The 55,645-nt window shown below is 73.2% G+C and carries 56 protein-coding genes and 1 pseudogene (2 of these 57 cut by a window edge); 22 read left to right on the top strand and 35 right to left on the bottom strand.

Translation table 11 applies throughout. The annotated features are described in order from the left end of the window. Positions 1–153, top strand: the end of a protein-coding gene (locus tag AFM16_RS06670) for a trans-sulfuration enzyme family protein (protein ID WP_078636859.1). It extends 1,038 nt beyond the left edge of the window; only the last 153 of its 1,191 coding nucleotides appear in the window; its start codon lies off the left edge, out of view; its stop codon occupies positions 151–153. A gap of 49 nt (positions 154–202) precedes the next feature. On the opposite strand, the gene AFM16_RS06665 is transcribed toward AFM16_RS06670, so the two are convergent. Then, a complete protein-coding gene (locus AFM16_RS06665; protein WP_107419037.1) occupies positions 203–1,480 on the bottom strand; it encodes a GNAT family N-acetyltransferase in 1,278 nt (425 codons plus the stop codon). A 121-nt stretch (positions 1,481–1,601) separates the two neighbouring features. Beyond that, positions 1,602–3,062, bottom strand: a complete 1,461-nt coding sequence (gene pdxR, locus AFM16_RS06660) for a MocR-like pyridoxine biosynthesis transcription factor PdxR (protein WP_078632753.1) — start codon at positions 3,060–3,062, stop codon at positions 1,602–1,604. Here pdxR and AFM16_RS06655 point away from each other — a divergent pair. After that, a pseudogene (locus AFM16_RS06655) lies at positions 3,053–3,943 on the top strand (EamA family transporter); the annotation flags it as partial. The gene pdxR and the pseudogene AFM16_RS06655 sit on opposite strands and share 10 nt — an antisense overlap. Before the next feature lie 210 nt (positions 3,944–4,153). Here AFM16_RS06655 and AFM16_RS06650 read toward each other — a convergent pair. Next, entirely contained in the window at positions 4,154–4,984 is an 831-nt protein-coding gene (locus AFM16_RS06650) for an alpha/beta fold hydrolase (RefSeq protein WP_078632752.1), read from the bottom strand. A gap of 325 nt (positions 4,985–5,309) precedes the next feature. Here AFM16_RS06650 and AFM16_RS06645 point away from each other — a divergent pair, with 325 nt between their 5' ends. Next, positions 5,310–6,071, top strand: a complete 762-nt coding sequence (locus tag AFM16_RS06645; RefSeq protein ID WP_030795676.1) for a GntR family transcriptional regulator — start codon at positions 5,310–5,312, stop codon at positions 6,069–6,071. Between the two features lie 150 nt (positions 6,072–6,221). On the opposite strand, the gene AFM16_RS06640 is transcribed toward AFM16_RS06645, so the two are convergent. The 3 genes from AFM16_RS06640 to AFM16_RS06630 form a co-directional block, all read right to left on the bottom strand. Beyond that, positions 6,222–7,394 (bottom strand): ROK family transcriptional regulator, encoded by a 1,173-nt coding sequence (locus AFM16_RS06640; protein ID WP_030795674.1) that lies wholly within the window; start codon positions 7,392–7,394, stop codon positions 6,222–6,224. 98 nt (positions 7,395–7,492) lie between these two features. Continuing rightward, positions 7,493–8,158 (bottom strand): response regulator transcription factor, encoded by a 666-nt coding sequence (locus AFM16_RS06635; RefSeq protein ID WP_078632751.1) that lies wholly within the window; start codon positions 8,156–8,158, stop codon positions 7,493–7,495. A 14-nt stretch (positions 8,159–8,172) separates the two neighbouring features. Further along, positions 8,173–9,339 carry a sensor histidine kinase gene (locus AFM16_RS06630; protein ID WP_078632750.1) on the bottom strand — a complete coding sequence of 389 codons (1,167 nt, stop codon included), beginning with the start codon at positions 9,337–9,339 and terminating at the stop codon, positions 8,173–8,175. Between the two features lie 108 nt (positions 9,340–9,447). On the opposite strand from AFM16_RS06630, the gene AFM16_RS06625 reads away from it, so the two are divergent. The 3 genes from AFM16_RS06625 (at position 9,448) to AFM16_RS06615 (ending at position 11,659) form a co-directional block, all read left to right on the top strand. Next, on the top strand, positions 9,448–10,368 hold the full coding sequence (locus tag AFM16_RS06625) for an ABC transporter ATP-binding protein (RefSeq protein ID WP_078632749.1): 921 nt from the start codon (positions 9,448–9,450) through the stop codon (positions 10,366–10,368). Position 10,369: 1 nt separating this feature from the next. Next, positions 10,370–11,119, top strand: coding sequence for an ABC transporter permease (locus tag AFM16_RS06620; RefSeq protein ID WP_078632748.1), 750 nt, complete (start codon positions 10,370–10,372; stop codon positions 11,117–11,119). Positions 11,120–11,215: 96 nt separating this feature from the next. Beyond that, a complete protein-coding gene (locus AFM16_RS06615) occupies positions 11,216–11,659 on the top strand; it encodes a hypothetical protein (RefSeq protein WP_078632747.1) in 444 nt (147 codons plus the stop codon). A 14-nt stretch (positions 11,660–11,673) separates the two neighbouring features. Here AFM16_RS06615 and mug read toward each other — a convergent pair whose 3' ends face one another. The 10 genes from mug to AFM16_RS06565 all read right to left on the bottom strand — a co-directional run bounded on the left by mug (position 11,674) and on the right by AFM16_RS06565 (position 22,873). Further along, entirely contained in the window at positions 11,674–12,225 is a 552-nt protein-coding gene (gene mug / locus AFM16_RS06610; RefSeq protein WP_078632746.1) for a G/U mismatch-specific DNA glycosylase, read from the bottom strand. Further along, a complete protein-coding gene (gene purB / locus AFM16_RS06605; protein WP_030795663.1) occupies positions 12,222–13,664 on the bottom strand; it encodes an adenylosuccinate lyase in 1,443 nt (480 codons plus the stop codon). The genes mug and purB overlap by 4 nt, the downstream gene beginning before the upstream one ends. 58 nt (positions 13,665–13,722) lie before the next feature. Then, positions 13,723–14,502 carry a class I SAM-dependent methyltransferase gene (locus AFM16_RS06600; protein WP_078632745.1) on the bottom strand — a complete coding sequence of 260 codons (780 nt, stop codon included), beginning with the start codon at positions 14,500–14,502 and terminating at the stop codon, positions 13,723–13,725. Between the two features lie 23 nt (positions 14,503–14,525). Further along, entirely contained in the window at positions 14,526–15,308 is a 783-nt protein-coding gene (locus AFM16_RS06595) for an SGNH/GDSL hydrolase family protein (protein ID WP_078632744.1), read from the bottom strand. 79 nt (positions 15,309–15,387) lie between these two features. Further along, positions 15,388–16,401 (bottom strand): hemolysin family protein, encoded by a 1,014-nt coding sequence (locus AFM16_RS06590; RefSeq protein ID WP_078632743.1) that lies wholly within the window; start codon positions 16,399–16,401, stop codon positions 15,388–15,390. Continuing rightward, positions 16,398–17,777, bottom strand: a complete 1,380-nt coding sequence (locus AFM16_RS06585) for a hemolysin family protein (RefSeq protein ID WP_078632742.1) — start codon at positions 17,775–17,777, stop codon at positions 16,398–16,400. The genes AFM16_RS06590 and AFM16_RS06585 overlap by 4 nt, the downstream gene beginning before the upstream one ends. Before the next feature lie 232 nt (positions 17,778–18,009). Continuing rightward, a complete protein-coding gene (locus tag AFM16_RS06580) occupies positions 18,010–18,435 on the bottom strand; it encodes a GNAT family N-acetyltransferase (RefSeq protein WP_078632741.1) in 426 nt (141 codons plus the stop codon). Positions 18,436–18,548: 113 nt separating this feature from the next. Further along, positions 18,549–19,442, bottom strand: coding sequence for an LLM class F420-dependent oxidoreductase (locus tag AFM16_RS06575; RefSeq protein ID WP_030795645.1), 894 nt, complete (start codon positions 19,440–19,442; stop codon positions 18,549–18,551). A gap of 46 nt (positions 19,443–19,488) precedes the next feature. Continuing rightward, entirely contained in the window at positions 19,489–22,056 is a 2,568-nt protein-coding gene (locus tag AFM16_RS06570) for an ABC transporter permease (RefSeq protein ID WP_078632740.1), read from the bottom strand. 4 nt (positions 22,057–22,060) lie between these two features. Beyond that, positions 22,061–22,873 (bottom strand): ABC transporter ATP-binding protein, encoded by an 813-nt coding sequence (locus AFM16_RS06565; RefSeq protein ID WP_078632739.1) that lies wholly within the window; start codon positions 22,871–22,873, stop codon positions 22,061–22,063. Between the two features lie 148 nt (positions 22,874–23,021). On the opposite strand from AFM16_RS06565, the gene AFM16_RS06560 reads away from it, so the two are divergent. Together AFM16_RS06560 and AFM16_RS06555 are read left to right on the top strand one after the other, a co-directional pair. After that, positions 23,022–23,264: a toxin-antitoxin system antitoxin component gene (locus AFM16_RS06560; protein ID WP_030795641.1), complete on the top strand. Its 243-nt coding sequence runs from the start codon at positions 23,022–23,024 to the stop codon at positions 23,262–23,264. 4 nt (positions 23,265–23,268) lie between these two features. Continuing rightward, the gene (locus AFM16_RS06555; RefSeq protein WP_030795638.1) at positions 23,269–23,643 is read left to right on the top strand and encodes a hypothetical protein; all 375 of its coding nucleotides are present in this window, start codon (positions 23,269–23,271) and stop codon (positions 23,641–23,643) included. Here AFM16_RS06555 and AFM16_RS06550 read toward each other — a convergent pair. The 4 genes from AFM16_RS06550 to bioB form a co-directional block, all read right to left on the bottom strand. Further along, entirely contained in the window at positions 23,638–24,294 is a 657-nt protein-coding gene (locus tag AFM16_RS06550) for a class I SAM-dependent methyltransferase (RefSeq protein WP_030795636.1), read from the bottom strand. The genes AFM16_RS06555 and AFM16_RS06550 overlap by 6 nt on opposite strands. 659 nt (positions 24,295–24,953) lie before the next feature. Then, entirely contained in the window at positions 24,954–25,685 is a 732-nt protein-coding gene (bioD, locus tag AFM16_RS06545; RefSeq protein WP_078632738.1) for a dethiobiotin synthase, read from the bottom strand. A gap of 2 nt (positions 25,686–25,687) precedes the next feature. Continuing rightward, entirely contained in the window at positions 25,688–26,968 is a 1,281-nt protein-coding gene (locus AFM16_RS06540) for an adenosylmethionine--8-amino-7-oxononanoate transaminase (RefSeq protein ID WP_078632737.1), read from the bottom strand. Further along, positions 26,961–28,235 (bottom strand): biotin synthase BioB, encoded by a 1,275-nt coding sequence (bioB, locus tag AFM16_RS06535; protein WP_078632736.1) that lies wholly within the window; start codon positions 28,233–28,235, stop codon positions 26,961–26,963. Before bioB ends, AFM16_RS06540 begins: the two co-directional genes overlap by 8 nt. Positions 28,236–28,421: 186 nt before the next feature. Between bioB and AFM16_RS06530 the strand changes: the two genes are divergently transcribed. Continuing rightward, a complete protein-coding gene (locus AFM16_RS06530; protein WP_078632735.1) occupies positions 28,422–29,549 on the top strand; it encodes an 8-amino-7-oxononanoate synthase in 1,128 nt (375 codons plus the stop codon). A 74-nt stretch (positions 29,550–29,623) separates the two neighbouring features. Here the strand turns inward: AFM16_RS06530 and AFM16_RS06525 are convergent, their stop codons facing one another. Both AFM16_RS06525 and AFM16_RS06520 read right to left on the bottom strand, forming a co-directional pair. Further along, a complete protein-coding gene (locus tag AFM16_RS06525; protein WP_030795626.1) occupies positions 29,624–29,857 on the bottom strand; it encodes a DUF397 domain-containing protein in 234 nt (77 codons plus the stop codon). 9 nt (positions 29,858–29,866) lie between these two features. Then, complete coding sequence (locus tag AFM16_RS06520) at positions 29,867–30,730, bottom strand: helix-turn-helix domain-containing protein (RefSeq protein ID WP_030795624.1); 864 nt, start codon at positions 30,728–30,730, stop codon at positions 29,867–29,869. A 213-nt stretch (positions 30,731–30,943) separates the two neighbouring features. Here AFM16_RS06520 and AFM16_RS06515 point away from each other — a divergent pair, with 213 nt between their 5' ends. Continuing rightward, entirely contained in the window at positions 30,944–31,426 is a 483-nt protein-coding gene (locus AFM16_RS06515; protein WP_051780934.1) for an ATP-binding protein, read from the top strand. Positions 31,427–31,460: 34 nt separating this feature from the next. Here AFM16_RS06515 and AFM16_RS06510 read toward each other — a convergent pair whose 3' ends face one another. Continuing rightward, on the bottom strand, positions 31,461–31,934 hold the full coding sequence (locus tag AFM16_RS06510; protein ID WP_030795620.1) for a C40 family peptidase: 474 nt from the start codon (positions 31,932–31,934) through the stop codon (positions 31,461–31,463). 554 nt (positions 31,935–32,488) lie between these two features. After that, positions 32,489–32,794, bottom strand: a complete 306-nt coding sequence (locus AFM16_RS06505; protein ID WP_078632734.1) for a hypothetical protein — start codon at positions 32,792–32,794, stop codon at positions 32,489–32,491. A 76-nt stretch (positions 32,795–32,870) separates the two neighbouring features. Here AFM16_RS06505 and AFM16_RS06500 point away from each other — a divergent pair, with 76 nt between their 5' ends. From AFM16_RS06500 to AFM16_RS06465, 8 genes are all read left to right on the top strand, one after another. After that, a complete protein-coding gene (locus AFM16_RS06500; RefSeq protein WP_078632733.1) occupies positions 32,871–33,149 on the top strand; it encodes a type II toxin-antitoxin system prevent-host-death family antitoxin in 279 nt (92 codons plus the stop codon). A gap of 344 nt (positions 33,150–33,493) precedes the next feature. After that, entirely contained in the window at positions 33,494–33,796 is a 303-nt protein-coding gene (locus AFM16_RS06495) for an urease subunit gamma (protein WP_028808600.1), read from the top strand. Positions 33,797–33,810: 14 nt separating this feature from the next. Beyond that, complete coding sequence (locus AFM16_RS06490) at positions 33,811–34,122, top strand: urease subunit beta (protein WP_078632732.1); 312 nt, start codon at positions 33,811–33,813, stop codon at positions 34,120–34,122. Beyond that, a complete protein-coding gene (locus AFM16_RS06485) occupies positions 34,115–35,836 on the top strand; it encodes an urease subunit alpha (RefSeq protein WP_078632731.1) in 1,722 nt (573 codons plus the stop codon). Before AFM16_RS06490 ends, AFM16_RS06485 begins: the two co-directional genes overlap by 8 nt. Before the next feature lie 32 nt (positions 35,837–35,868). Beyond that, positions 35,869–36,543: an urease accessory protein UreF gene (locus AFM16_RS06480; protein WP_078632730.1), complete on the top strand. Its 675-nt coding sequence runs from the start codon at positions 35,869–35,871 to the stop codon at positions 36,541–36,543. Between the two features lie 79 nt (positions 36,544–36,622). After that, positions 36,623–37,306 (top strand): urease accessory protein UreG, encoded by a 684-nt coding sequence (ureG, locus tag AFM16_RS06475; RefSeq protein WP_078632729.1) that lies wholly within the window; start codon positions 36,623–36,625, stop codon positions 37,304–37,306. A gap of 1 nt (position 37,307) precedes the next feature. Continuing rightward, entirely contained in the window at positions 37,308–38,060 is a 753-nt protein-coding gene (locus AFM16_RS06470) for an urease accessory protein UreD (protein WP_078632728.1), read from the top strand. A 210-nt stretch (positions 38,061–38,270) separates the two neighbouring features. Next, positions 38,271–39,797 (top strand): alpha/beta hydrolase, encoded by a 1,527-nt coding sequence (locus tag AFM16_RS06465; protein WP_078632727.1) that lies wholly within the window; start codon positions 38,271–38,273, stop codon positions 39,795–39,797. A 69-nt stretch (positions 39,798–39,866) separates the two neighbouring features. Here the strand turns inward: AFM16_RS06465 and AFM16_RS06460 are convergent, their stop codons facing one another. The 6 genes from AFM16_RS06460 to AFM16_RS06435 all read right to left on the bottom strand — a co-directional run bounded on the left by AFM16_RS06460 (position 39,867) and on the right by AFM16_RS06435 (position 47,751). Further along, positions 39,867–40,592 (bottom strand): lysophospholipid acyltransferase family protein, encoded by a 726-nt coding sequence (locus AFM16_RS06460; RefSeq protein WP_030795601.1) that lies wholly within the window; start codon positions 40,590–40,592, stop codon positions 39,867–39,869. 166 nt (positions 40,593–40,758) lie between these two features. Beyond that, on the bottom strand, positions 40,759–42,048 hold the full coding sequence (locus AFM16_RS06455) for a PP2C family protein-serine/threonine phosphatase (RefSeq protein WP_078632726.1): 1,290 nt from the start codon (positions 42,046–42,048) through the stop codon (positions 40,759–40,761). A gap of 64 nt (positions 42,049–42,112) precedes the next feature. Then, on the bottom strand, positions 42,113–44,977 hold the full coding sequence (locus AFM16_RS06450; protein WP_078632725.1) for a SpoIIE family protein phosphatase: 2,865 nt from the start codon (positions 44,975–44,977) through the stop codon (positions 42,113–42,115). 122 nt (positions 44,978–45,099) lie between these two features. Next, positions 45,100–46,326: an ornithine--oxo-acid transaminase gene (gene rocD / locus AFM16_RS06445; protein WP_078632724.1), complete on the bottom strand. Its 1,227-nt coding sequence runs from the start codon at positions 46,324–46,326 to the stop codon at positions 45,100–45,102. Beyond that, the gene (ddaH, locus tag AFM16_RS06440) at positions 46,323–47,135 is read right to left on the bottom strand and encodes a dimethylargininase (RefSeq protein ID WP_030786218.1); all 813 of its coding nucleotides are present in this window, start codon (positions 47,133–47,135) and stop codon (positions 46,323–46,325) included. Before ddaH ends, rocD begins: the two co-directional genes overlap by 4 nt. A 124-nt stretch (positions 47,136–47,259) precedes the next feature. Continuing rightward, the gene (locus AFM16_RS06435; protein WP_030786220.1) at positions 47,260–47,751 is read right to left on the bottom strand and encodes an Lrp/AsnC family transcriptional regulator; all 492 of its coding nucleotides are present in this window, start codon (positions 47,749–47,751) and stop codon (positions 47,260–47,262) included. Positions 47,752–47,828: 77 nt separating this feature from the next. Between AFM16_RS06435 and AFM16_RS06430 the strand changes: the two genes are divergently transcribed. Genes AFM16_RS06430 through AFM16_RS06415 form a run of 4 tightly spaced genes read left to right on the top strand, consistent with a single transcriptional unit; the run spans position 47,829 to position 51,958 of the window. Then, on the top strand, positions 47,829–48,578 hold the full coding sequence (locus AFM16_RS06430; protein WP_030786223.1) for a LytR/AlgR family response regulator transcription factor: 750 nt from the start codon (positions 47,829–47,831) through the stop codon (positions 48,576–48,578). Between the two features lie 2 nt (positions 48,579–48,580). After that, the gene (locus AFM16_RS06425; protein ID WP_030786225.1) at positions 48,581–48,952 is read left to right on the top strand and encodes a hypothetical protein; all 372 of its coding nucleotides are present in this window, start codon (positions 48,581–48,583) and stop codon (positions 48,950–48,952) included. 13 nt (positions 48,953–48,965) lie between these two features. Beyond that, positions 48,966–50,756: a sodium/solute symporter gene (locus AFM16_RS06420; RefSeq protein WP_078632723.1), complete on the top strand. Its 1,791-nt coding sequence runs from the start codon at positions 48,966–48,968 to the stop codon at positions 50,754–50,756. Further along, positions 50,753–51,958 (top strand): sensor histidine kinase, encoded by a 1,206-nt coding sequence (locus AFM16_RS06415; protein ID WP_078632722.1) that lies wholly within the window; start codon positions 50,753–50,755, stop codon positions 51,956–51,958. Before AFM16_RS06420 ends, AFM16_RS06415 begins: the two co-directional genes overlap by 4 nt. Before the next feature lie 13 nt (positions 51,959–51,971). Here the strand turns inward: AFM16_RS06415 and AFM16_RS38445 are convergent, their stop codons facing one another. The 5 genes from AFM16_RS38445 to AFM16_RS06395 form a co-directional block, all read right to left on the bottom strand. Continuing rightward, a complete protein-coding gene (locus AFM16_RS38445; RefSeq protein WP_030786234.1) occupies positions 51,972–52,142 on the bottom strand; it encodes a hypothetical protein in 171 nt (56 codons plus the stop codon). Positions 52,143–52,204: 62 nt separating this feature from the next. Beyond that, a complete protein-coding gene (locus tag AFM16_RS06410) occupies positions 52,205–53,155 on the bottom strand; it encodes a cytochrome c oxidase assembly protein (RefSeq protein WP_078632721.1) in 951 nt (316 codons plus the stop codon). A gap of 119 nt (positions 53,156–53,274) precedes the next feature. Then, positions 53,275–54,300, bottom strand: a complete 1,026-nt coding sequence (locus AFM16_RS06405; protein WP_030786240.1) for a 6-phosphofructokinase — start codon at positions 54,298–54,300, stop codon at positions 53,275–53,277. A gap of 204 nt (positions 54,301–54,504) precedes the next feature. Continuing rightward, complete coding sequence (locus AFM16_RS06400) at positions 54,505–55,233, bottom strand: type 1 glutamine amidotransferase (RefSeq protein ID WP_030786243.1); 729 nt, start codon at positions 55,231–55,233, stop codon at positions 54,505–54,507. Positions 55,234–55,253: 20 nt separating this feature from the next. Next, positions 55,254–55,645: the 3' end of a MurT ligase domain-containing protein gene (locus tag AFM16_RS06395; RefSeq protein ID WP_030786247.1), read on the bottom strand. 847 nt of this gene lie beyond the right edge of the window; only the last 392 of its 1,239 coding nucleotides appear in the window; its start codon lies off the right edge, out of view; it ends in the stop codon at positions 55,254–55,256.

Genomic DNA, 55,645 nt, shown 5'->3' with positions numbered 1-55,645 from the left:
GCGTCCATCAGCCACCGCATCGTGGACGCGGACGAGCGCCGGGGCGCCGGCGTGAGCGACCGGCTGCTGCGGCTGTCGGTGGGGCTTGAGGACGTCGACGACCTGTGGCGGGATCTGCGGGGCGCGCTCGGCGCCGTGGCCGTGAAGGTGTGAGAAAGGGCCCGGCGATCACCTCGCCGGGCCCCACACGGTGCACATGCCGTCAGTCGCGGGCGACCCGTTCACCGAGAGCCGCGGACGACTCCGTGCGGACCGCCGCCCGGTCCAGGCGGGCGGTGATCACGAGGGTGCCCTCCTCGATCTGGTAGTCGAGCGGCAGACCGAGCCCGCGCATGGCGGCGACCATGCCGGTGTTGGAGGACTGCGTCACCGCGTACACGCTCGCGCAGCCCGCCTCGACGGCCAGCGCGACCAGCCGGCCGAGGAGTTCGGCGCCGATGCCGCGCCGCTGCCACTCGTCCTCGACGAGCAGCGCGACCTCGGTCTCGTCGCCGTCCCACAGCAGATGGCCGAGGCCGACGATCCGGCCGGACGTCGTCTGCACGGCGAGCGTGCGGCCGAAGCGGGGGCTGAGCAGGTGGTTCAGGTAGCGGTCGGCGTCCCCGACGGGCCCGTGGTAGCGCATGCCGAGGGTGCGCGGCGAGCACCGCTCGTGCATCTCCCGGGCCGCCGCCAGGTCGCTCGTGTCGGCCCGGCGCACGGCGATGTCGTTGCCCTCGGGCAGCGTCAGTACGTCCTGGCCGCCGGGCACGCGCGGGCCGAGCCGGGCGTCCAGCTCCACCAGGGCACGCGCGCGGGCGAACTCGGTCGGGGTGAACGGCAGATACGGCCGCTCCACGGTGATCACACCGCCCTCCGGCGCCCGCAGCCGCATCACGGTGTCCTCCAGCACCCCTTCCACGGGCACCCCGGCCGGTCCCCGGCCGCCGCCCGCGGGCTTGGCGGGCAGCGAGCGGATCGTGCACCGGCCCAGCAACTGCCGCAGCGCGAGCGGAAGTTCGGCCGCGTCCAGCGCGGTGCGGGTGGCCAGGCCCAGCACCCGGGTGGGGGCGTCCACCAGATCGTGGGCGTCGGCCCGCTCGATCCAGGTGTCCGCCCCGCCCGCCAGGGACACGGCCCGGGTGATCTCGTCGGCGCCGAGCGCGCCGGGCGCGCGCAGCAGGAACTCGTCCACCGTGTCCGCGCCCAGCGGATGCGTCTGGAGGCTCAGGATGTCCACCCGGTGGCCCGCCAGCGCCGTGCACAGCGCGGCCAGCGCCCCCGGTTCGTCCTTCACGGTGGTCCGCATCCGCCACAGCGTGCTCGCGCCGCCGGCCTGGCCCGGAAGCGCGGACGGCCCGGCCTGTCCCTCGGTGGAGGGCGGCCGGGCGCCGGTATCACTTGTCGGCGGTGCGTGTCCGTGGCGGCGTGCCCACTTCACGAGGTCGCGCAGCCAGTGGTGGACGGGGTGTCCGTGTTTCGCGCCCCGCGCGTCAGTCATGTCTCGAGTCATGCAACCACTGTGAAGGAAGGGTGTTGCGTGATCACGAACGATGTGTGACCGATGAGTAAAGGATGTAATTGTCCGTATTGTTGATTATTTTACTGAAAGGGAAACAGGGTCACTCCGCGCCGACCGCCCGCGCCAGCACCCGCACCCCGTCCCGGATCCGCGCCGACGGCAGATGGGCGTACCCCAGGACCAGCCGCACCCCGCCGTCACCCGGGCCCGCGTCCCCGGTTCGCGCGTGCGTGTACTCCGTCAGCGCCCGCACCCGCACCCCGGCCGCCCCGGCCCGCGCCAGGAACTCCGCCCGCGGCCCGTGGCGCGGCGGAAGCTCCGCGATGACGTGCAGACCCGCCGCGATCCCCGACACCCGCGCCCCCGGGAAGTGCTCCCCGAGCGCGGCCACGAGCGTGTCCCGCCGCTCCCGGTACGCCCGTTGGCAGCGGCGCAACTGCCGGTCGTGGTCGCCGCGTTCCACGAACCGCGCGAACAGTGCCTGGTCCAGCGTCGGATGGCCGAGGTCCAGCGTCCGCTTGCGCTCCACGACCTCCTCCGCCAGCGCCTCGGGCACGAGCATCCAGCCGAGCCGCAGCCCCGGCGCCAGCGACTTGCTGACCGACCCCGTGTACACCACCCGCTCCGGGTCCAGTCCCTGGAGCGCGCCCACCGGCGCCCGGTCGTAGCGGAAGTCGCCGTCGTAGTCGTCCTCCAGCACGAAACCGTCCACCGACCGTGCCCAGTCCAGGAGTTCGGCGCGCCGCCGCGCCGAGTAGGCGATCCCGGTCGGGAACTGGTGCGCCGGAGTCACCACCACCGCCCGCACCCCCGACGCCCGCAACGGCCCGAGCGCCAGCCCGTCCCCGTCGAGCGGCAGGGGTACGGCGGTGACGCCCGCCGCCGCGTACAGGTCGCCGTGCTGCGGACTCCCCGGGTCCTCGACGCCGACCGTGTCCCAGCCGCGCGCCCGCATCGCGAGCCCCAGCAGCGCCATCGCCTGGGCCACCCCGGAGACGATCACCAGCCGTTCGGGATCGGCGACCACGCCCCGGCGGCGGGCGAGCAGCGCGGCGAGCGCGGTGCGCAGCCGGGGCAGCCCGCGCGGATCCGGGTATCCCAGGTCGGCGTGCGGCAGTTCGGCCAGCACGCCCCGCTGCGCGGCGGCCCAGGCGGTGCGCGGGAACAGCGCCAGATCCGGGGTGCCCGGCACGAAGTCGGCCGCCGCGCCCGGGACCCGGGGCGCCAGGTCACGCGCGCGTGCGGGGACCGCCCGCACGGCGCCGCCCACCCAGGTCCCGGCGCCCCGGCCGCTGCGCAGATAGCCCTCGGCCGTGAGCTGCTCGTACGCCTCCGTGACCAGCCCCCGCGACACCCCCAGGTCGGCGGCGAGATCCCGGCTGGAGGGCAGCCGGGTGCCCGGCGCCAGCCGCCTCGACCGCACCGCCTCCCGCAGCGCGCCCTGCAACGCCCGCCCCCGTGAGCGGGCCGGTGCGGCGGCGGCCGGCAGCAGTACCTCCCAGGCGGCCGAGAAGGGGGTCGGTCCGTTCGTTCCGTTCGGATTGGTCCCCGATGACGTCATGGAAGTGGACCTTAGACCGGACCGCCGCTCTTCCTAACGTCGTTCTCATGAACGCCACCACCACGCGCGGCTCCCTGCTCGCCGCGCTCGCCTGCGTCCTCGTCGGCGCCTCCTTCACCGCCAACAGCGTGCTCGGCGACTATCCGTACGCGGGTGGCCAGTTCCTCCGGTACGGCCTCGCCTGTCTGCTCCTCGTCCCGCTGGCCGGAGCCGGCGCCCTGGGCCGGGTGCGCGCGCTCACGGCCCGTCAGTGGGGGCGGCTCGGGCTGCTGGCGGCGGTCGGGATGGTCGGCTTCAATGTGGCGGTCCTGGCCGCCGAGCGCTCGGCCGAACCCGCCGTGCCCGGGGTCCTGGTGGGCTGCGCGCCGGTCGTCGTGGCGGTCCTGGTCCCCCTGCTGGAGGGACGGCGGCCGCGGCGCACGGTCCTGTTGGGGGCCGGGCTCGTCGCGGTGGGGGCCTGTGTCGTGCAGGGGTGGGGGAGGACCGACGGCGCCGGACTCGCCTGGTCCGTCTGCGCGTTGGCCGGGGAGGTCGGCTTCGCGGTGCTCGCGGTGCCCGTCCTACGGCCGCTGGGGCCGCGGCTGCTGTCCGCCACCGTGTGCGGCCTCGCCGCCGCCGAGTCGGCCGCGGCGGGACTCCTGGCCGACGGCGGCGCGTGGCTGCGGACGCCGGACGCGGCGGAGGGCGCCGCGCTGCTGTGGCAGGCGGTCGTGGTCACCGTCGTCGGCTTCGTGTGCTGGTACATGGGCATGCAGCGGCTCGGCGCGGAACGGGCCACGCTCTTCTCCGGCCTGATCCCCGTCGCCGCCGCCTGCACCGCCCCCCTGGTCGGCACCGGCTCCTACGGCCCCGCCCAGGCCGTGGGCAGCGCGCTGGTGGGCGCGGGAGTGGTGTGGGGCGCGCTGACGGGTCATCAAGGTGCCATGAAGTCCGGGGGAGTTGTATACAAGACGTCCGCTCCGGGGCAGGCGGATCCGGAGCGGACGGGAAAAGATCAGGCCGGATCGGAGCGCGGTCCGGCGGCGCGGGTGGAGACCGCCGACGGCTCCCGCTGGCCCCGTGACCGCGGCGCCTCCACCGGGCGTCTGACCTCAGCGGCTGCCGTCGAGGATCACGCGCGCGACCAGCGCCGGGTCGTCGTTCATGGGGCAGTGACCGCAGCCGGGCAGCCGCACCAGGCGGGCGCGCGGGATGACCTGCTTGGCGCGGACGCCCTGGCGGCGCACGAGCAGCCAGTCGCGGGTGCCCCAGCCGACGGTCACCGGGATGTCCGGGACGTCGTCGGTGAACAGCACGGAGCCGCCGGCCCGCAGGGTCTGGTCGAAGCCGGTGGCCCCGGCCAGCGCCAGCGTCTCGGCGACCACGGCGTCCGGTGAACGGCGCGCCGGACGGGCGTAGATGGTGCTGGTCAGCGCCGCGCGCCCGGCCGCCGACCGGGCCAGCCGCTCGACCATCGGCAGCGGCATCCGGCGGGAGATCTTGCGCATGGTCAGCAGGATCCCGAACGCGTACCGCCGCTCCGCCTCGGACCAGAACCCGGCCGGGGACAGCGCGGTGACGGACCGCACCAGCTTCTCCCGGCCCAGTTCCAGGGCCAGCAGCCCGCCCAGCGAGTTGCCCGCCGCGTGCGGCCGGTCCAGCTCCAGCGCGCGGCAGAACGCGTCGAAGACGGCGGTCGTCGTCGGCAGGTCGTAGGCCAGCCCGTCGGGCAGGGCCGGGGAGACGCCGAAGCCCGGCAGATCGACCGCGATCACGTCCCGCTCGGTGGCCAGAATGTCCACCACGGGGTCCCATGCCTGCCGGTGGTGACCGATACCGTGCAGCAGGAGCAGCGGCTCACCCACACCCACGCGCGTGTACGAGACCGTGACGGTCTGTGGGCCGCTGGGGGCGGGCACCGGGAAGGAGACGGTGGCGGACATGCGGATGCTCCTCGGCTGGACGTGGGGGCGGACGCCCGAGACAGCTTGTCAGCAATTGCTACTCACGGGTAGCCCCTTCGGAAAGTCACCCCGCCTTCTCTTCCCGGGACTTTCGCGACGGGAGCTTTGCCACGACGTCACGAAACCGGGTCTGTACGAACGGGCCGTGAAACCTCGCCGTCACCGCGCCCGGCGGCCCGCGCGGGGGTGAGGATTGGTCTTGACCAAGGGTGGGGGCCGCCCTATCGTCGCAGAGAAGTACAACAACCTTTAATAAACAAGGGCGTGAAAACGCCGCCGGACCACGGGGAATGCGGAGGACAGGGTGGGGACCACGCATCTGGAATCGGTACCGGAACCGAAGTACTGGCATCTCAAGACCGTGCTCAGCGAGGCGCTCGACTCCGAGTTCACGGTCGGCGAGATCCTGCCGAACGAGCGTGAGCTGGCCGCCCGCTTCGGCGTCGCGCGCGCGACGCTCCGTCAGGCCCTGGAGCAGCTCGAACTGGAAGGCCGTCTCCAGCGCCGCCGGGGGGTCGGCACGACGGTCGCGCCGCCCCGCATGGGGGTCGCCGTGGGCACCGGACAGCAGGCGTGGCCGGGGGGCGGCGACGACGCCTGGCGGGCCGTGGACAGCACGGACGCGGTGCCGCCGTCCACCGTCGCGACCGCACTGGAGATCCCGCGCGAGCAGAGCGTCCACATCGTGCGGCGCTCCCGTGTCTCGCACGGCCAGCCGGTCGCCGCCGAACTGCTCTACGTGCCGCACGCCTCGGTGCCCGACCTGTCCGCGATCGACACCGCGAACCAGGCCGCACGCGCGCGTGCGGTGCTGCGCGAACTCCAGCGCCTTCAGCTCGACACCCAGGACCGCGCCGTGGAGCTGGGCTCCGCCCGCGCGGACGACGCGAAGGAACTCGACCGGCTGCCCGGCGCGCCCGTCCTCGTCGTCACCACCCGCTTCTTCGCCGCGGGCCGCACCGCCGCCCTGTCGGTGGCGACCTACCGCGCCGACACCTGCCGTCTGACCTTCGGCGCGTCAGGAGGCGTGGAGATACACCACGGCCCGGAACGCCGGGCGTCCTGACCCGGGCGGGCCTCCTGCGGCCCTGACCGGCCGCTACGCGCGTCACTGCGGCGGCCGGGACCGGGTGGGTCACACATGGCTTGCACGCTCAGGCGGTGGTGCACAGGCATCGCGCCCCGGCTTCCCCGGGGCGCGGCGCGCGCCCCCGTCTCACACCTGCCCCACCGTGGAGCGGCCCGTCACCGTCCCCTCCACCGCGAAGAGTTGCTCCTCGACGTGGTCGAGGGCCAGCCGTAGCGCGCCCGTTGCCACCGCCGCCTCGCCGAGCAGGGACAGCACCACTTTCGGCGGGCGCAGGCAATAACGCGCCAACTCCCGCCGCAGCGGCTCCAGTACGCCGTCCAGACCGGCCGCCCAGCCGCCGATCACGACGAGTTCGGGGTCGAGGGCCAGCACCAGCGCGGCCACGTCGTGGACGAGCCGCTGGAGGAAGCGGTCCACGGCCGCCCGTGCCCGCTGGTCGCCCTGGCGGGCCTGTGCGAACACCTCGGCCACCGCCTGCTCGTCCAGCGGGTGCAACGGCTCGTCGGTGGTCGACAGGAGCGTCTCCGGCGTCACGCCCCGGCCCAGCAGGTGCAGTGCGCCGATCTCCCCGGCCGCCCCGCCGTACCCCCGGTGCAGCCGTCCGCCGATCAGCGAGCCGGCGCCCGGACTGAGTCCGGCGAGGACGAACACCACGTCGTCGGACTCGGTCGCGGAACCCTTCCAGTGCTCGGCGACGGCCGCCGCGTTGGCGTCGTTCTCCACCAGCACCGGGCACTTGAAGGAACGGCTCAGCCGCTCGCCGAGGCGCAGCCCCGTCCACTCCGGCAGCGCGGTGCTCAGCCGTATCGTGCCGTCCGCCTCGACGATGCCGGGGGTCGCGACGCCCACCGCCCGCAGCGAACTGCGCGGCACAGCCGCGCGGCGCAGCAACTCGGCGACGGCGGTGCGCAGCCGTTCCAGCCGCTCGTCCGCCGGCGCCGTCTCGTCGACGTCCTTGGCCTGCGCGCCCAGCACCCGGCCGTCCAGGTCGGCCAGGAGCGCCGCCACCCGGTGCGGTCCGATCTCGAGGCCCAGCAGATGGCCGGCCTCGGCCCGGAACCGGAAGCGCCGCGCGGGCCGCCCCTGCCGCCGGGCGACACTCTCGTCGGCCGCCGTCTCGACCACGAGCCCCGCCGTGATCAGGTCCTCGACCACTCCCTCGACGGTCGGCCGGGACAGTCCTGTCACCCGGGTGATCTCCGTGAGCGTGGCGCAGTCCGTGGCACGCAGCGCGTGCAGCACCACCGCGGAGTTGATCCTTCGCAGCAGCGAGGGATCCCCGCCGGTCAGCCGACCCACCGTCCGTCCTTCCAGCTCGTGCGCGTGTTGGGCGGATCGTACTCGGCGCGGGGCACCCCGGCGAGTGCGGAATCACACACCCCGGCATCGGCGGGTGCTCAACCGGGCGCCACGAACCCCGACTCGTACGCCGTGATCACCGCCTGGGTGCGGTCCCGCGCGCCGAGTTTCGCCAGCACCGCGCTCACATGCGACTTGACCGTCTCCGTGCCCACGACCAGCCGCCCGGCGATCTCCGCGTTGGACAGACCGCGCGTCATCAGCCGCAGCACCTCGGCCTCCCGCTCGGTCAGCCGGGCCCGCTCCAGCGTGTCCCGGGCCGTCGGGTTGGCGCCGTCCCGGTCGCCGTACTCGGCCGCCATCCGCCGCACCGACGCCGGGAACAGCAGCGACTCGCCCGCCGCGACCAGCCGTACCGCGTGCACGATCTCCGCGGGCCGCGCCCGCTTCAGCAGGAACCCGGCGGCACCGGCCCGCAGCGCGTCGTACACGTACTCGTCGTTCTCGAAGGTCGTCACGACGACGATCCGCGGCGGGTCGGCCACCGAACGCAGCACCGCGCGCGTGGCCTCAATGCCGTCCATCAGCGGCATCCGGACGTCCATGGCGACCACGTCGGGCCGCAGTTGCCGCACCAGCGGGATCACCGCCGCCCCGTCGGCCGCCTCGCCGACGACCTCGATGTCGGGCTGTGCCTCCAGCACGGCCCGCAGCCCCGCGCGGACCAGGGGTTCGTCGTCGACGAGCAGGACGGTGACCGGCATCCGCCCAGCGTAGATCAGCCCAACGGCAGGTCGACACGCACCCGCCAGTTCCCTTCGTGCGGCCCCGTACGCGCGTGCCCGCCCAGCAGGGCCGCGCGCTCCCGTATCCCGCGCAGCCCGCTGCCCCGGCCCGCGTCGGGTGCGCCGGCGGTCAGCGGATTGCGGACCTCCAGACCGAGCGACCCGCCGTCGACCTCGACGCGCACCCGGACGGGGACGGCGCCCGCGTGCCGCAGCACGTTCGTCAGCGACTCCTGGAGGATGCGGTAGCCCTCGCGCGACACCGGTCCCGGCACGGTCTCCAGCGGCCCCGTCAGCTCCGCGTCGACCTTCGCCCCCGAGGCCCGCGCGGACTCCAGCAGCCGGTCCGCGTCGGCCAGCGTGGGCCGGCCGCTCACCGGCCGCTCCGACTCGCGCAGGACGCCCAGCACCCGTTCCAGATCCTCCAGCGCCGCCCGCCCGGTCTCCTCGATCGCGTCCAACGCCCGCTCCGTGAACGCCGGATCGCCCGCGGCCCGCGCGGCGCCCGCCTGGACGACGGCGACCGTCAGCGCGTGCCCGATGGAGTCGTGCAGCTCGCGGGCGATGCGGTTGCGCTCCAGAAGCCGCTCCGTGCGCTCCTCCAGGGCCGCGAGACGCTCGCCGGGGGAGGGGCCCAGCAGACGCCGGGCGGCGACGGTGATCAGCTCTCCCGCGCCGACCACGATCGCGGCCAGCGCGATCAGGGGGAGGGGCGCGAGCAGCGCGTACCACCAGTGGTGGCCGGGGAGTTGGACGAACGTCGACGGGTCCGCGCCGCCGCCTCGGGACGTGCGCAGCAGATCCTCGGTGAGCATGGGCAGATGGATGGTGAGGAAGGCGACGGCACCGCCCAGGAGCAGCCGGGTCTCCAGCCACAGCACGGTCCGGCCGCGGTCCGCCCAGGTCGCCGCGGGCGTCACCACGATCCCCGGGTCCGCGCCGCCGTCCTGCCGGTGCCCGGTCAGCAGCAGCCGCGCCTGCACGCCCTCCGCGACCCGCATCGCGGGCACGAGCCCGACGGGCACCAGCAGCACGGCCGTCAGATACATGCGCGTGCTGTCGACGAGGTACCACAGGGCGGGCCACACACAGGCCATGAAGAGGTGCAGCCACCGGGTGTACGTCACCGCCCGGCCGAACGGGCGCAGGATGCGGACCATCCCGCCATCGTGCCAGCCGCCACCGACAACCGGCCTCCCCCGCCCGGGGGAGACGATCTCCACCCCCGGGGGAGGCCCCGGACCCGCCCGCACGGCCATGCTCCTGCCATGACCAGCATCGAAGTCCGCGCCCTCACCAAGGAGTACGGCACCCGGCGCGCCGTGGACGACCTCACCTTCGACGTCCTGCCCGGCCGCGTCACCGGCTTCCTCGGCCCCAACGGCGCCGGAAAGTCCACCACCATGCGGCTGGTGCTCGGCCTCGACCGGCCGACCTCCGGCACCGCCACCCTCGACGGCCGCGCCTACGCCACCCTCGCCGAACCCCTGCGGCACGTGGGCGCCCTGCTCGACGCCCAGGCCGCGCACGGCTCCCGCACCGCCCGCGACCATCTGCGGACGCTGGCCGCCGCCAACCGCATCGCGCCCCGCCGGGTCGACGAGGTCCTGGAGGCCACCGGCCTCGCGGCGGTCGCCCGGCACCGGGTCCGCACGTACTCCCTGGGCATGCGGCAGCGGCTCGGCATCGCGGCCGCCCTGCTCGGCGACCCGGCGGTGGTCATGCTGGACGAACCCTCCAACGGCCTCGACCCCGAGGGCATCGTCTGGATCCGCGGGCTGCTGCGCCGGCTCGCGGCGGAGGGCCGCACGGTCCTGGTCTCCAGCCACCTCATGAACGAGACCGCGTCCTTCGCCGACCACCTGGTGGTCCTGGGCCGCGGCCAGCTCCTGGCCGACACCCCGATGCGGGAGTTCATCCACGCGCGTGTACGGCCCCGCGTCCGGATCCGCACCAGCGACCCCGCCGCGCTCCGGAAGGCCCTCGCGGCGGGCGGACACGACGCCGTGGAGCACGAGGAGGGGCACTGGCTGGTGGACCACGCGCGCGTGGACGACATCGGGCGCCTGGTGTCCGCCGCGGGCGTGCCCGTCCTCGAGCTGACCGCGGAGGAGGCCACGCTGGAACGGGCCTACCTCGATCTGACGTCCGCCGAAGCCGAGTTCACGGCACAGCCGCAGGAGGCATGACATGACCTTCGTACCCGCCCTCCACTCCGAGTGGCTGAAGATCCGCACCCTGTGCTCGCTCCTCGGGACGCTGCTCGCGCTGTTCGCCGCGACGACGGCGTTCTCGGCGCTCGCCAGCGCCGATCCCGCCGATCCCGCCGAGGCCGCGGAGGGATCGGGGTCCGGGTTCGACCCCCTCTTCACAGCCCTCTCCGGCGTCATGCCGGGCCAGATCGCGGCGATCGCCTTCGGCGCCATGGCGGTGTCCGCGGAGTTCCGGTCCGGCGCGCTGCGGCTCTCGCTCGCCGCGGTGCCGCGCCGGGGCCGGTGGTTCGCCGCCAAGCTGACCGCCGTCGCCGTACCGGTGCTGGCCGTCGGACCGGTCACCGCGCTCGCCTCGCTCGTCGTCGCCCGCGCGGGACTCGGCGAGGCGGCGGACGGCCTCACTGTCGCCCAGCAGGCGCGCGGGGTCGTGGGCTGCGGGATCTACCTCACGCTGATGGCGCTGCTCGCGGCCGGTCTCGCGGCCCTGCTGCGCAGCGGGGTGGGCGCGCTGTCGCTGCTGATCCCGTTCATCCTCGTGGTGTCGTTCGTGATCGGCGACGCGGCGGGCGGCGCCGTCGCGTATCTGCCGGACCGGGCGGGGCAGGTGGCGCTGCACGCGTCGTACGAGGGGCCGTTGGGGCCGTGGTCGGGGCTGGCCGTGACCGCGCTGTGGACGGCCGCGGTGATCCTCGCGGGCGGGTGGCGCCTGCGGCACCGGGACGCCTGACATGACGCCTGAGACGACGCCTGACACGACGCCTGCCGCCTCGGGTGCCGCCTGACGCGACGCCAATTGTCAGTGGCGGCGGGTTTACTGGAACGCATGGACATCGCGCGCTGCCTCACCACCGTCGACCTGCTGTGCACCCGGGAGTTCCCCGCGGAGTACGGCAGGACCGACGTGGGTCCGGGCGGCCCCGGGTGGCTCGCCGCCGCCTTACAGATCAGCCGTGACTTCTGGGAGGACGACGGCACGGCCTGGGAGAAGACCGTGGTCCAGTACGAGGCCGACCGGGACGGTCTGTCGGAGCGGCTGGCGGACCGCTGGGGCCCGCCGCACGTCATCAGCCTCGCGAGCGTCCTGGAGCGCTCGATGGAGGGCGAGGACATATCCGAGCCCTGGGACTGGCTCGCTCAGCACGTGCCGGACGTCCACCTGTGGCGGCACCCGGACACGGCCCGCTGGGTCGCCCTGGGCGTCTCGCAGTGGGACCGGGAACTGCCCTTCGAACTCCTCGCGCTCGCCACGGAGACCGACCCGCCCTGAGCGTGCGCGGGGCGTCAGCCCTCGTCCTCGGCCGCCTCACGCAGCCGCGCGAACTCCTCCGCCATGGTCGCCGCGGTCCAGTGCGCGTTCAGCCCGCTGGGGTTGGGCAGCACCCACACGCGCGTGTCCCCGAAGACCCGCTCCTGCGGACCCACCGTGGCCCCGCGCTCCCCGAACGCGGCCCGGTAGGCGGTCACGCCGACCACGGCCAGCCACCGGGGCCGCAGCCGTACGACCTTCTCGGCGAGCAGCCGCCCGCCCTCCCGGTACTCCTCCGCCGTCAGCTCGTCGGCGCGCGCGGTGGCCCGGGCCACCACGTTGGTGATGCCGAGCCCGTAGGACAGCAGTTCCTCCTGCTCGGCCGGCTTCAACTGCCGCGGCGTGAAACCGGACAGGTGCAGCACGGGCCAGAAGCGGTTGCCCGGGCGGGCGAAGTGATGGCCGGTGGCCGCGGTCATCAGGCCCGGGTTGATCCCGCAGAACAGCACGCGCAGACCGCCCGCGACGACGTCCGGTACGAGACGGTCGCGGGCGGCCTCCAGCTCGGCGGGGGTGAACCGCGTCAGAGGATCGCCCCGGGGGTGTAACCGGCCGCCTCCGGGCGCTGCTTGACGATCTCCTCGATCCGCGCGACGACGGTGGCGACCTGTGCGGACGCGGCGCCGGTGAAGGACAGCTTGTCGGCCATCAGCGCGTCGAGCTGGGCCCGGTCGAGCGGCAGCCGCTCGTCGGCGGCCAGCTTGTCCAGCAGCTCGTTGCGCTCGGCGCCCTGCTCGCGCATGGCCAGCGCGGAGGCGACGGCGTTCTCCTTGATCGCCTCGTGCGCCACCTCGCGGCCCACGCCGGCGCGCACCGCGCCCATCAGCACCTTGGTGGTGGCGAGGAACGGCAGGTAGCGGTCCAGCTCACGCGCCACGACCGCCGGGAAGGCCCCGAACTCGTCGAGCACCGTCAGGAACGTCTCCAGCAGACCGTCCAGGGCGAAGAACGCGTCCGGCAGCGCGACCCGGCGCACCACCGAGCAGGACACGTCGCCCTCGTTCCACTGGTCGCCCGCCAGCTCGCCGGTCATCGACGCGTACCCGCGCAGGATGACCATGAGGCCGTTGACGCGCTCGCAGGAGCGGGTGTTCATCTTGTGCGGCATCGCCGACGAACCGACCTGGCCCGGCTTGAAGCCCTCGGTCACCAGCTCGTGCCCGGCCATCAGCCGGATCGTCTTGGCCAGCGAGGAAGGCGCCGCCGCGAGCTGCACCAGCGCGGTGACGACCTCGTAGTCGAGCGAGCGAGGATAGACCTGGCCCACCGAGGTGAACGCCTGCGAGAACCCGAGATGGTCGGCGATCCGCGCCTCCAGCTCGGCGAGCTTGTCCGCGTCGCCGCCGAGCAGGTCGAGCATGTCCTGCGCGGTACCGACGGGCCCCTTGATCCCGCGCAGCGGATACCGCCCGAGCAGCTCCTCGACGCGCTGGTAGGCCACCAGCAGCTCGTCGGCCGCCGTGGCGAACCGCTTGCCCAGGGTGGTGGCCTGCGCGGCCACGTTGTGCGACCGGCCGGCCATGACCAGCTCGCCGTACTCCCCGGCCAGCTTGCCGAGCCGCGCCAGCACCGCCACCGTACGGTCACGGACCAGCTCCAGCGACAGCCGGACCTGGAGCTGCTCGACGTTCTCCGTGAGGTCGCGGGACGTCATGCCCTTGTGGACCTGCTCGTGCCCGGCGAGATCGTTGAACTCCTCGATCCGCGCCTTCACGTCGTGCCGCGTCACCTTCTCGCGCTCGGCGATGGAGACCAGGTCGACGGTGTCCAGGACACGCTCGTAATCGGCGATCGCCGCGTCCGGCACCTCGATCCCGAGGTCGCGCTGAGCCCGCAGCACGGCAAGCCAGAGCCGACGCTCCAGCCTCACCTTCTGCTCGGGCGACCAGAGCGTGGCCAACTCGGCGGAGGCATACCGTCCGGCGAGGACGTTGGGGATACGGGGCTTGACGGGCGCAGAAGTCACGTGACCGGATTCTACTGGCGAAACATGCAGCCCCGCGCCCCGGCCCCTTCGGCGGAAACTACGAGACGGGGCCCACACCGCGTCGACGAGCCAGATGCACAGTGATGTCCGCGACCATCTCCACCCTCTCCGGCAGCACCCGCCCGATCCGGCTGAACACTTCCTCCCGCACTGCGGGTGGGAGGACGAGGTACGCCGAGACGGTGGACAGGTGACCGAGGTAGTCGTGCGGGCTCATCGTCACGCGGCGGCGCACGGCGATCTGGCGGACGTCCGTGAACCACTCCGAGAGGCGGAGTTCCGTGCCCGGCCACTGCATCGCGTCGCCCGGGGGTGTGCCGTCCGGGGACGGGATGTCGTCGCGTTCCAGGAAGGGGGCCCGTGCCGTGCGGACCGCTTCCTCGACCGTCGGGTCGGCCAAGTACAAGGGGCCGCCGAAGGAGGCGAAGGTGGCGGAAGGGTTCAGGAGTGTGGCCAGGCGGGTCCAGCGGTCCTGTGGGTGGGTCCAGTGGAGGGAGGCTGCCGCGTAGACCAGGTCGTATCGGCTGTCGTCCAGGGGGAGGTCCTCGAAGGACGCCTGGGTCGTGCGGACGTCCTGCGGTACGTGTTTGCGTAGTTCGGTGAGCATGGCCGGGTCGGGGTCGGTGGCCGTGAGTGTGATTCCGCGGCCGGCGAAGAGGCGCGTCGCCTTGCCTGTTCCCGCGCCGATCTCCAGGGCCGTGCCGAGCGGGCGGGCCGCGTACTCCGTCACCAGGGCGAAGAGTTCCGCGGGGTAGGCCGGGCGGAAGCGTTCGTACGATTCCGCGACCGTTCCGAAGGTCAGCGCGCGATCAGGCATACGGCGATCCCACCACGCGGGCCCTACCCCGTGGGACCCTCGTACGGCAGCAGTTCCGGGCGTTTCGCCGGGCGGCCGTCGCCCGAGGAGCGGCCGGTCAGGCGGCGGCCTATCCAGGGGAGCAGGTACTGCCGGGCGAAGCGGGCGTCCGCGACGCGGCGGGCGGTCCAGCCGGGCGGCGGGGTCACCGGCATCGGCGTGTGCCACTCGGGGTCCTCGGGGGCGTAGCCGAGGCCCTGCCAGACCGCCTCGGCGACCCGGCGGTGGCCCTCGGGCGTGAGGTGCAGCCGGTCGACGTCCCACAGGCGCGGATCGCCGAGCGAGGGGGCGCCGTACAGGTCGACGACCAGCGCGCCGTGCCGGGCGGCGAGGTCGTCGACGCAGGCGAAGAGTTCCTCCATACGCGGCCGGAAACGCTCTAGGACCGGGCCCTGGCGGCCCGGACTGCGCATCAGGACCAGTTGCTTGCAGGCCGGGGCCAGGCGTTCCACGGCCTCCGTCAGCAGACCCGTCACGCGGCCCATGTCGCACTTGGGGCGCAGGGTGTCGTTCAGGCCGCCGACCAGCGTGATCACGTCCGCCTCCATCGCGGCCGCCACCCCCACCTGCTCCTCGACGATCTGCCCGATCAGCTTGCCGCGCACCGCCAGGTTGGCGTAGCGGAAGCCGGGGCTGCGGGCGGCCATCCGGGCGGCGAGGAGGTCCGCCCAGCCCCGGTAGGAGCCGTCGGGCAGCCGGTCCGACATGCCCTCGGTGAAGGAGTCGCCGACCGCGACCAGGCTGGAGTGTGTGGGGTTCGTCTGCATGGCGACATAGATGGTAGCCCGAGGACCATACCCGGCGGTCGGTCGCCCCCTGGGCATGCTTCTCGGGCCCACCGTCGCCCTACGCCCGCTGTCCGAACAGCTCCCGCAGGACGTCCTCCATCGTCACCAGCCCGGCCAGCCGGCCGTCCGAGCCGAGCGCCGCCGCGAGATGCGTCCGGCTCCCCCGCATCGCGGTCAGGACGTCGTCCAGCAGTGTCGTCTCCCGCACGCGCGCGATGGCGCGCATGTCCCGCAGCCGGAACGGCTCGTCCCGGGGCGAGGCGTCCAGCGCGTCCTTCACATGCAGATAGCCGACGATCCGGCGCCCCTCGTCCACCACCGGGAACCGCGAGAACCCGGTCTCGGCCGACAGCCGCTCCAGCTCCTCCGGGGTCACGCCCACGCGCGCGTACGTCACGCGCTCCAGCGGCATGACGACGTCCCGGACCGGCCGGCGGCCCAGCTCCAGGGCGTCGTGCAGCCGCTCCTGGGCGCGGTCGTCGATCAGCCCCGCCTCCCCGGCGTCCTTGACGATCTGGGCGAGCTGCGCGTCGGAGAAGGCCGCGGTGACCTCGTCCTTCGTCTCGATCCGCAGCAGCTTCAGCAGGGCGTTGGCGAACGCGTTGATCGTGAAGATCACCGGACGCAGCGCCCGGGACAGCGTGACCAGCGGCGGGCCGAGCAGCAGCGCGCTGCGCACCGGCTCGGCGAGCGCGATGTTCTTGGGCACCATCTCGCCGAGCAGCATGTGCAGATACGTGGCGACCGCCAGCGCGATCACGAAGGACACCGCGTGCCCCGCGCCCTCGGGCACGCCCACCGCGTGGAACACCGGCTCCAGCAGATGCGCGATCGCCGGTTCCGCCACCACGCCGAGCACCAGGGTGCACAGGGTGATGCCGAGCTGGGCAGCCGCCATCAGCGCCGACACGTGCTGGAGACCCCACAGCACGCTCTTGGCGCGCCGGTCGCCTCGTTCGGCGTACGGCTCGATCTGGGCGCGGCGTACGGAGATCAGCGCGAACTCCGCGCCCACGAAGAACGCGTTGACGACCAGGGTCGCCAGTGCGATCAGCAGTTGTACCGCGGTCACCGGCCCGCCCCTTCCGAATGATCGCCACGGCCGCCACGGCCGTCGTGATGCCTGTCGTGGTCGTGGTCGTCGGCGAGCGGCGCGTGCAGCAGCACCCGCGCCGCCCGGCGTCCGGACGCGTCCACCACGTCCATCCGCCAGCCGGCGACCTCGACGGTGTCGCCGACGGCCGGTATCCGGCCCAGCTCGGTGGCCACCAGACCGGCCAGCGTCTCGTACGGCCCCTCGGGCGCCGCGAGGCCCACGCGCGCGAGCTGGTCGGTGCGGGCGGCGCCGTCGGCCGAGTACAGGGTGCGCCCGGTGTCGTCGGTGCCCGCGGGGGCCAGGTCGGGCGTCTCGTGCGGGTCGTGCTCGTCGCGGACCTCGCCGACGACCTCCTCGACGATGTCCTCCAGCGTGGCCACGCCCGCCGTACCGCCGTACTCGTCGATGACGACCGCCATGGTCCGCTTGCCGGACAGCCGGTCGAGCAGCCGGTCCACGGTCAGCGACTCGGGGACCAGCAGGGGTTCGCGCATGATCTCCGAGACGGGCACGCGCGGCCGGCGCCCGGACGTCACGGCGAGGGCGTCCTTGATGTGCGCGGTGCCGACGACGGCGTCCAGCGTGCCGCGGTAGACGGGGAAGCGGGACAGGCCGGTCGCCCGGGTCGCGTTCGCCACGTCCTCGCAGGTCGCCTGGGCGTCGAGGGCGATGACCTGGACGCGCGGGGTCATCACGTTCTCCGCGGTGAGGTCGGCCAGGTTCAGGGTGCGCACGAACAGCTCGGCGGTGTCCGCCTCCAGGGCGCCCTCCCGGGCGGAGTGCCGGGCCAGCGCCGCCAGCTCCTGCGGGCCGCGCGCGGCGGCCAGTTCCTCGGTGGGCTCCACGCCGAAGCGGCGCACGATCCGGTTCGCGGTGTTGTTGAGATGGGTGATGAACGGCCGGAAGGCGGCGCTGAACCAGCGCTGGCCGTTGCCCACGGTCTTGGCGACCGCCAGCGGGGAGGAGATCGCCCAGTTCTTGGGCACCAGCTCGCCGACGACCATCAGGAACACCGTCGACAGGGCCGTGCCCAGCAGCAGCGCCACCGAACTCGACGCGCCGCTCGACAGCCCGGCCGACTCCAGCGGCCCGGAGATCAGCTTGGCGATCGACGGCTCGGCCAGCATGCCGACCACCAGGTTGGTGACGGTGATGCCGAGCTGGGCGCCGGAGAGCTGGAAGGTGAGGCCGCGCACGGCCTTGAGGGCACCGGCCGCGCCGCGCTCGCCGCGCTCGGCCGCCCGCTCCAGCTCACTGCGCTCGACGGTGGTCAGCGAGAACTCGGCGGCGACGAACGCGCCGCACGCGAACGACAGCAGGATCGCCGCCAGCAGCAGAAGCACTTCCGTCATCGGGTCACCTCCGTCCCATGATCGGGCAGGGCGGGGAGGAACGCGCGATGTCGCGTACAGCTCGTACGGCTCGTACCGGTCGTACGGCGTGTGCTGCTACTGGGAGGCTCGCCCATGGGCGGACGCTCACACCTTTCATGTCAAGACGTCAGGGAGCCGTACGGCGTACGGCTCCCTTATAGTAAAGGATCGGCAAAGTAGCCGGTCGGTCGGCCGGTGATGGGCCCGGCCGTCAGTCCGTGAGCGGCTTCGTCCAGCGCCGCCACCGCTCCTCGGGCGTGTACCCCGCCGCGTGCCAGGCATGGTGGGCCGTCTCGTTGCGGGTGAGCACCATCGCGTCCCCGCGGCGCCCGCCCAGCCGGACGAAGCGCTCCTCGGCGGCGGCCAGCAGCGCCGACCCGATCCCGCGACGGCGGCGCTCCGGATGTACCGCCAGGCGGTACAGATGGCACCGCCAGCCGTCGAATCCGGCGATCACCGTGCCGGCCAGCTCGCCGTCCAGCTCGGCGAGGAGCAGCGCCTCGGGATCGCGCGCGACCAGCCGCTCCACACCGCCGGGGTCGTCGCTGATGCTCGTCCCCTCGGCGGCGCTCTTCCAGAAGGCCAGCACGGTGTCCAGGTCGTCGGGCGTCGCGGCCCGTATCCGCAGATCAGACATACGGCGATCCCATCACGCGGCCCCCGCCCGGACCCGGAATTCCAGCATCCGGACGGCGACCGGACGGCAGCCGGCCAGTGGCCGGCCCGCGCCCGGATGTCGTCCGCCCGGTGTCAGCGCCCCCGCAACTCCGCGATCACCGGTGCGAAGTCCTCCATGAACGGCTCCAGCACGGTGAGGTACGAGAAGCCGTACCGCTCCCGCTGCGCCAGCACCTGCGCGGCGATCTCCCGCTCGGTGCCGACCAGCAGGATGGGCAGCTCCATCGCCTGTTCGAGGGTGAGGTCGGGGATCCGGTCCATGAGGCCGTGCACGGCGGCCTCCCGGTCCTCGGTGACGATCACCCAGTGGATCAGGAGGTTCAGCTCCGCCTCCTCCTTGCGCCCCCGCGCCAGCTCCCGGTAGCGCGCCACCCGCTCGTCGAGCCGCTCCGCCGAGATCGGGGCGAGCTGCCCCGAGGTGCTGCCCGGCACCAGAAACCGGCCGGTGAAGGAGGCGATGTCGGCGTGCTCGGCGGTCAGCTTCAGCATCCGGTCGCCGTTGGCGCCGATCAGGACCGGCACGCGCGGTTCCTGCACCGGCCGGGGCCGGAAGCCGTCCGAGCCGAGGAGCCGGTCCAGCTCCTCCACCGTGTGCCGCAGCCGGTCCACCCGCTCGCCCGGCGACCCCCACGGCAGCCCCGCCGCCTCATGCTCGTCGCGCACATACCCGGTGCCGAGGCCCAGTTCGAGCCGGCCGCCGGTCAGCGCGTCCGTGGTGGCCACCTCGCGGGCCAGCAACGCCGGGTTCCAGAACCCGGCGTTGAGCACGGACGTGCCGAGCCGGGGCCGCTCGGTGGCCTCGGCGGCCGCGATCAGCGCGGGGAACGGCGCGGGCATCCCCAGATGGTCGGGGACCGCCAGGACGTCGTAGCCGAGGGCCTCCGCTCGGCGGCACTTGGCGCGCCACTCGGCGGCGGGCGAGGGCTCGACCAGGTTGACCCCGAACCGGAACGGACGCGACGACATGAACTCTCCTCGGTGGCAACCGACTTGAGCATTCGTCGCGATTCCATCATTCGTGGGCGATGGCCGCCAGCACATTCATGCGGGATGCACGCATCGCCGGGAGCAACGCTGCCACGACTCCGACGATCCCCGAGCCGATCACCACCGCGACCACAGTGCCCCACGGGACGGCCAGGGCTTTCATGCCCTGGAGCGCCAGTACCTGCTGTATGCACACGCCCCACACCAGGCCCAGCGCGAGCCCGAGGACGGCGCCGAAGACGGCGATGACGACCGACTCCAGCCGGATCATCCGGCGCAGTTGCCGCCGGCCGAGACCGATGGCCCGCAGCAGCCCGATCTCCCGGGTCCGCTCGACCACCGACAGCGCCAGGGTGTTGACCACGCCGAGCACCGCGATGACGATGGCCAGCCCGAGCAGCGCGTACACGAGGTACAGCAGGACGGCGATCTGGTCGTGCACCAGCTTCTTGTAGTCGGCCTGGTCGCGCGCCTGCACCTGCGGGTACGCGTCGAGGGTCCGCTCCAGCCGGGGCCGTAGCTGATCGGCGCCGCCGTCGCCCGCCGCGTTCACGTACAGCGCGGAGTCCTGGCCGCCGGGCACGTACTTCTCGACGGTCGCGATCCCGAAGAACAGTCCGCCCTGCATCCCGAACCCGTCGGCGGCGTCCTGGTCGGTGAGCGCGGTCACCTTCAGCTCGGTCTTGCGGCCGCCCGGGAACTCGACCGGGAGCACGCTGCCGATCCGTACGCCGTGGTCCTCGGCGAAGTCGGCGTCCATGCCGATCGCGCCCTCGGCCAGCGCGGCCGCCGAGTCGCCCGCCGCGTAGGTGACATGGGCGACGTCGTCGACCCCGTCGTCGTACCCGGCGGCGGTCGTCTCGACCCGGTCGCCGTCCGGCAGCCGGACGGCGACCGGCGCGAACCGCTGCCGTACGACGAGGCCGACGCCGTCGGTGCCGCGCACCGCGTCCGTGACCTCCTGGGAGAACGGCGTGTAGTTGGCGTTCTGGACCACGAAGTCCGCGCCGAGCGTGTCGTCGATCTGCTGGTCGAAGGACTTCGACATCGAGGCGCTCGCCACCGACATGCCGCCCACCAGGGCCAGGCCGACCATGAGCGCGGCCGCCGTGGCACCGGTGCGGCGCGGGTTGCGCAGGGCGTTGCGCTGGCTCATCCGCCCGACCGTGCCGAACAGGGCGGGGAAGGCCCCGCCCAGCACCCGGATCACCGGACGCACCAGCAGCGGGCCCGCGACGACGGTCGCGACCAGGGTCAGCACGACGCCCAGCCCCAGCAGGGAGGCCGCCGACGCCGTACGCGAGGAGACCGCGCAGCCCGCCAGCGCGGCCGCGCCGAGCGCCCCGAGGACCGAACCGACCACCGCGCGGACCTTCAACGGCCGTCCCACGCCCGCCACATCGGCGTCCGCGAGGGCTGCCATCGGCGAGACGGCGGCCGCGCGCCGGGCCGGGAGATAGGCCGCCACGAAGGTGACGCCGACGCCGACGGCGTAGGCCGCCACCGGGGTGCCCCAGCCGACGACCATCTCCGTGGTCTTGAGGTTCATGCCGAACGCGCTCATCAGCCGGATCAGCCCGGCGGCGAGCCCGATGCCGGCCGCGAGGCCCAGCGTCGAACCGACCAGACCGAGCAGCACCGCCTCGGTGAGCACCGAGCGCCGCACCTGACGGCGGTCGGCGCCCAGGGCGCGCAGCAGGCCCAGTTCGCGGGTGCGCTGGGCGATCAGCATCGAGAACGTGTTGACGATCAGGAAGACGCCCACGAGCACCGAGATCCCGGCGAAACCGAGCATCACGTACTTGATCACGTCGAGGAACCCGCCCAGGGACTCCGCCGACGACTTCGCCTGCTCGTCGGCCGTGCGCACCTCGTACGGCCCCGGGCCGAGCGCGGCGCTCACCCGGCGCTTCAGCTCGGCGTCGGTCACGCCCGGCGCCGCGTCCACGGAGACGCCGGTCGCCAGGTCCGCCGAGCCCAGCAGCAGGGCGGGGGCGGCCTTCGGGTCGAGGAAGACCAGGGCCGAACCCGGGTTGGTGGTGCGGAAGGTGGCGATGCCGACGATCTCGACGCGGAAGGTGCCCGGCTGGGCCATCACGGTGAGCGTGTCGCCGATGTCCACGTGCTTCTTGTCGGCGGTGTCCGCGTCGAGCAGCGCCTCGCCGTCCCCGCGCGGGGCGCGCCCCGAGGTGAGCCGTACGGGGCTGCGGTCGGTGACGTTCCAGTCGGCGGCGATGGTGGGGGCGCCGGTGGTCGGCCCCACCGACTCGTTCTCGCTGTCGACGACCGTGATGTTCTGCACGCCCACGTCCGGGCGGGCCGCCGCGACCCCGTCGACGCGGGCCACCTCGGCGGCGAGGGAGGCGGGCAGGGTCTGGACGGCGCCGGTCGGCACGGACGAGGTCAGATCGTCCTTCGGCTCGATGGAGACGTCCGCCGCCGTCGACGCGAAGAGCCGGTCGAAGGTACGGGTCACCGTGTCCGAGAAGATCAGGCTGCCCGCGACGAACGCCACGGACAGCACCACGGCGAGCGCCGAGAGGAGCAGCCGCCCCTTGTGCGCGAGGAAACTCCTGAGGGTGGCCTTCAGCACCGGGTCACTCCTCGGAGGCGCCGGATCGGGCGCCGCTCCCGGAGAAGCGACGCATCCGCTCCAGCACCGCCTCCGCCGTGGGCTCGGCCATCTCGTCCACGATCCGGCCGTCGGCGAGATAGAGCACCAGGTCGGAGTGGGCGGCGGCGTTCGGGTCGTGGGTGACCATGACGACCGTCTGGCCCAGGCTGTCCACGGCCTCGCGCAGGAAGCCGAGCACTTCGAGGCCGGCCCGTGAGTCCAGGTTGCCGGTCGGCTCGTCGGCGAAGATCAGCTCGGGGCGGGAGGCGAGCGCGCGGGCGCAGGCGACCCGCTGCTGCTGGCCGCCGGAGAGCTGCGCCGGCCGGTGCTTCAGCCGTTCGCGCAGTCCGAGCGTGTCGATGATCCGGTCCAGCCACTCCGGATCGGGCTTCTGCCCGGCGATGTCCATGGGCAGGGTGATGTTCTCCAGCGCGTTCAGCGTCGGGATCAGGTTGAACGACTGGAACATGAACCCGATCCGGTCGCGCCGCAGCCGCGTCAGCTCCCGGTCCTTCAGACCGGTGATCTCGGTGTCGCCGATCCACACCTGACCGGCCGAGACGGTGTCCAGACCCGCCAGACAGTGCATCAGCGTGGACTTGCCGGAACCCGAGGGACCCATGACGGCGGTGAACCGGCCGCGCGCGATGGCCACGTCCACCGAGTCCAGCGCGAGCACGGCCGTCTCGCCCGAGCCGTACGCCTTGGTCAGCGCGCGGGCGCGGGCGGCGGGCCCGTCGGCCGGGGCGGGTGCCGGGGCCGGACCGGGGGCGGGCCCCGCAGCAGGTGTGGACAAAACAGCCTCCTCGCTCACGCGGACTGGTTCGGCTCGCTTCTTCCCGTCTGTCCGGCCGAGGGTAGTGTGACCCGGCGCACAGCCGGTATCGCTTTTCGATTCCGGTGCGCCCTTGCGACTGCTAGCGTCCCGGCGCTAGCGTCGAGGTATGGCGAAGACCCAGCTCAACGTACGCGTGGACGAGGGCACGGCCCAGGCCGCCCGGGAGCGGGCCACGGCCCGCGGCATGAGCGTCAACCGCTACATCGAGGAGCTGGTCAGACGGGACGCGGGCGAGGTCGGCCACACCTTCGTGGAGGCCGCGGCCGATTTCATGAAGCGGTACGAGGGCGTCTTCGCGGAGGAGTTCGGCGCGGAACGCGAGGGCGGCGCGCGCGAAGGTCGTCGCTGATCCCTTGAACGATCTCCGCATCGACCTCGCCTGGCTCCTCATGCTCGCCGAACAGCGCACCCCGGGGGACCCCCAGGTCACCGACTGGGGCGCCCTGGTCGCGGCGGTCGCCCGCCACCAGGCCGAGATCTTCGACGTCCCCGTCTACGACGACCCCGCCGCCCGTGCCGCGTCCCTCCTCCAACTCCTCATCCACGTACCGGCGTTGGAGCGGTCCAACGCGCTCTTCGCGGTTGCCGTGGCGTACGCCTATCTCGTCGCCAGCGGTCTGAAGGTCGCCACCACGCCCGAACAGGTCCGGGCCCTGGCCCAGTTGGTCGCGAGCGGCGAGGCGGGCGTCCAGGACATCGCCCGCGAACTGCGCCGCTGGAGCCTATGAGGGCCGCACCGCGCTTCCGAGCACACAGTACGAGTACGGCAGCCTCGGCCCCTCCTCCGGCAGTGTGATCCGCCGGTACGGCCCGAGCGTGAACCCCGCGTCCCGCAGGGCGGACACCGTGTCCCGGGTGAGATGACAGCCGCCGACGAGCGGGGGCCACACCGTACGGTCCAGCGCGCGCTGCGTGAACCGCATCGCCCGCCCGCCACCCGGCCCGTGTTCGAGGAACCGCACCTCGCCCCCGGGCCGCAGCACCCGCCGCAACTCCCCGAGCACGCGCGGCACGTCCCGCACACTGCACAGCACCAACGACACCACGGCCGCGTCGAACGCCTCGCTCTTGACCGGCAGTGCCTCCGCCACCCCCGGCACCACGTCCACGGGCACCTCGGCACGCAGGGCGGCCTCCCGCGCCAGCTCCCGCAACCGCCCCTCCGGCTCGATGGCGACGACCTCGCTGACGGCACCGGGATAGTGCGAGAAGTTCATCCCGTTCCCGGCCCCCACCTCGATGACCCGCCCGGCCAGCCCACCGAGCAACCGCTCCCGCACGACACCCAGCCCGCCCCGCGTCTCGGCGGCGACACTGAACCGGGCATACCAACGGGCGAACACCGGATGATGCACGGCGGCATCGGACCGTCTCGCCATGACAACCTCCACCCGAGGACGACGAGCCTTACCCTCAGTCTCCCCCGTAGAGCCCCACGACACCTCACCGCCAGGGAACGGGCCCCGCCGGGGAGCCCTGCGGCAACGCGCGACGGTCCCGGCCCTGAGTACGGGGGCGGCGCGCGCACCGGTCACCGGCTACGACGCCGCGCCGCCGCCGCCCGCACGGGACGGGCCTCGGGTATCGGTCCGTGCGGGGCACCTGACCGCCCCGCGTGCCATGCCGAGCCGCGTCCGCGTCGGCGGGTCGGGTTTGGGTTGCCCGAGGGGTGCTCCAGGGCGAGGCCGCCGTGGTCCGGCCACCGGTACGGGGGGTGGGGCGGTACTTGACCGCCCACGCCGCGTGGAGCCCCCCCGCCCGCGCCGGGGCGGCCCGGTGGCATCCGCATCGCACGCCGCGGGTGCCGGGTGGTGTGCGCTACCTGCCCTCCGCGTGCCATGCCGAGCTGCGTCCGCGTCGGCGAGCCCGGCGCTGCGCGACGTCGGCACCGGCCGTCGGCGGGTCCGGTCCGGTGGGTTGCCCGAGGGGTGCTCCGGGGTGAGGCCGCCGCGGTCCGGCCGCCGGTATGGGGGCGTGGGGCGGTGCTTGACCGCCCCACGTCGCGTGGAGCCCCCGCCCGCTCCGCCGAGCCCGGCGGTCAGTCCGCCCTCGGCCCGTTCGTCGCGCGGCGGCGGAACGCGTCCGCATCCCAGTTGCCGTCCAGGCGGGGGGCCAGCCAGGTCGGGGCCTCGGTGCGGAACTCGGGGGGCGGGAGTGTGCCCACGCCCATCGGGATCGCGCCCAGCAGGGGGGCGGCCGCGACCTCCGGGAGGTCGGTGACGTTGCAGCGCATCGCCAGGTCGGGGGAGTCGGGCCAGCCGCCGATCACCACGCCGAGCAACTCCAGGCCACGACGCCGTAGTTCACGGGCCGTCAGCTCGGTGGTGTTGAGGGTGCCGAGGCCCGCCGTCGCCACCACCAGCACCGGTGCCCGCAGGGCCTCCGCCGCGTCGGCCAGTGTGCCGCCCGCCTCGTCGAAGCGGACGAGGAGACCGCCCGCGCCCTCGACCAGCACCAAGTCGTGCTCCACGGCCAGCTTGTGCGCCGCCTGCACCACGTCGTACGGCCGCACCGGCGTCATGCCCGCCCGCCGGGCCGCCGTCCCGGGCGCCAACGGCTCGGGATAGCGGGCCAGTTCGGCCGTCGTCACCGCACCCGCGAGCCGCGCGACCTCGTCCGCGTCGCCCCGCTCGTCCGGCCGTACGCCGGTCTGCGCGGCCTTGAGGACGGCGACCGTACGGCCCGCCGCGAGCGCGGAGGCGGCGACGGCCGCCGTCGTGACGGTCTTGCCGACCTCCGTGCCCGTCCCCGTGATCACCAGGATCGGCATGGTCATCCCTCCCGCGCGGCCGCGCACACCGCGCGCGCGATCCGGGCCACATCGACGTCACCGGTGACGTACGGCGGCATCGTGTACACCAGGTCGCGGAAGGGGCGCAGCCACACGCCCTCCCGTACGGCCGCCGCCGTGGCGGCCCGCATGTCCACCTCGTGGTCGAGCTGGACGACGCCGATCGCGCCCAGGACCCGGACGTCGCGCACCCCGGGCAGGTCGGCGGCCGGCGCCAGCCCCTCCCGCAGGCCCGACTCGATCCGCTTGACCTCCGCGAGCCAGTCCTGGCCGAGCAGCAGTTCGACCGAGGCGCAGGCGACGGCCGCCGCCAGCGGATTGCCCATGAACGTCGGGCCGTGCGCCAGCACCGGCACCTCGCCCCGCGAGATCCCGTCGGCCACCCGCGTGGTGCACAGCGTCGCCGCCATCGTCAGATAGCCGCCGGTCAGCGCCTTGCCGAGGCACATCACATCCGGCGTCACCGCCGCGTGCCCCGCCGCGAACAGCGCGCCCGTACGGCCGAACCCGGTCGCGATCTCGTCGAACACCAGCAGGACGTCGTGCGCGTCGCACGCCTCGCGCAGCACCCGCAGATACCCGGGGGAGTGGAACCGCATCCCGCCCGCGCCCTGCACCACCGGCTCCACGATCACCGCGGCCAGTTCGTCGGCGTGCCGCTCGATCGCGGACCGCAGCAGCTCGGCGTACTCCTCGTCGTACTCCGTGGGCGGCGCGTCCACGAAGACCTGGCGCGGCAGCACCCCGGTCCACAGGTCGTGCATCCCGCCGTCCGGGTCGCACACCGACATCGGCTGCCAGGTGTCGCCGTGGTAGCCGCCCCGCCAGGTCAGCAGCCGCCGCTTGGCCGGACGGCCGAGCGAACGCCAGTACTGGAGGCACATCTTCACCGCGACCTCGACCGACACGGACCCCGAGTCGGCGAGGAACACATGCTCAAGACCCTCGGGCGACATGTCGACAAGGTGCTTCGCCAGCCGTACGGCGGGCTCGTGGGTGAGCCCGCCGAACATCACATGGCTCATCCGGCCGAGCTGCTCGCGCGCGGCCTCGTTGAGCACCGGGTGGTTGTAGCCGTGGATCGCCGACCACCAGGACGACATGCCGTCGACCAGCTCGCCCGAGCCGTCCGCGAGGCGGAGCCGGACCCCGCTCGCCGACTCCACGACGAGCGGTTCGGCCCGGCCCGGCATCGGACCGTAGGGATGCCACACATGCCGCCGGTCCAGCTCCAGCAGCTCGGTGACGGGCAGTTCAGGCATTGGGCGCGAGGTCCGTTCCGGTGCCCCGACGGCGTACGGCGACCAGGTCGGGACGCGCCTCGCCGACGACGGGCTCCGCAGCCGTGGCGACGGCGGCGGCTGCCTTGTCGGGAGCAGGGGCCGCGGCCGGCACGGACCCGCACACACCACCGCCCCCGTGCGATCCGCACGCACCGCCCTCGTCGTGCGACCCGCACCCAGCGGAACCACCGCACCCGCCGGCCTCCGCGTGTGACCCGCACCCGCCGCCCCCGGCCCTCGCCGCCCGGTGCTCCGGCAGGGTCACCTCGCCCGTGCCCTCCACCTCGAACCCGGCGTCCGCGATCATCTCCAGGTCGGCCTTGCCCGCCTGGCCCTCACTGGTGAGGTAGTCGCCGAGGAAGATCGAGTTGGCCAGGTGCAGGGCGAGCGGCTGGAGCGTGCGCAGATGGACCTCGCGGCCGCCCGCGATCCGGACCTCGATGTCCGGGCAGACGAACCGGACCATCGCCAGGATGCGCAGACAGCGCTGCGGGGTGAGGTTCCACTCCTTGGCCAGCGGGGTGCCCTCGAACGGGATGAGGAAGTTGACCGGCACCGAGTCCGGGTCCAGCTCGCGCAGCGAGAAGACCACGTCCACCAGGTCCTCGTCCGACTCGCCCATACCGGCGATCAGACCGGAGCACGCCGAGAGCCCCGCCGCGTGCGCCTTGCGCACCGTGTCCACCCGATCGGCGTACGTGTGGGTGGTCGTGATGTCCCCGTAGGTCGCCTCGGAGGTGTTCAGGTTGTGGTTGTAGGCGTCCGCGCCCGCCTCGCGCAGCCGCTCGGCCTGGCCCTCGGAGAGCAGGCCGAGGCAGGCGCACACCTCGACGCCCTCGTTCTGGTCCTTGATGGTCTTGATGGTCGCCGAGACCCGGTCCACGTCCCGGTCCGTCGGGCCGCGCCCGGACGCCACCAGGCACACCCGCTTGGCGCCCCCGGCGAGCCCCGCCGCCGCGGCCTCGGACGCCTCGTCCGGCTTCAGCCAGGTGTACTTGAGGATCCCGGCGGTGGAGCCGAGCCGCTGGGAGCAGTAGGAGCAGTCCTCGGGGCACAGCCCCGACTTCATGTTGATGAGGTAGTTCAGTTTCACCCGTCGCCCGAACCAGTGGCGGCGCACCTTCCCGGCCGCGGCCACCACGTCCAGCACGTCGTCGTCGGAAGTGGCGAGGACGGCCAGGGCTTCCTCGCGGGTCGGCAGCTCGCGCCGAAGCCCCTTGTCCACCAGCGTGTTCAGCAGGTCCATGAGAGCCGATCCTGTCCTACGGACCCGCCTCGGGCCAAGGTAGGGATCACACAACACACCCCGTTCGAGGTGTGGGTATTGCCACACCGTGGGTAGCGGTCGCTGCGACTAGTGTCTGTCCGCTATCTACAAAAGCCCTGGATCGATCCGTATGAGCCCCGGATCGACGAAAGCCCCGGAGGAGCCATGGCGTTCGGCTGGATCGACGAGCAGGCGGAACTGCGCCGCCGGGCGGGCCTCGTACGGACCCTGCGGCCGCGGCCGGCCGAGTCGCCGCTGCTCGATCTCGCCAGCAACGACTACCTCGGCCTCGCCCGCCACCCGGAGGTCACCGAGGGCGCCGCGGCCGCCGCCCGGACCTGGGGCGGCGGCGCGACCGGCTCGCGCCTGGTCACCGGCACCACCGAACTCCACGGCGAACTGGAGCGGGAACTCGCGGACTTCTGCGGTGTCGAGGCCGCGCTGGTCTTCTCCTCCGGGTACGCGGCCAACCTCGCCGCGGTCACCGCGCTCGCCCCGCACGGTTCACTGATCGTCTCCGACGCGGGCAACCACGCCTCCCTCATCGACGGCTGCCGGCTGGCCCGGGGCACCACCCAGGTGGTGGCGCACGCCGACCCCGACGCCGTGCGCAAGGCGCTCGGCACCCACGACGGACCCGCCGTGGCGGTCTCCGACACGGTCTTCTCGGTCGACGGCGACGCCGCCCCGCTGGCCGCCCTCGCGGCCGCCTGCCGGGCGCACGGGGCCGGACTGGTCGTCGACGACGCGCACGGCCTCGGCGTCCTCGGCGACGGCGGCCGGGGCGCCCCGTACGCGGTGGGGCTGGCGGGCGCCGAGGACGTGGTCGTCACGGTCACGCTCTCCAAGTCGCTGGGCAGCCAGGGCGGCGCCGTGCTCGGGCCCGCGCGCGTAATCGACCATCTGGTCAACGCGGCCCGGACGTTCATCTTCGACACCGGTCTCGCCCCGGCGGCGGCCGGCGCGGCCCTCGCCGCGCTGCGGCTGCTGCGCCGCGAGCCGGAGCGGGCGGCACGCGCGCGTGCGGTGGCGGACGAGCTGTACGCCCGGCTGACGGCGGCGGGCCTGGAGGCGGTGCGGCCGGACGCCGCGGTGGTCTCCGTGCGCGCCCCGTCCCCGGAGAAGGCCGTACGGTGGGCGGCGGACTGCCGTTCGGCCGGACTGGCCGTGGGCTGCTTCCGTCCGCCCTCCGTGCCCGACGGCGTCTCACGCCTCAGGCTGACGGCCCGCGCGGACCTCTCCGGGGCCGAGCTGGAACGCGCTGTACGGGTGATCGACGAGACGCGGCCATGAGTCGGCGTGACACGGCCGTGCGTCGCCGGTGACGGACCTGGGGTCGGTCACAAGGGCGGTCGGTGAGGGGTCGGTCAGCGGAACGCGGCGGTGAAACCCGACCAGCTCTCGGGGGAGAAGAGCAGGGCGGGCCCGGCCGGGTCCTTGGAGTCGCGTACGGCGAGCAGTCCGGCCCATGGCCCCGCGGCCGGCCGGGCGGTCTCGACGCAGTTGTTGGCTCCGGTGCTGTAGCTGCTGCGCAGCCAGCGCACCCCGGGCAGGTGGCCGGGGTCGGTGTGACAGGGGACGTTCCGGGGCAGTGCCGTCATGGTGCCTCCTTACGCGCCGTGGGCCAGCGCGGAGAGGTGTTGGAGGGTGTCCTCGGGCGAAAGCGCGTGCGCCCGGAGGGCGTTGAAGGCTTCCGTGTACGCCTCGAGGTCTTCTTTCCGTTCGAGATAGAGGCTACTCGTCAAGTGGTCGAGAACAACCACATCCAGATCGGAAGCGCTCGAAAACGAGAAGATGACGAAAGGTCCGGTGACGCCGATGTGCGCTCCGGCGGCGAACGGCAGTACCTGGAGCCGCACATGGGGCAGGCGCGCCGCCTCCACCAGCCGGTGGAGCTGCTCCGCCATCACCTCGCGGCCGCCCACCTGACGCCGCAGCACCGCCTCGTCCAGCACCGCGCTCAGCCCCATCGGCGGGCTTCCGTGCAGGACGTCCTGCCGGGCCAGCCGTACCTCCACCAGCCGGTCGAGCTGGGCCTCGTCGACGCCCTCCACGGCGGCGCGGGTGACCGCGCGGGCGTACCCGGGGGTCTGGAGCAGGCCCGGCACCACCGTCGTCTCCAGGGTGCGCATCGCGGTGGCCTGCGACTCCAGGCTGATGAAGTCCCGGTAGGCGGGCGGCAGGATGCCGCGGTAGGCGTGCCACCAGTGGTCGCGCTCCCCCTCGCCGCCGTCCGCGCCGGCCAGGGCGAGCATCAGTTCCCGCAGCCGGGGATCGGTCACGCCGTAGGCGTCGAGCAGTAACCGCACATCGGCCGGTTTCGCACCGCTGGTGCCCGTCTCGATACGGCTCACCTTCGACTGGTGCCAGCCCACGAGCCGGGCCGCCTCGCCGCTGGTGAGGCCCGCCCGGGTGCGCAGGGTGCGCAGTTCGGCGCCCAGTTTCCGGCGGCGCACCGCGGGACCGTGCTGCATGGGCTCCTCCTTACTCCGCACGGGACGCCCCCGCACGGTCCGCCCCGGCAGAGTTCACCGCATCGGGCGACAGATATATGCATATCTTGGTGGATCGCCCCCGTGACCGGTCCGCTGGTGGCAGTCTGGCGACGAAGCACCAGTCCGGGACCGTACTCGAACCATCCGCACCGTGTCGGGTCCCCGGTCCCGTGGGAAAGGGACGACGTCGCCATGGCAGACCATCTGGAAGCATCCGTCACTCTGCCGAGCGATCCCGCCTCGGTCTCCACGGCCCGCGGCTTCGTGGCCGACACCCTCGGGGAATGGGGCCTGCCGGCCGACTCGGAGGCCGCCGACACCATCCGGCTCATCGTCTCCGAACTCGCCACCAACGCCGTACAGCACACGTTCGGCCAGTCACCCACCTTCACGGTGGACCTGGCGCTCGGGCGTGACGAGGAACTGCGCATCGGGGTCACCGACAGCCATCCGCGCTTCCCCAGACGACTGCCGGCCGCCGTCCAGCAGGACAACGGCCGAGGCATGGTGATCATTCGCTGGCTGACCGCCGAGTGCGGCGGAAAGCTCGGGGTGCGCCCCACGCGCGAGGGCGGCAAGACGGTCACCGTCCACCTCCCGTGGCAGATCCGGCCGGAGCCGGTCGCGGGCGTGGCGGTGGCCGCCCCCCTGGAGGGCGAGAGCCCGGGGCGGTGACGGCGCCTCAGGGACGCCGGCACCACCCCGCGACTCAGCGCACCCGCCCGTACCAGACGCTCTTGGTCCAGATCTTCTGGAGCTTCACCACGTCCCCCGTCTTGGGGGAGTGCCAGATCTTGCCCTTACCCGCGTAGATGCCCACGTGGTAGACGCTCGACCCCGAGTGGAAGAACACGAGGTCACCGGCCTTGCGGCCGGACGCCGAGATGTGGCGCGTCTTGTTGTACTGCTGGGCGGCCGTACGCGGCAGCTTCTTGCCCGCCTTCTTGTACGAATACTGCGTCAGCCCGGAGCAGTCGAACCGCTTCGGCCCGGTGGCGCCGTACTTGTAGGGAGCACCCTTCTTCGACGCGGCGATCTGGAGCGCCTTCGTCGCCGGTGTGGCGGCCGCGGCGTCCGATGCGACACCCGGCACCACGATCGAACCGCCGACGGCGGCGATGGCGAAAGCCGAGGCCGTGCCGGCCCGGGCCATGAGCGACGGGACACGATTCAGCGCAGTCATGCGCAACCCTTCGTCAGCCGCCTGTGAAGGATGACCTGTCGGATTCGGGCTGGCGAAGTTGCCCGGCCGCGGTTGCGGCTTCACCCCAAGGGCTGCTCGGCCCGGTCATGGCGTGACCGTCCCGGCGACCCGTCGTGCTTGGGTCCTCCACTCCTGCCGATGCACTCCTGTCGACCGGTCATCCGGGCGGCGGCAGGACTCGGCGTCCGCCCGGACCGCCCCGCCGCTTGTGGCGGGGGCTTGTCGTCAGACAGGGATCTTGACTCACGGATGTCCGAAAATCCCAATGGAATCGGGGATTTGTGGGGTTACTCACCACTCACCCGTTCGGGTGGACACCCTGATGCCGTATCAGGTGTCAAGGGCGCCAAAGGGCCCCGGACCTGCGCCGGAACCCTCTCTTCCGCCCTCGGGGAGGGGCGCGTGCGCAAGTGCGACGGGCTCTCGACCGGAGGTGCGAATACGCCGTACGGGGGTAACCCGTCTGGTGCGTTTCGTGTCCCGCCCGCGCGTCGCGTCCGGGGCGCGGACGGACCGGTCCGTACGGTCCCCCGTCAACTGTCCGAGCGCGGCGGCAGCGTGACCCGCGCGGTACGGCGCTCCCCGTCCAGGACGCGCAGCGCCCGCGCGAGCGTGGGCGCGTGCATCTCGCTCTCGCCGCGCTGGTGCATGAGCGTCAGCGCGTCCCGCAGCTCGGCCGCGCGGGCCACCAGCGCCTGGGCGGCCCGCAGTCCGCGGTACGTGTCCCCGTGGTGCGCGGGGTTGATCCGGCCGAGCTGGTCGACGACGTCGAGATAACGGTCGATCAGCTCGGCCTCGGCCCGGGTCAGCGCGGGCAGCGGCGGCAGCTCGGGAACCATCCCGGCGTCCCCCCTCCATCGGTGACGGTGCGTCCGTAAAAAATGTACAGGACGTACGTCACGTTAGACTGGGGCCATGGCCTACGAGATTCCGGTGACACAAGCCAGGGCTGAACTCGCCGACCTGATCAACCGCGTGGTGTACGCCGGCGAACGAGTGGTCGTCACCCGCCACGGCAAGCCGTTGATCGCCCTGGTCTCCGCGGCCGACCTGGAACGCCTGGACGCCCTGGACGCGCCGGCGGAGGAGCGAGCGGTCGCCGCGCTCTCCGCCGCCCACGAGGTCGCGCCCCTGCCCCGCGAACACGAACGCTTCACTCTCACGGCCGAACACCGGCGCGCGAACCCTTCGTAGCTCTTGGGGGGCACCGACCGGCGTCGGGGCTCGTGGGCCGCCCTGTGGGCCTCACGGCGCCGTATACGGTCCGTGGCGGTGGGCGGGGGACCGCCGGTGCCGTGGCGGGCGGGGTGCGGTCGAGCGGCTCGGAGCGGGGGGCCACGGGGCCGCCCGTCGGTGCCGTCGGGGGTCCGGGGGCAGGGGCCCGGCGCGGGGCCGGGACGACGGGTGGGGGAGATCCGTTCGGTTTACGTGGGTGAAATGCGGTCCAACTAGCCTGCCCATCCACGCCACCAGGGGTTTTCCTCGTGGCCGCGGTCGCCGGGCCCCGCACGGTCCGGAGCGAGGGAGTGAGGTGGGACGTGCAACTGACCCCGCACGAGCAGGAGAGGCTGCTGATCCATGTCGCGGCCGACGTCGCCGAGAAGCGCCGGGCGCGCGGGCTGCGGCTCAACCACCCCGAGGCCGTCGCGCTGATCACCTCGCACATCCTGGAGGGCGCCCGGGACGGCCGTACCGTCGCCGAGCTGATGTCCTCCGGGCGCAAGCTGCTCACCCGCGACGACGTCATGGAGGGCATCCCGGAGATGATCCACGACGTCCAGGTCGAGGCGACCTTTCCCGACGGGACGAAACTCGTCACCGTCCACGACCCGATCGTCTGACCCGGGAGGCCGCGATGATTCCCGGAGAGTTCCTGTTCGCCGAGGACCCGATCGTCTTCAACGAGGGCCGCGAGGTCACCCGGCTCACCGTCCTCAACGCCGCCGACCGGCCCGTCCAGGTCGGCTCCCACTACCACTTCGCCGAGGCCAACCCCGGACTGGAGTTCGACCGCGCCGCCGCGCACGGCAGACGGCTGAACGTCGCCGCCGGCACCGCCGTCCGCTTCGAGCCCGGGATCCCCGTCGACGTCGAACTCGTACCGCTCGCCGGGGCCCGGGTCGTGCCCGGACTGCGTGGGGAGACCGGAGGTGCCCTCGATGCCTGAGATCTCGCGTGCCGCGTACGCCGACCTGTTCGGCCCGACCACCGGGGACCGGATCCGGCTGGCCGACACCGATCTGCTGGTCGAGATCGAGGAGGATCGTTCCGGCGGTCCGGGTCTCGCCGGTGACGAGGCCGTCTTCGGCGGCGGCAAGGTCATCCGGGAGTCCATGGGCCAGGCCCGCGCCACCCGCGCGGAGGGCACCCCCGACACCGTCATCACCGGCGCGGTGGTCGTCGACCACTGGGGTGTCGTCAAGGCCGACGTCGGCATCCGCGACGGGCGGATCACCGCGCTCGGCAAGGCGGGCAACCCCGACACCATGGACGGCGTCCACCCGGACCTGGTCCTCGGCCCGGAGACCGAGGTCATCGCGGGCAACGGACGGATCCTGACGGCCGGCGCGGTCGACGCGCACGTGCACTTCATCTGCCCGCAGATCGCCGACGAGGCGCTCGCCTCCGGCGTCACCACCCTGGTCGGCGGCGGCACCGGACCCGCCGAGGGCTCCAAGGCCACCACCGTCACCCCCGGCCCCTGGCATCTCGCCCGGATGCTGGAGGCGATGGAGCAGTACCCGCTGAACATCGGCTTCCTCGGCAAGGGCAACACCGTCTCCCAGGAGGCGATGCTGTCCCAGATCAGGGGCGGCGCGCTCGGTCTGAAGCTGCACGAGGACTGGGGGTCGACCCCGGCCGTCATCGACGCCTCCCTCACGGTCGCCGACCGCACCGGCATCCAGGTCGCCATCCACACGGACACCCTGAACGAGGCCGGTTTCGTGGGCGACACGCTCGCCGCGATCGCCGGACGCGGCATCCACGCGTACCACACCGAGGGCGCGGGCGGCGGGCACGCGCCGGACATCATGACCGTCGTCTCCCAGCCCCATGTGCTGCCCAGCTCGACCAATCCGACCCGCCCGTACACCGTCAACACCGCCGAGGAACACCTCGACATGCTGATGGTGTGCCACCACCTCAATCCGGCGGTCCCGGAGGACCTGGCCTTCGCCGAGTCCCGCATCCGGCCCTCCACCATCGGCGCGGAGGACATCCTCCACGACCTCGGCGCCATCTCGATCATCTCCTCCGACTCCCAGGCCATGGGCCGGGTCGGCGAGGTGATCCTGCGGACCTGGCAGACGGCGCACGTCATGAAGGGGCGGCGCGGCCCGCTCCCGGGGGACGGTCGCGCCGACAACCACCGCGTCCGTCGCTATGTCGCCAAATACACGATCAACCCGGCGCTGGCCCAGGGCCTGGCCCGCGAGATCGGCTCCGTCGAGAGCGGCAAGCTCGCCGACCTCGTGCTGTGGGAGCCGGCCTTCTTCGGCGTCAAACCGCATCTCGTCCTCAAGGGCGGTCAGATCGCGTACGCCCAGATGGGTGATGCCAATGCCTCCATCCCGACCCCTCAGCCGATCCTGCCGCGCCCGATGTACGGGGCGATCGGACGGGCCCCCGCGTCCAACTCGGTCAACTTCGTGGCGCCCCTCGCCGTCGAGGACGGGCTGCCCGAGCGCCTCCAGCTCGGCAAGCGGTTCGTCGCCATCGAGTCGACCCGTGCGGTGACCAAGGCGGACATGCGGGAGAACGACGCCCGGCCGCGGGTCGAGATCGACCCCGACAGCTTCGCCGTGCGCATCGACGGCGAACTGGTCGAGGCGACTCCGGCCGCCGAACTGCCCATGGCCCAGCGCTACTTCCTGTTCTGAACCGTTCTGACAGCACCCGGAAGGACACCGGTATGACGAGGGCCGCGCTTCTGGTCCTGGCCGACGGCCGGTTCCCCGCCGGAGGGCACGCGCACTCCGGCGGGGCCGAGGAGGCCGTCAAGGCCGGCCGGATCACCGGCGCGGCCGGCCTGGAGGCGTTCTGCCGGGGCCGGCTGCACACGGCCGGGCTGGTGGCGGCGGCGCTCGCCGCGGCGGCCGCCGCCGGGGCCGACCCGGCAAAGCTGGACGCGGCGGCCGACGCCCGCACCCCGTCCCCCGCGCTGCGGCTGGCCGCGCGGAAGCTGGGGCGGCAACTGGCGCGGGCCGCCCGCGCGACCTGGCCGAGCCCCGAACTCGACGCCCTGGTACGCGCGTTCCCCAAGGGCGCCCACCAGCCGGTGGTGCTCGGCCTGACCGCGCGGGCGGCGGGGCTGGGTCCGGCGGACGCGGCGTACTGCGCGGTCTACGAGAGCGTGAGCGGTCCGGCGACGGCCGTGGTGCGGCTGCTCAGCCTCGACCCGTTCGAGGCGACGGCCGTCCTGGCCCGGCTGGCCCCGGAGCTGGACCGGGTGGTCGACCGGGCCGTGGCGGCGGGACACGCCGTGTGCTCCGACGGCACCGACGCCCTGCCGTCCGCGTCCGCCCCGCTGCTGGAGATCGGCGCCGAGGCACACGCGGCCTGGCCGGTACGCCTGTTCGCCTCCTAGCGGGCCCGCAGCCCCGCCCACTTCCAACTCCTGGCGGGCCCGCACCCCTCCGCCCCCTTCCCCTACAAGGAGCCGCCCCATGCATCTCGACCACTCCCACTCCCACGACGGCCCGGCCGCGGTCGGCGCCGACGCCCACCGGGGCGACGGCACCCGGCGGGCGCTGCGGATCGGGCTCGGCGGCCCGGTCGGCTCGGGCAAGACCGCCACCGTCGCCGCGCTCTGCCGCACCCTGCGGGACGAACTCTCCCTCGCCGTCGTGACCAACGACATCTACACCCGCGAGGACGCCGAGTTCCTGCTGCGGGAGGCCGTGCTGCCGCCCGAGCGGATCACGGCCGTGGAGACCGGCGCCTGCCCGCACACCGCGATCCGCGACGACATCTCCGCCAACCTCGAAGCCGTGGAGGACCTGGAGGACGCCGTCGGACCGCTCGACCTCGTGCTCGTGGAGTCCGGTGGGGACAATCTGACCGCCACCTTCTCCAAGGGGCTCGTGGACGCGCAGATCTTCGTGATCGACGTGGCCGGCGGCGACGACATCCCGCGCAAGGGCGGGCCCGGTGTCACCACCGCCGATCTGCTGGTCGTCAACAAGACCGACCTCGCGCCGTACGTCGGCTCCGACCTCGCCCGGATGGCCGCCGACGCCAAGGCCCAGCGCGCCGAACTGCCCGTCGTCTTCCAGTCGTTGCGCGCCGAGGACGGGGTGCGCGACGTCGCCGCCTGGGTGCGGGCGCGGCTCGCCGACTGGACGGCGTGAGATGAGCGGGGTGCACGCCACCGCGCGGATCCGGGCGTGCGCGGACGGCCGGGGCGGCACCGCCCTGCCCGTCCTCGACGGCGAGGGACCGCTGGCGCCGCGGCGCACCCGGGGCACGGCCGAAGAGGCGCGGGTCGTGCTCGTCGGGGCGATGAGCGGGCCGCTCGGCGGGGACCGCTTCGCCGTCGAGGCCGAGGTGGAGGGCGGCGCCCGGCTGCGCGTCGGCTCGGCCGCCGCCACCATCGCCCTGCCGGGACAGCTCAAGGACGAGGCGCACTACGCGGTCCGCCTCAGCGTCGCCGACGGCGGTGAACTGCGGTGGCTGCCCGAGCCGTTGATCTCCGCGAAGGGCAGCGAACTGTACGTCACCACGCGCGCCGACCTCGCGCCAGGCGCCCGGCTGGTGCTGCGCGAGGAGCAGGTGCTCGGGCGGGCGGGGGAGGAGCCGGGGCGGCTCGGCAGCCGGCTGGTCCTGCGGATCGGGGGCAGGACCGTGCTCGACCAGGAACTGTCCTGCGGTCCCGGCGCGCCCGGCGGCTGGGACGGCCCCGCCGTGCTCGCGGGACACCGCGCGGTGGGGCAACTGCTCGTCGTACGGCCGGAGTTCACGGAGCGTCCGGTGGCCGCGCGGATGCTCGGCGCCCACGCCGCCGTGATGCCGCTGGCGGGGCCCGCCGCGCTGGTGAGCGCCGTCGCCCCGGACGGGCGGCTGCTGCGGCGGGTGCTCGACGAGGCGCTCTCCACCCTTGATTGAACCGACAACTTTCGGTGAGCGGTACTTCACTATCCGGTTATCGGATTGGCAAAGAAGGTCAACCACACCTGTTCTCAGGCGCCTCACAGCAGCAAGGATCCCCCTAACGTGTCGTCACTAGCTAGGGGGAGATCCCACTTGAGGGACATACGACCGAACGCGCGCACCGCTGCGCTCGGGACGGCAGGCGCACTCGTCGCCGCAACCCTGATGGCCGGTGCCGTGGTGGCACCCACCGCCAGCGCGACCAGCGGCGGTGCGGGCCAGGACCGGGAGATGCGCGGCGCCGCCATCGCCGCGGAACGCGCCGCCAAGGCGGGCATCGACTGGCAGGACTGTCCCGCCGACTGGGGACTCGAGAAGCCGATCCAGTGCGGCTATGTCACCGTGCCGCTCGACTACGCCCGGCCCCACGGCAAGCAGATCAAGATCGCCGTGGACCGCATCGGCAACACCGGCACCAAGAAGGAGCGCCAGGGCGCCCTCATCTACAACCCCGGCGGCCCCGGCGGCTCGGGTCTGCGCTTCCCGCGCCGGGTCACCACCAAGGCCCCGCTGTGGGCCAAGACCGCCAAGGCGTACGACTTCGTGGGCTTCGACCCGCGCGGCGTCGGCCACTCCGCGCCCATCTCCTGCATGGACCCGCAGGAGTTCGTGAAGGCGCCCAAGGCCGACCCGGTGCCGGACACCGAGGCCGACAAGCTCGCCCAGATCAAGCTGGCCCGCGAGTACGCCGACGGCTGCTACGAGCGCAGCGGCGAGATGCTGCCGTACATGACCACGCCGAACACCGTGCGCGACCTGGACGTCATCCGGGCCGCCCTCGGCGAGAAGAAGCTCAACTACCTGGGCGTCTCCTACGGCACCTACATCGGCGCGGTCTACGGCACCCTGTTCCCGGGCCACGTCCGCCGGATGGTCGTGGACAGCGTCGTCAACCCGTCGCGCGAGAAGATCTGGTACCAGGCCAACCTGGACCAGGACGTCGCCTTCGAGGGCCGCTGGAAGGACTGGCAGGACTGGGTCGCCGCCAATGACGCGACCTTCCACCTCGGCACCACCCGCGCCGCCGTCCAGGCCAAGTGGCTGGACCTGCGCGCGACCGCGAAGAAGAGCCCCCTCGGCGGCGTCGTCGGCCCCGCCGAGCTGATCTCCTTCTTCCAGAGCGCCCCGTACTACGACTCCTCGTGGATCCCGGTGGCGACGGTGTTCAGCAAGTACGTCGCCGGCGACACCCAGGCGCTGATCGACGCGGCCGCGCCCGACATGAGCGACCTCGCGGGCAACGCCTCCGCCGAGAACGGCAACGCCGTCTACACGGCCGTCGAGTGCACCGACGCCAAGTGGCCCACCAGTTGGCGGACCTGGAACCGGGACAACACCCGGCTCCACAAGGACCACCCGTTCATGACCTGGGCCAACGCCTGGATGAACCTGCCCTGCGCCACCTGGCCGGTCAAGCAGCAGACCCCGGTGGACGTGAAGACGAAGAAGGGCCTGCCCGGTGTGCTCATCGTGCAGTCCGAGCACGACGCGGCGACCCCGTACGAGGGTGCCGTCGCCCTGCACAAGCGCTTCAAGGGCTCGCGTCTGATCACCGAGAAGGACGCCGGTTCGCACGGTGTCACCGGCCTGGTCAACCCCTGTGTCAACGACCGGGTCGACGCCTACCTGCTCACCGGCAAGCTGGACGCCCGGGACGTGACCTGCGCCCCGCACGCCACGCCGAAGCCGTAACACGCGCCACCCGTACGACGAGGGGCGGCCGGATCGACTCCGGCCGCCCCTCGCGTATGTGACGTACCGTCAACGGCGCGGCAGTCTGGGGAACTTGCGCTGCCGCTCCGCCTTGGCGGCGGTCTCCTCCGCCTTCACGACCGCCGCGTACCGGTCGACGTACTCCTGCTCCGACAGCGACAGGATCGCGTACATGATCTCGTCCGTGATCGCGCGCAGGATCGCCTTCTCGCCCTCCATGCCCGCGTAGCGGGAGAAGTCGAGGGGCTCGCCGAAGCGGATGGTCACCGGGTGCGGGGTCGGCAGGACCTTGCCGGGCGGCTGCGCCTCGAAGGTGCCGATCATCGCGCAGGGGACCACCGGCACCCCGGCCCGCAGCGCCATCACCGCCACCCCGACCTTGCCCTTGTACAGACGGCCGTCGTGCGAGCGGGTGCCCTCCGGGTAGATGCCGAGCAGTTCGCCCTTGGACAGCACGCCGAGGCCCTCGCGGATCGCGGCCTGGCCCGCCTCCTTGCCCGAGCGGTCCACCGGGATCTGCCCGGCGCTGCGGAAGAAGGCCGCCGTCAGCCGTCCCTTGAGACCGGGGCCGGTGAAGTACTCGGCCTTGGCCAGGAAGGTGATGCGCCGTTTGAGGACCGCCGGCATCAGGAAGTGGTCCGCGAACGACAGATGATTGCCCGCCACGATGGCCGCGCCCGACTCCGGGATGTGCTCCAGGCCGGATATCCGCGGACGGAAGGTCAGTTTGAGCAGCGGTCCCAGCACCACGTATTTCAGGAGGTAGTAGAACAAGGGGATCGCTCCTCAGCCGGGCGGACCGCTGCCGTCGCCGTGTTCCAGCAGGTCAACGGGTGTGATGTGGGCTGCCAGTGTAGGCGCAGGCCGCGGCGCCCGGAACCGGTGCGGGAGCGGCTCCCCGCCCCCTGGCACACCACCTGACACGCCACCTGACGGGCCGTCACAGCCGTACCACCACCAGCGCCGTGTCGTCCGTCGCACCGCCCGGCGGCAGCAGTTCCAGCAGGACGGCGTCGGCGAGGGGCTCGGGGTCGTCGGCGCGGTGCCGGGCGAGCGCGTCGGCGAGCCGGTTGAGCCCGGTGTCGATGTCCTCGTGCCGGCGCTCCACCAGACCGTCCGTGTAGAGCGCGAGGGTGGCGCCGTCCGCGAAGGGGACGCACGCCTGCGGCCGCGGCATCGGATCGGGGCGGGCGTCGAGCGGCGGATCGGTGGCCCGGTCCAGGAACTCCACCCGGCCGTCGGCGTGCACGAGCACCGGCGGCGGATGCCCGGCGCTGCTGTAGGTGATGGTGCGGCGGTCGAAGTCGATGAACGTGGTCACCGCGGTCGCCGACTCGGCACCGTCCACCACATGCGCGTACCGGCCGAGGACGTTCAGCGCCTCGGCCGGACCCTCCGCCACCCGGGAGGTGGCGCTGAGCGCGCTGCGCAACTGGCCCATCACCCCGGCCGCGCCCAGCCCGTGCCCCACGACGTCACCGACCGACACCCCGAGGCGGTGGCCGCCGACCAGCTTCACCAGGTCGTACCAGTCCCCGCACACGTTCAGCGCGCCCACCGCCGGCCGGTAGCGCACGGCCACCCGTCGGTCGCCGAGGAACTCCCGGCGGGCGGGCAGCATCGCCTCCTGGAGCGCCAGCGCCACCTCCCGCTCGCGCGCGTGCGCCAGCCGCAGCCGTTCGTTGACCTCCTGGAGCTCCCGGGCGCGCGTGTACAGCTCGGCCTCCAGGATCCGGCCCCGGGTGCCCGGCCGTTGCCCGCCGGAGGCGCTGGACGTGCCGGACGTGCCGGACCCACCGGTTGCGCCGCGCGTGCCGCGGGCCCGGATCAGCTCGGTGACCTCCTCGACGCGGTGCACCAGCAGCACCACCGCTCCGTCGGGCCCGAGCACCGGCACGTTGACCGGGCTCCAGTACCGCTCCTCCCACTCGCCGGAGCCGTCGGGGCTCTCGACGTCGTAGCGCTGGAGGGCCATCGCGTCCCGCTCGCCCGTGGCGACCACCCGGTGCAGCGAGGCCGCCAGATTGCGGATGCCGCTGGCGTCCGGGTCGTTGGGGTTGTCCGGGAAGACCTCGAACAGATGCTGTCCGACCACCTGTTCGCGTGTGCGGCCCGCGACCCGCAGATACTCCTCGTTGGCGTCGGCGAACACCAGGCCCGGCGTCAGCAGCGCGACCATGCCGGGCAGCGCCTGGAAGACTCTCGCGTAGTCGATCGCCGCGTCGTTCATGGCTCGTGCCCCATCCGCCGGTCCTAGGTCATTTTCCCATGGCATGTGACAGACGGCCCGTGCGTCACACGCCGGGGTCCGTGAGCGGCTGCTCGGACCAGATGACCTTGCCCTCGGGCAGAAACCGGGTGCCCCAGCGCCTGCTGAGCTGGGAGACCAGCAGCAGTCCGCGGCCGCCCTCGTCGGTGGCGCGCGGATGCCGGGGGTGCGGCGCGGTCGCCGCGCCGTCGAACACCTCGCAGGTCAGGGCGCGCTCCCGGATCAGCCGCAGCCGGATCGGGCCCGCCGCGTACCGGATGGCGTTGGTGACCAGCTCGCTGACGACCAGCTCGGTGGTGAACGACAGCTCTTCAAGACCCCATTCCGCCAGCCGCCGGTTCGCCGTCCTGCGCGCCTCCGCGACCGCCGCCGGATCCGCCGGCAGCTCCCACTCCGCCAACCGGTCCGGCGGCAGCCGCCGGGTCCGGGCCATCAGCAGCGCCACGTCGTCGTACGGACGGTCCGGCACCAGCGCGTCGATCACGGCCTGACAGCGCAGATCGAGGGTGGCCGCCCGGTGCTCCAGGGCCCGCCGCAACCGCTCCCGCTCGCCGGCCGGCGTGGACGCCGTACGGCCCATGCTCCCGACCTTCTCGGCCTGGCCGGCGTCTCCGGCGTCTGTGGCCGTCTCCGCACCCTCGGCGTCCACCGCCTGCGCGGCCTCTGGGGCCTTCCTGGCTTCCCCGGCCTTCCCGGCGTGCTCGGCCCCCCTGGCGTCCCCGGTGCCCGTGGCCGTCACGCCCCCGGCGTCCGCAGCCCGCTCGGCCCCTGTGGCCTCCCCGGCGTGCCCGGCCTTCTCCGCGTCCGCGGTCCTCCCAGTGCCCTCGCCCTCCCCGGTGCCCTCGCCCTCCCCGGCGCCCCCGCCCTCCCCGGTGCCCTCGCCCTCCCCGGCGTGCGTGGCCTCCCAGGTGCCCCCGGCCACCGAGGCGCCCCCGGTCCCCTCCGTGGCCTTGGCCAGCAGGCCGTCCGTGTGGAGTGCCAGTACGCTGCCCTCCGGCAGGATCACCTCGGCCGCCTCGAACGGCATTCCGCCCGCGCCCAGCGGGGGTCCCTGGGGGAGCTCGACGAACGTGACACTTCCGTCGGGCAGCACGACGGCCGGCGCGGGATGCCCGGCCGCCGCCATCACGCAGCGTCCGCCGACCGGGTCGTAGACGACGTACAGGCACCCGGCCCCCACCGCCTGCGCGCCGTCGGGACCGTCGGACGCCGGGTCCTCCTCGGCGGCCATCCGGGCCACCAGGTCGTCGAGATGCGCCAGCACTTCCTCCGGCGGCAGATCCAGCGCCGCCAGCGTGCGCACCGCGGTCCGCACCCGGCCCATGGCCGCCGCCGCGTCGATGCCGAACCCGGGCACCTCGCCCACGACGAGCGCCACCCGGGCCGCCGACAGCGGGATGAGGTCGTACCAGTCGCCGCCCAGGCCGGTGAGTTCGTCGGCCGGCCGGTAGCAGGCGGACGCCTCCACCGCGTCCTGCTCGGGCAGCCGGTGGGGCAGCAGATTGCGCTGGAGCACCAGCGCCGCCGCCCTCTCGCGCGTGTAGCGGCGGGCGTTGTCCACACAGACGGCCGCCCGCGACACCAGATCCTCGGCCAGCGCCAGATCGTCCTCGCCGAACGGCTCCCGCCCGCGCCGCCGCAGAAACGTCGTGACCCCCAGCACCGCCCCGCGCGCCCGCACCGGCACGATCAGCACGCTCGCCGCCCCGCCCGCCGACGGCAGCGCGCGCGTCCACGCCTCACCGGGCCCTTCGGCCCGCTCGCCCCGCCACGGCCGCCCGGTGACCAGACAGCGGGCCGGGGGAGAACCGAGCGGATAGCTCACCGCGGGGGAGCCGGTGAGCCGGCCCCCGCCGCCCGCCGAGGCGGACAGCAGATCGCCCGCGTCCACCGGAGAGGCGTCCGGCGCGTCACCCCACCACTGCGCCGTCCGCAGCCCCGCCCGGCGCAACGAGACCCCCTCCGCGGGCATACCGTCCGCCGTCGGCTCCGCGCCCCGCAGCACCGGCTCCAGCAGATCCACCGTCACCGCGTCCGCGAAGCCCGGGACCGTCACATCGGCCAGTTCCTGGGCGGTGCGCACGATGTCCAGGGTGCGCCCGATCCGCCGCCCCGCCCGGTCCAGCAGGGCGAGCCGCTGCCGGGCCCGGTGCCGGTCGGTGATGTCGACGACCGTGTAGTAGACCCCCGTCGGACGGCCCCGGTCGTCGTCGAGCCGGGTGAACGACATCATGTGCGCCGTCTCGCGGTGCGGCGCGCTGCGCAGATGCCCCAGATGCTCGTACCCGACGACGGTCTCACCGGTCGCCAGCACCCGCCGCATCTGGGCCTCGATCGCCTCCGAGTCCAGACCCGGCTGGACGTCCGCGAGGCGCAGCCCCAGCCGGTCCCGGGGCGGGCCGCCGCCGAACCGGGCCAGCGCCGCGTTCGACCACACGAACCGCAGATCCGTGTCGACGATCGCGATACCGATCGGGGAACCGCCGAGCATCTGCTCCAGCATCGAACGGCTCATGTTCCAGCCGGGGGCGTCCTCACCCACCTCGCTGAGCAGCAGCAGCCACCGCGACACCCCGCCCGGCTCGGCGGCCGGCGTGATCCGGGCCATCACCGGCACCGCCCGGCCGTCCTCGCGGCGCGCCCACAGCAGCCCCGCCCAGCCGCCCTCCCGACGGGCCCGCTCCAGGACCTCCGGCGCCCGCAGCGCGTCCGCCTCGGTCAGCAGCCGCTCCAGACCCCGGCCCACCGCCTCGGCGGCCCCGTACCCGAGCAGTTCCTCGGCGCGCCGGGTCCAGCTCGTCACCGCCCCCCGGGCGTCCAGCAGCAGGGGCGCGGCGTCCGCCACGTCGAACCGCCGACGGGAAACCTCGCCCTCGTCGTGTGTGCCCACGGCCGACCTCTCTGTCGCTGAGAGTGGTCACCACCTCCTGACCCACTCCTCACCCTGCCCGCAGGGCGGCGGCCGAGCCACCCGGGAGCCCCCGACCGCGCACCGGCCGGGGGACCACCCGCTCAGGCCCCCGAGGTCAGGACCTTCCGCAACGAGCCCAGCGCCGAGCGCAGTTCCTCCTCGGTGACGGTCAGCGGCGGCGCCAGCCGGATCGTCGAGCCGTGGGTGTCCTTCACCAGGACGCCCTCGCGCATCAGCCGCTCGCTGACCTCACGGCCGGTGCCCAGCGCCGGGTCGACGTCGACGCCCGCCCACAGCCCGCGCGCCCGGAAGCCCGCCACGCCGTGGCCGACCAGCTCGGCCAGACCGTCCCGCAGGACCGTGCCCAGCTCGGCCGCCCGCCGCTGGAACTCACCGGTCTCCAGCAGCTCCACCACCGCCGTGCCGACCGCCGCCGCCAGCGGGTTCCCGCCGAACGTCGAGCCGTGCTCGCCCGGCCGCAGCACCGACAGCACCTCGCGGCGCGCCACCACCGCCGACACCGGCACGATCCCGCCGCCCAGCGCCTTGCCCAGCAGCACCACGTCCGGGACGACGCCCTCGTGCTCCACGGCCAGCGTCCGCCCGGTCCGCCCGAGCCCCGACTGGATCTCGTCCGCGATGAAGAGGCAGTTCGCGCGGCGGGTCAGCTCCCGCACCCCGGTCAGATAGCCGTCGTCGGGGATGACGACACCGGCCTCGCCCTGGATCGGCTCGATCAGCACCGCCGCCGTCGTCTCGTCGACCGCCGCCTCCAGCGCGGCCAGGTCGTTGTACGGCACGATCCGGAAGCCCGGCGTGAACGGGCCGAAGCCGGCCCGCGCCGTCTCGTCCGTGGAGAAGCTCACGATCGTCGTCGTACGGCCGTGGAAGTTCTCCGCCGCCACCACGATCGTCGCCCGGTCGGCGGGGACGCCCTTCACGTCGTAGGCCCACTTGCGGGCCACCTTGATGGCACTCTCCACCGCCTCGGCGCCGGTGTTCATCGGCAGCACCATGTCCAGGCCGGTCAGCGCGGCGAGCCGCTCCGCGAACTCCGCGAGGCGGTCGTTGTGGAAGGCGCGCGAGGTCAGCGTGAGCCGGTCGAGCTGGCGGTGCGCCGCCTCGGTCAGCAGCGGGTGCCGGTGCCCGAAGTTGAGGGCCGAGTAGCCCGCCAGCATGTCCAGGTAGCGGCGGCCCTCGACGTCCTCGACCCACGCGCCCTCGGCGCGCGCGACGACCACGGGCAGCGGGTGGTAGTTGTGGGCGAGGACCGGCTCCTCGGCGCGGATCAGGTCGCCGGAACTGCGGGTGGGTGCGGGCGCGGTCATGAGCGGATCTCCTGGGTGCAGCACTTGATGCCGCCGCCGGCCTTGTGCAGCTCGGACAGGTCGACGGGGACGGGAAGGTAGCCGTGCTCGCCGAGCCGGGCGGCGAGCGCCTCGGCCTGCGGCGCGATGAAGACGTGCCGGCCGTCGGAGACGGAGTTCAGCCCGAACGCCAGCGCGTCCTCCCGGGTGGCGAGCACCGCGTCCGGGAACAGTCCGGCGAGCACCTCGCGGCTGCCCGGGGAGAACGCCTCCGGGTAGTACGCCACGTTGTCGTCGTCGAGGACGAACAGGGCGGTGTCCAGGTGGTAGAAGTGCGGGTCCACCAGCGTCAGGCTGATCACCGGACGGCCGAAGAACTCCTGCACCTCGCGGTGCGCCTCCCGGGTGGTGCGGAACCCGGTGCCGGCCAGCAGATAGCGGCCGGTCCACACCAGGTCGCCCTCGCCCTCGCAGACCGACTCGGGCCGGTACACCTCGTACCCGGCGGTCTTGAACCAGGTGTCGTAGTGCACGGACTCCGGGCGGCGCTCGGGGGCGTGGAACAGCGAGCCGAAGACCCGGCCGCCGACGACGACCGCCGAGTTCGCGGCGAAGACCATGTCGGGCAGGTCGGGAGCCGGTTCCACGCTCTCCACCGTATGCCCGTGGGCCCGGTAGGCGTGGATCAGCGACCGCCACTGCTCCTGGGCGAGATCGACGTCCACGGGGGTGTCGGGATGCATCCAGGGGTTGATCGCGTACCGCACGGCGAAGTGTCTGGGTTCGCAGACGAGAAAGCGCCGGGGGCGCCGCACACGGGTCAGGGACACAGAGGTGTTCCTCCGCTTCCAACGGTGTCGACTGAGGGGTGACACCACGGTAAGAAGCGACGGCCACGCCCGACAAGCGACAACGGTTGCGTGTCCGCGCAGGAATGCTGCGTCTTCGGCCTGCTCAGCGCACGTCCGGTGCGTGCTGGGTGGCGCCCGCCTCCGGACTCTCCGGCAGCAGATGGGACAGCACCATCACACTGATCGTCTTGCGGATGAACGGCTCCACCCGGATCCGCTCCAGCACCTCCTCGAAGTGCTCCACGTCCCGCGCCCGCACGTGCAGCAGCGCGTCAGCGCCGCCCGTCACCGTCATCGCCGCGGTGATCTCCGGATGGTTGCGCACCACCTCCGCCAGCCGTCTGGGGGGCGCGGCGCCCTCGCAGTACACCTCCACGTACGCCTCCGTGCGCCACCCCAGCGCCGAGGGCCGCACCGTGGCCGTGAACCCGGTGATCACCCCGGTCTCCCGCAACCGGTCCACCCGGCGCTTCACCGCCGTCGCCGACAGTCCGATCGCCGTGCCGATCTCGGCGAAACTCGTCCTGGCGTTCGCCATCAGAGCGGTGATGATCTTCCGGTCGAGCTCGTCGAAGGGGGCGGGCGCGCTGCTCATGCGGGCACTGTATCCAGCGCGTACGTCCACACCGGGGACATGTCCAGGCGCGCGGATCGCCCCTACACTCCACCTTCATGCTGCGCGCCCTCGCCGTCGACGACGAACGCCCCTCGCTGGAGGAGTTGCTGTACCTCCTGCGTGCCGATCCGCGGATCGGGAGTGTGCAGGGCGCGGGGGACGCGACCGAGGCGCTGCGCCGGATCAACCGGGCGCTGGCCGGGGGGCCGGACGGGCCCGACGCCGTGGACGTCGTCTTCCTCGACATCCAGATGCCCGGACTCGACGGCCTCGACCTGGCCCGGCTGCTCGGCGGGTTCGCCCGGCCGCCGCTGGTCGTGTTCGTCACCGCTCACGAGGACTTCGCCGTCCAGGCGTTCGACCTCAAGGCCGTCGACTACGTCCTCAAACCCGTCCGCAAGGAACGCCTCGCCGAGGCCGTGCGCCGCGCCGCCGAACTGCGCGGCACCGCCCCCCGGATCCCGGTCCACGAACCCGACCCCGACCATCTGGCCGTCGAACTCGGCGGCGTGACCCGGTTCGTCACCGTCGACGACATCACCCACGTCGAGGCCCAGGGCGACTACGCCCGGCTGCACACCGACCGCGGCAGCCACCTCGTCCGCATCCCCCTCTCCACCCTGGAGGAGCGCTGGCGCGCCCGCGGCTTCGTCCGCATCCACCGCCGTCATCTGGTCGCGCTGCGCCACATAGGGGAACTGCGCCTGGACGCCGGCACGGTCAGTGTCCTGGTCGGCGGCGAGGAACTCCAGGTCAGCCGACGGCACGCCCGCGAGCTGCGGGACCTGCTGATGAGGAGGCCGTGACCGTGCCCGGCCAGGACCCCGCCGAGCGCCGCGTCGTCGTCACAGGACCGCCCCGCCGGACCCGCCGCACCCTGCGCGCCTCCGGCTACTACCGGCCGCGCACCGAGATCGACGAGCAGACCACCCTCGGCCACACCTACGTCCGCTCCCTGATGCGCTCCCAACTGCGCGCCGCCCTCACCGTGTTCGCCGTCCTCGCCCTGCTCGTCGGCCCGCTGCCGCTGCTGTTCGCCGCGCTGCCCGACGCCCGCCGCCTCGAGTGGGCCGTCCTCGGCTTCGGCCTCTATCTGCCGCTCGTCCTGCTCGCCCGCTGGTACGTGCGCCGCGCCGAGCGCAACGAACGGGACTTCGTGCGGCTGGTCGAGGACAAGTGAGGGCCGCACCGCGATGAACTCCGGCTACACCGTCACCGCCGTCGCCCTGGTCGTGGTGGCCACCGTCCTCGTCGGCGCCTTCGGACTGCGCATCTCCCGCACCACCTCCGACTTCTACGTCGCCTCCCGCACCGTCGGCCCCCGCCTCAACGCGGCCGCCATCAGCGGCGAGTACCTCTCCGCCGCCTCCTTCCTCGGCATCGCGGGCCTGGTCCTCGTCCAGGGCCCCGACATGCTCTGGTACCCGGTCGGCTACACCGCCGGCTATCTCGTCCTGCTGCTGTTCGTCGCCGCCCCGCTGCGCCGCTCCGGCGCCTACACGCTCCCCGACTTCGCCGAGGCCCGCCTCGCCTCCCAGGCGGTACGGCGGCTCGCCGGCACCTTCGTCGTCGGCGTCGGCTGGCTCTATCTGCTGCCGCAGCTCCAGGGCGCCGGACTGACCCTGACCGTCCTCACCGGCGCGCCCTCCCACCTGGGCGGGCTGATCGTCGCCGTCGTCGTCACCGCGACCGTCGCGGCGGGCGGCATGCGCTCCATCACCTTCGTGCAGGCGTTCCAGTACTGGCTCAAGCTCACCGCGCTCCTCGTGCCCGCCCTCTTCCTGGTCCTGGCCTGGCAGGGCGACGGCGCGCCCCGGCGGCCCTTCGACGAACCGGCCGCCTTCCGCGAGCAGCGGACCGTACGCGTCGACGACACCCTCGACCTGCGGCTGGCGAGCCCCCTCACCGTCACCGTGGACGGCACCGTCGACGGCCGCCCGCACCACGGCGCCGTGCTGCGGCTGTCCGCCGGCACCCACCGCGTCGACCGGGGCACCCGGCTCACCTTCCCGGCGGGCGCCGCGGTCCCCGCCGCCGAACGCGGCAGCAACGGCGGCATGTCCACCTCGCTCGCCGCGGGCCGCGAGGAACGCCCCCTGTACGCCACCTACGGGCTGATCCTCGCCACCTTCCTCGGCACGATGGGCCTGCCGCACGTCGTCGTCCGCTTCTACACCAGCCCGCACGGCGTCGCCGCCCGCCGCACCACCGTCGCCGTGCTCGCCCTGATCGGCGGCTTCTATCTGCTGCCGCCCGTCTACGGCGCCCTCGGCCGTCTCTACGCCCCCGAACTGGCCCTGACCGGCGACGCCGACGCCGCCGTCCTGCTGCTGCCGGACCGGGTGATCGGCGGGCTCGGCGGGGATCTGCTGGGCGCGCTGGTCGCCGGCGGGGCGTTCGCCGCGTTCCTGTCCACGGCGTCCGGGCTGACCATGGCCGTGGCCGGCGTCCTCGCCCAGGACGTGCTGCCGACCCGCGGCGTACGGCACTTCCGCCTGGGCACCGGCCTCGCGACGGCCGTGCCGCTCGCCGCGGGCCTGTTGGTGGGCGGGCTGCCGGTGGCCGACGCGGTGGGGCTGGCCTTCGCGGTGTCGGCGTCCTCGTTCTGCCCCCTGCTCGTCCTCGGCATCTGGTGGCGCCGCCTCACCCCGCCCGCCGCGGCCGCCGGGATGCTGGTGGGCGGCGGCTCCGCCTTCCTGGCCGTCGCCGCCACGATGGCGGGCCTGCCGGTCACCGGAACCCTGCACGCCCTCCTCGCCTGGCCGGCCCTGTGGACGGTCCCCCTGGCCTTCCTCACCATGATCCTGGTCTCCCTGGCCACCCCGAGCCGCGTCCCGCCCGGCACGGCGGCGATCCTGGCCCGCTTCCACCTCCCCGAGGAACTGGGCCCCGAGGAACTGCGAGCGGCGGGGGCGAAGACGACGGAGGCCATGGCGTCGAGAACCCCGGCCACCGCTCCCCACCCCCGGGAGGCCACCCCATGAGCGGCTTTCTCGCCGGTGTCTGCATAGCGATCCTGCCCGTGCTCGCCCTCGGGTTCTGGCTGGGGCGCAGGACCGCGCGGCCCGAGAGTCTGGGCGGTCTCGGGACGCCCGTCGAGCACGCCACCTTTCAGACCCTGCACACGGCCTCGCTCGCCGCGCCCCCGCTGCGGGCCGGGCTGACCGAGGAGACGGCCCGGCGGTCCGCGCGACGGCTGCGCACGCTGCTCGGCACGGACGCGCTCTGTCTCACCGACCGCACGCGGGTGCTGGTCTGGGACGGCGTGGGCGCCCACCACCGCGCCGAGATCATGGAACGGCTGGCAGGGCCCCTGGACAGCGGCCGCGGCGAGGCGTTCCCGCTCGACTGCGACCACGCCGACTGCCCGGCCCGCTGGGCGGTGGTCGCGCCGCTCACCGTCGACGACCGGGTGCACGGCGCGCTCGTCGCCTGCGCGCCCCGCGAGTCCGCCGTCCTGGTCCGCGCCGCGGGCGAGGTGGCCCGCTGGGTGAGCGTCCAGTTGGAGCTGGCCGACCTCGACCGGTCCCGCACCCGGCTGATCGAGGCCGAGATCAAGGCCCTGCGCGCCCAGATCTCCCCGCACTTCATCTTCAACTCGCTCGCGGTGATCGCGTCCTTCGTGCGCACCGACCCCGAGCGCGCCCGCGAGCTGCTGCTGGAGTTCGCCGACTTCACCCGCTACTCGTTCCGCCGGCACGGCGACTTCACCACCCTCGCCGACGAACTGCACGCCATCGACCACTATCTGGCGCTGGTGCGGGCCCGCTTCGGCGACCGGCTCGCCGTCACCCTCCAGATCGCCCCGGAGGTCCTCCCGGTCGCGCTGCCCTTCCTCTGCCTCCAGCCGCTGGTGGAGAACGCCGTCAAACACGGTCTGGAGGGCAAGGCGGGCACCTGCCACATCCAGATCACCGCCCAGGACGCGGGCGCCGAGGCCCTGGTCGTCATCGAGGACGACGGCGCGGGCATGGACCCCGTCCTGCTGCGCGGCCTGCTGGCCGGCGAGGCCAGCCCCTCCGGCGGCATCGGCCTGTCCAACGTGGACGACCGGCTGCGTCAGGTGTACGGCGACGACTACGGCCTGGTCATCGAGACGGCCGTGGGCGCGGGCATGAAGATCACCGCCCGGCTGCCGAAGTACCAGCCGGGCGTCCACTCGGCGGCCCGCCTCACCCCGGGGTGAGGCGGGCGGGCGGTCAGCCGGTCTTGGTCACGATCAGTGCGAGGGTGATCAGCCCGAGCACGACCCAGCCGAACCACAGCCAGCCGTTGCTGCCGAGCGCCACCGAGTAGGCGGTCACGACGACGAGTCCGCCGAGCGTGAGCGCGCCCATGGTCTTCGTGGAGCTGTCCGTGGAACCGGCCATCGTGACACCCTCCTGTAGGCCCGCCCTCCGCAGGACGGGTCCACCTCCATGGTGCCCCGGGATCAGCGTCCGCGTGCGTCGAGTGACGCAAGATAGGCGTTGTATGCCTCCAGCTCCCGGTCCCCGTCCCGGTCCGCGGCCCGGTCCTTGCGCTTGGCCTGCCGCTGCTCGGAGCCGTACCACTGGAAGAGCAGGGCGATCAGCACCAGCACCGAGGGGACCTCGCTGAACGCCCAGGCGATGCCGCCCGCCCAGGTCTGGTCGGACAGCGCGTCGATGCCCAGCGAGGAGGGCGGGTGCTCGAACGTCTCGACCATCGGCTCGGACGCCATCATCAACGCGATGCCGAAGAACGCGTGGAACGGCATGCCCGCGAACAGCTCCAGCATCCGCATCAGATACCCCGGCCGGTGCGGGCCCGGGTCCACTCCGATGATCGGCCAGAAGAACACCACGCCGACCGCGAGGAAGTGCACCATCATCGCGATGTGCCCCACCTGGGAGCCCATCAGGGTGTCGAAGAGGGGCGTGAAGTACAGCGCGTAGAGCGAGGCGATGAACATCGGGATCGTGAACGCCGGGTGCGTGACGATCCGCATGTACTGGCTGTGCAGCAGCGCCAGCAGCAGCTCGCGCGGCCCCTTGCGGCCGCGGCCCGCCGCCGGCAGCGCGCGCAGCGCGAGCGTGACCGGCGCGCCCAGCAGGACGAGGATGGGCGACAGCATGCTGATCACCATGTGCTGCACCATGTGCACGCTGAACATGACCATGCCGTAGTCGTTGAGTCCGGTGCACATCACCAGCGCGATGGTCAGCACCCCGACGGCGTACGACACCGTCCGTCCCATCGGCCAGGTGTCGCCCCGGCGCCGCAGCCGGACCACGCCCCACGCGTAGAGCCCGAGCCCCAGCAGACAGGCGACGAGGAAGAACGGGTCCGGTGACCACTGAAGACCCCGCGCCAGCGTGAACGGCGGCAGATCCATGGTCATGCCGTGCCCGCCGTGATCCATCTCCGTCGGCTCCTGATTCGTGGGGGGATGTGCGTTTCCTGCGGCCCCCAGACTAGAACCGCCCCCGGCGACTGCTGTCACCGGGGGCGGTCGAGGACGCGGGTCGGACGCGGCTCGTCCTACAGGACGGTCTGCGCCTCGGCGTAGCGGTCGGCGGGCACGGTCTTCAGGGTCTCCACGGCCTCGGCCAGCGGCACCATCACGATGTCGGTGCCCCGCAGCGCCGTCATCTTCCCGAAGTCGCCGCGGTGCGCCGCCTCCACCGCGTGCCATCCGAAGCGGGTGGCGAGCACCCGGTCGTAGGCGGTCGGGGTGCCGCCGCGCTGGACGTGCCCGAGGATGACCGGCCGGGCCTCCTTGCCGAGCCGGGTCTCCAGCTCGACGGAGAGCTGCCGGGCGATGCCGGCGAACCGCTCGTGGCCGTAGACGTCCTTGCCGCCCTCGTCGAAGTCCATGGTGCCCGGCCGCGGCTTGGCGCCCTCCGCCGCGACGACGATCGCGAACCGCTTGCCCGCCTCGAACCGCTCGCCGACCCGCCGGGCCAGCTCCTCGATGTCGAAGGGGCGTTCCGGTACGACGATCGCGTGCGCGCCCGCCGCCATGCCGGACTGGAGCGCTATCCAGCCGGTGTGCCGCCCCATGACCTCGACGACCAGGACCCGCTGGTGGGACTCGGCGGTGGTCTTCAGCCGGTCGAGGGCGTCGGTCGCCACCCCGACGGCGGTGTCGAAGCCGAAGGTGACGTCGGTGACGGCGATGTCGTTGTCGATGGTCTTCGGCACGCCGACGATCGGCAGACCGCTGTCGGACATCAGCCGGGCGGCCTTGAGGGTGCCCTCACCGCCGATCGGGATGATCGCGTCGAGACCGAGTTCCCGGACATGGCCCTTGGCCCGCTCCACACCGTCGCGCAGATGCGAGGGCTGGACGCGGGAGGAGCCGAGGATCGTGCCGCCGCGGGCGAGGATGCCGCCCACCGCGTCGAGGTCGAGCTTGAGGTAGTCGCACTCCAGGAGGCCCTTCCAGCCGTCCCGGAAGCCGATGACCTCGTCGCCGTGGTCGGCGACGGCACGGTGCACGACGGACCGGATGACGGCGTTCAGGCCGGGGCAGTCGCCGCCGGACGTGAGGACACCAATGCGCATAGCCCGAAACAACCTTCTCCACGTGGGCCGGAACCGGACCACGCCGTCCGGTTCGAGACCCCGCCACCCTAGCGGCATCGGGGGGCGGGGCCGAAGCACGCGTCCGCCTGCTGGACGTGCCCGCTCACCTGTGCGGATGCCCTGTCAGACGGGCTGCCGACGGCACCCCGAACATCGGGTGAACACACAGATGGGCACGGTGTCCTAGGCGGGCTGCTGGGCGGCCGCGATCCGCTCGTTGCGGAGGGCGTCGTACCAGCGGTCGTCGGTCGGCGGGAGCGCGTTCACGTCGAGCGCCAGCTTCAGCAGCAGGTCCGCGATGAGCGGGTTGCGGGCCAGCACCGGGCCGTGCATGTAGGTGCCGAACACCGTGTCGTTGTACGCCCCTTCGGTGCCGTCGCCGGTGCCGTTGCCCTTGCCGATCTGGACGCGGGCGAACGGCCGGGCGGTCGGGCCGAGGTGGGTGATGCCCTGGTGGTTCTCGAAGCCGGTGAGCTGCGGCAGCCCGAGCCGCGGGTCGATGTCCGCCAGCACGTCACCGACGCACCGCTCGCCCTCGCCGCGGGTCGTGGTGACGTCGAGCAGACCGAGGCCGGGCTCGCGCTGGCCGAGGTCGTTGACGAACTCGTGGCCGAGGATCTGGTAGCCGGCGCAGACCGCGAACACGATCGCGCCGTTCTGCACCGCCTGGTACAGATGCGCGTCCCGGCGCAGCCGCTCCGCCGCGAGCCGCTGCGGCCGGTCCTCGCCGCCGCCGATCAGGTAGATGTCGCCGGAGGTCGGGATCGGCTGGTCGCTGCGCACGTCGAGCCGGGCCACGTCCAGGCCGCGCTGCCGCGCCCGGCGCTCCACGACCAGGACGTTGCCCTGGTCGCCGTAGGTGCTGAGCAGGTCCGGGTAGACCCAGACGATCCGAAGCTGGTTGTCGCTCATGAAGTGGTCGTCCTTCGTGGTCAGTTGCCGACGCGGCGGCGCAGGTCCTGGAACGCGGTGTAGTTCGCGATGACCTCGATCCGGCCCGGCGGGCAGAGCTGCACGGCCTGGTCGACGTTCTCGCACACCTGGAAGTGCTGGTTGGCCACCTCGAGGCGGACGGCGAGGTCCAGCTTGCGGTCACCGACGACGAAGATCGGGTGGCCGGTCAGCCGGGTGTAGTCGACGTCCCACAGCCAGGAGGTGTCGGTGCCGTCCGCGCCGCGCGCGTTCACCGAGAGGATGACCGGGGCGGGTGCAGGATCGATCAGGCTGAACGTCTCCAGCCAGCCCGCGGGGTTCTTGGCGAGCAGCAGCCGCAGGTCGCGGTCCATGAACTGGACGACGTCGTAGCGGCCGGCCACGGCCTGCA

The sequence above is a fragment of the Streptomyces antibioticus genome, from assembly GCF_002019855.1.
Taxonomy (GTDB): domain Bacteria; phylum Actinomycetota; class Actinomycetes; order Streptomycetales; family Streptomycetaceae; genus Streptomyces; species Streptomyces antibioticus_B.
This window is presented reverse-complemented; position numbering and strand designations above follow the sequence as displayed.

Bases quoted from the DNA above. Each gene is read 5' to 3' on its own strand.
- AFM16_RS06550 (WP_030795636.1), bottom strand. From the start codon at position 24,294: ATGGCGAGACGGTCCGATGCCGCCGTGCATCATCCGGTGTTCGCCCGT.
- AFM16_RS06615 (WP_078632747.1), top strand. From the start codon at position 11,216: ATGGACATCGCGCGCTGCCTCACCACCGTCGACCTGCTGTGCACCCGG.
- AFM16_RS06515 (WP_051780934.1), top strand. From the start codon at position 30,944: ATGGCAGACCATCTGGAAGCATCCGTCACTCTGCCGAGCGATCCCGCC.
- AFM16_RS06600 (WP_078632745.1), bottom strand. From the start codon at position 14,502: ATGCCTGATCGCGCGCTGACCTTCGGAACGGTCGCGGAATCGTACGAA.
- AFM16_RS06435 (WP_030786220.1), bottom strand. From the start codon at position 47,751: ATGAGCAGCGCGCCCGCCCCCTTCGACGAGCTCGACCGGAAGATCATC.
- bioB (WP_078632736.1), bottom strand. From the start codon at position 28,235: ATGGACCTGCTGAACACGCTGGTGGACAAGGGGCTTCGGCGCGAGCTG.
- AFM16_RS06625 (WP_078632749.1), top strand. From the start codon at position 9,448: ATGACCAGCATCGAAGTCCGCGCCCTCACCAAGGAGTACGGCACCCGG.
- AFM16_RS06520 (WP_030795624.1), bottom strand. From the start codon at position 30,730: ATGCAGCACGGTCCCGCGGTGCGCCGCCGGAAACTGGGCGCCGAACTG.
- AFM16_RS06665 (WP_107419037.1), bottom strand. From the start codon at position 1,480: ATGACTGACGCGCGGGGCGCGAAACACGGACACCCCGTCCACCACTGG.
- rocD (WP_078632724.1), bottom strand. From the start codon at position 46,326: ATGACCGCGCCCGCACCCACCCGCAGTTCCGGCGACCTGATCCGCGCC.
- pdxR (WP_078632753.1), bottom strand. From the start codon at position 3,062: ATGACGTCATCGGGGACCAATCCGAACGGAACGAACGGACCGACCCCC.
- AFM16_RS06580 (WP_078632741.1), bottom strand. From the start codon at position 18,435: ATGTCTGATCTGCGGATACGGGCCGCGACGCCCGACGACCTGGACACC.
- AFM16_RS06630 (WP_078632750.1), bottom strand. From the start codon at position 9,339: ATGGTCCGCATCCTGCGCCCGTTCGGCCGGGCGGTGACGTACACCCGG.
- AFM16_RS06595 (WP_078632744.1), bottom strand. From the start codon at position 15,308: ATGCAGACGAACCCCACACACTCCAGCCTGGTCGCGGTCGGCGACTCC.
- AFM16_RS06510 (WP_030795620.1), bottom strand. From the start codon at position 31,934: ATGACTGCGCTGAATCGTGTCCCGTCGCTCATGGCCCGGGCCGGCACG.
- ureG (WP_078632729.1), top strand. From the start codon at position 36,623: ATGCATCTCGACCACTCCCACTCCCACGACGGCCCGGCCGCGGTCGGC.
- AFM16_RS06405 (WP_030786240.1), bottom strand. From the start codon at position 54,300: ATGCGCATTGGTGTCCTCACGTCCGGCGGCGACTGCCCCGGCCTGAAC.
- AFM16_RS06465 (WP_078632727.1), top strand. From the start codon at position 38,271: ATGGCCGGTGCCGTGGTGGCACCCACCGCCAGCGCGACCAGCGGCGGT.
- AFM16_RS06420 (WP_078632723.1), top strand. From the start codon at position 48,966: ATGAACTCCGGCTACACCGTCACCGCCGTCGCCCTGGTCGTGGTGGCC.
- AFM16_RS06540 (WP_078632737.1), bottom strand. From the start codon at position 26,968: ATGCCTGAACTGCCCGTCACCGAGCTGCTGGAGCTGGACCGGCGGCAT.
- AFM16_RS06480 (WP_078632730.1), top strand. From the start codon at position 35,869: ATGACGAGGGCCGCGCTTCTGGTCCTGGCCGACGGCCGGTTCCCCGCC.
- AFM16_RS06505 (WP_078632734.1), bottom strand. From the start codon at position 32,794: ATGGTTCCCGAGCTGCCGCCGCTGCCCGCGCTGACCCGGGCCGAGGCC.
- AFM16_RS06400 (WP_030786243.1), bottom strand. From the start codon at position 55,233: ATGAGCGACAACCAGCTTCGGATCGTCTGGGTCTACCCGGACCTGCTC.
- AFM16_RS06585 (WP_078632742.1), bottom strand. From the start codon at position 17,777: ATGACGGAAGTGCTTCTGCTGCTGGCGGCGATCCTGCTGTCGTTCGCG.
- AFM16_RS06525 (WP_030795626.1), bottom strand. From the start codon at position 29,857: ATGACGGCACTGCCCCGGAACGTCCCCTGTCACACCGACCCCGGCCAC.
- AFM16_RS06560 (WP_030795641.1), top strand. From the start codon at position 23,022: ATGGCGAAGACCCAGCTCAACGTACGCGTGGACGAGGGCACGGCCCAG.
- AFM16_RS06490 (WP_078632732.1), top strand. From the start codon at position 33,811: ATGATTCCCGGAGAGTTCCTGTTCGCCGAGGACCCGATCGTCTTCAAC.
- AFM16_RS06470 (WP_078632728.1), top strand. From the start codon at position 37,308: ATGAGCGGGGTGCACGCCACCGCGCGGATCCGGGCGTGCGCGGACGGC.
- AFM16_RS06620 (WP_078632748.1), top strand. From the start codon at position 10,370: ATGACCTTCGTACCCGCCCTCCACTCCGAGTGGCTGAAGATCCGCACC.
- bioD (WP_078632738.1), bottom strand. From the start codon at position 25,685: ATGCCGATCCTGGTGATCACGGGGACGGGCACGGAGGTCGGCAAGACC.
- AFM16_RS06410 (WP_078632721.1), bottom strand. From the start codon at position 53,155: ATGGATCACGGCGGGCACGGCATGACCATGGATCTGCCGCCGTTCACG.
- AFM16_RS06575 (WP_030795645.1), bottom strand. From the start codon at position 19,442: ATGTCGTCGCGTCCGTTCCGGTTCGGGGTCAACCTGGTCGAGCCCTCG.
- AFM16_RS06530 (WP_078632735.1), top strand. From the start codon at position 28,422: ATGGCGTTCGGCTGGATCGACGAGCAGGCGGAACTGCGCCGCCGGGCG.
- AFM16_RS06485 (WP_078632731.1), top strand. From the start codon at position 34,115: ATGCCTGAGATCTCGCGTGCCGCGTACGCCGACCTGTTCGGCCCGACC.
- AFM16_RS38445 (WP_030786234.1), bottom strand. From the start codon at position 52,142: ATGGCCGGTTCCACGGACAGCTCCACGAAGACCATGGGCGCGCTCACG.
- AFM16_RS06430 (WP_030786223.1), top strand. From the start codon at position 47,829: ATGCTGCGCGCCCTCGCCGTCGACGACGAACGCCCCTCGCTGGAGGAG.
- AFM16_RS06650 (WP_078632752.1), bottom strand. From the start codon at position 4,984: ATGTCCGCCACCGTCTCCTTCCCGGTGCCCGCCCCCAGCGGCCCACAG.
- AFM16_RS06635 (WP_078632751.1), bottom strand. From the start codon at position 8,158: ATGCCGGTCACCGTCCTGCTCGTCGACGACGAACCCCTGGTCCGCGCG.
- AFM16_RS06415 (WP_078632722.1), top strand. From the start codon at position 50,753: ATGAGCGGCTTTCTCGCCGGTGTCTGCATAGCGATCCTGCCCGTGCTC.
- AFM16_RS06455 (WP_078632726.1), bottom strand. From the start codon at position 42,048: ATGAACGACGCGGCGATCGACTACGCGAGAGTCTTCCAGGCGCTGCCC.
- AFM16_RS06500 (WP_078632733.1), top strand. From the start codon at position 32,871: ATGGCCTACGAGATTCCGGTGACACAAGCCAGGGCTGAACTCGCCGAC.